The following is a 56,726-nucleotide window of genomic DNA, read 5'->3' as shown; positions in this document are numbered from 1 at the left end:
GGCGCCTAGGGGCCGCCGTGCCGATGGTGATTTTGGGGCCATTGCTCTCTGTGGCGGTGGTCACGATTAGCTACTACCAAACGTTACCGCTGGCGGGGTGGATTATTTTGCCGTCGCTAGTGTGGCTGGCGATCGCCACCCTCCTTTGCATCAGCCTCTGGCGCTTGAATGGCCAGGAACCCCTATATCCAGTAGTATCCACAGCCGAGTCGTAGGGTGCATCCGCGCAGCGATGTACCAAGGGGAGCGATCCTCGATACCGCCGACACCATAAGCAGCAGGCGGGCATCGAACCTGGCAACTGCTTTTACTTCCAAAACGGGGCGCTGGTGCAGGGCAATCTGGAGTTTGATCTAGATCGCGACCCGCCACCCGGTCTTGCCCTTGAAGTTGATCTCACCAGCAAATCCCTCGATCGCTTCCTGATCTACGCCCGACTGGACGTGCCGGAAATCTGGTGCTATGACAGCGGTGTACTGACAATTTACCTACTGGAGGGCGACCGCTACGAGGTGTCAGAGCAGAGCCAAGTGTTTCCCACTCTGGATATTCAAGCTCTGCCTCAGCTGATTGAATCGCCGCGATCGGCAGGGCGGCTGGCACTGTGACGAGCCTTAAGGAACTGGGTAAAAGAGCAATCGCAAGGTGCACAGCGCTAGGGCTGCATGACCTCTCTGGTCAGGCCAATTCTCTCGCCAAGTTCAAACACGTTTTCGGTGAACTCGTTGACGTTACCGGAAAATGTAGCGGCTCCCCCGGCCAAGGTTGCGGCTGCTGTCCCTGCCGCCATCAACCGCTGCAGCCGTTTGCCAATGCGCTTTGGTTCTTGCTTCTCTGGCTTGCTGAGGTCACTTTCTAGATCATCCAGCTCCATTAGAACATCTGCTTTTTGTTCTTCTGGAAACGCTTCAGACAATTGACGAAGAGACGTTATGAGTCGAACAACATCATCAGCATTTTGACCATAGTTGTTGATGATTCCGCCGACATTATTACCGTGAACGGTTTCGGCAAATCCTCCTGCAAACTGAGCGCCGCGCATGTCATACTTGGGAGCTTTTTGCTCATTAGCCATTGTTTCTACAACCTTTGATAGTCGAGTTCGTTCTTGTCGCTCAAAGCTCAGAAAATCTCTGATGTCTTCTAGGTGGGCCCCTTGCAATCGGAGCTTTTGCTCATACTGAGCTTCGAGGGCAGCGAGTTGATAGGCATAGCGCTGCTTTATTTCTGTTTCAATAGCCGCTCTGTCGGCCTCAGTGCTAACCTCTAATCGAACAACAAAGGCATTTCCCTTGCTCTCCATACCTTGAATTGAAATGTCCTCGCCGGAGCGACTATCTCGCAAGTCTTGGAAGGAGTGGAAAAAGGCTTGCCAGTCAATGCCCTCGGTGAGAGTGATGTCGATGGTTTCTAGCGCACTGGCGATAATTTGAAATCGCTGAGTAAATTCGCCTGGGGCAAACGTGCTCTCTGGGGCTATGGGAAGACGACTAGAGAATTGCCCAGTTTGCTGGTCATAGGTGCGAAAAATGTAATCGCATTTGACATCCTCAAGGACGGTTGAGCTACCAATTTGCCAGTCGGCTATACAAGCTCCTGTGAGTCTTGTTTGGGTGAGATTGGCGTAAAGAATCTGAGATGCATTGAGGTTGGCGTTGCTGAGGTCGGCATTGCTTAAATTGGCGTTGCTGAGGTCGGCGTTGCTGAGGTTGGCATAGCTGAGGTTGGCGTTAATTAAGTAAGCTTTGCTGAGGCTAGCTTTGCTAAGGTTGGCATGGCTAAGGTCGGCGTAGCTGAGGTCGACGTTGCTCAGGATGGCGTTGCTGAAATTGGCCCCGTTGAGAGCGGCGTAGCTGAGGGCGGCATCACTGAAATTGGTGTTATTGAGATCGGCACTGCTGAGGCTAGTGTTGCTGAGGTTGGCATTGCTAAGGTTGGCATGGCTGAGGTTGGCGCTGCTGAGGTTAGCGTTGCTAAGGTTGGCGTTGCTGAGGTCAACGTTACTGAGGTTGGTGTTACTGAAGTAGGCGTTGCTAAGGTCAGCACCGCTGAGATCGGCACCGCTAAGGTCGTCAAACCAAAGGGATATTTCAATTCTGGGATTTTTTTGTCTCCAGGCATTCCAGACCTCGCTTCCTTGCTTGAGCAAAGTAACTTGGTTTTCATTTGCCATTGCTGTTGAGCCTGCATCTTCTCACCCTAGACTAGGCGTTTCGCCGATCGGTTCCCTATCCTTGCTGGCCTTTTGACGAAATTGTTGGTGAAGATAGTGACAACCGGGAAGCAAAATATTGACCGCGACTATTGCTGTGAGCGATCGCAACACGAAGCCCGTGGCCCTGCCAAGTATTGAGATGCCAACGCCGGTAGAAGAACTGCAGGAAGCAGCGGCCTTTGACGGTGAAGCGCGATCGCCGCAACACTATTGGCCGCATCAGCCTACGACCAGCGCTAAGGTTACTTGATCACTGCACAGGCAATGCGATCGCCCGAACCGCCAATGGGTTGCGAATAGTGGTCATCCTTATCGGTGTGGATGATCAGCGCTGTACCGTCGTCATCCAGCAGTTTGGCTGCTCCAGAATCCAGCGCTACCAGCTCGCTATACAGCTCAACGTCAACCGTGCCATCAGCGGCGACTACCAGGTTGGGCAAATTGCCTTCGTGGGGGCCATCAGGATTGCGAAACCCATGGGGCTGGTTGAAGGGGTTCACATGACCGCCTGCCGATTTGAAGGCAGCTAAATCAGAGCAGTCGCCCACAGCGTGAAAGTGCATGCCGTGGTAGCCAGGGGGCAGATCTTTGGCCTTGAGATTCACCAATACCCCTTTATGCCCCTGTTCGACCTGCACCGTGCCAATGGTGTTGCCGCTGTTGTCAATTAAGTCAGCTTGGGTAATGAGCGCATCGGCAAAGGCGGGGCGAGCCAGCAGGGTCAGGGCACCCAAGCACAGGGCCACACAAATAAGCTTGAACCGGTTGAGAAGGGCCAGCATAGGTTTATCCATAGCATCTGCGGTTAGATCTTAATGGATTGAACTGCTGGGTAACGGCAGGTTCCTACGCTTTTAAGGTTGCCGTGGTAAAACGTAAGCATTGCCACGTCTGTCAGAGCACTCCCTGCATGAGGCACTCGTAAAGCAATGCATCTATGTGGATCCTCAAAAATTAAGCCTGACAAACCCCCAGGCCGATCGCACTACTGTCGGATGGAATGATGCAAATTCTCCGCGGCACTTGGATACCTCAGCCCGCTACCGACTTTGTGCAGACAGGGGCTTTTTACCTGTGGGTAGAAACCCAGGCTAGGAACCGACAGCGAGCGCCCCACACCCATCCTCAACATTTGTCCGAGGCCGATTTAGCGGCAGTGCTCACTGATGAGCTAGGCCTGAAGTCGCCCGATCGCCGTCCCCCAGAGTCCTTCATCGCTCCTCGCACCTTTCTGCTGCCCACGGTGGATGGTCAGCCTCTCCCCTCCTTAGAGCTATCCCGCTATTTAGAAGTAGACATCCCAGATAGCTTTGACTGGCAGTACTGGCAGATCGATTGCTACCAAGTTCCGGTGCTCGCTGACCTAATTGGCCTGCTGAACAATCTGCACTTTCTCGCTGTCTACAACCTGGCGGAGGTGCAGGTGGGTGCCGACCTGCTGTTTTGGTACCACTACACCCAGGCGTTTAAGCAGGTGATTCTGCGCGATCAGTACATCCCAGCCTTGAAGTACCGGCAGCCTGCTGGTGCTAAGGCATCCACCCAGCGCAAAGCAGCTGGAACAAAGACAACAACCAAACAGCAGGTAGCTAAGTCAGAGCCAGAGTTTGAGATTTACCCGGGGTGGGAAATTATTGGCGATCGCTACCACGAGCACATCCAAACCTACATCGATTACATGCCCCTGCTTTGTGTCGCTGGGTTTGAGGAACTGCCCCCAACACCGACGTTCTACGATCGCGAAACCCTGCTGCGTCACTTTTCAGAATGCTGGCTAAACGAACTGGTGCGGGGTACGGCATTTCCCCAAAACTTTCTTAAAACTGTAGAAGGCACGCTAATTCAGGATTGCTTAAAGGCTGATCTTCAGCGTCCTACAACATCGGCGGCAGCATTAGAACAATATCAGCAGTGGCAGGGATGGCGCGATCGCATTGTCCGCACCCAAACCGATCAGACCTTCTATCTCTACTTTCATCTGCAAGATCCGGTCAAACCAGAGGATCCCTGGCAGCTTCAGTTTCAAGTTGCTCCCAAGCATGACCCTTCCCTCAGAGTGTCTCTCGACGACTACTGGCGCATGCCTCCCAAGCAGCAAAAGGAGGTGAAAGCCCAGCTCGGCGACAACTTTGAGCAGCATTTACTCATGAACTTGGGCTATGCCGCCCGCATCTACCCAGATTTGTGGCATGGCCTGGAGACCGACAAGCCTGTCGGCATCTATATGAATTTAGACACCGCCTTCACCTTCCTCAAAGAATCGGCCTGGGTGTTAGAAGATGCCGGCTACAAAGTCATTGTCCCCGCATGGTGGACGCCCAAGGGTCGTCAGCGGGCCAAGGTGCGGCTGCGGGCTAAGGGCAAATCGGTGGGCGGCAGCGACACATCTAAGGGCTACTTTTCCTACGACACTCTGGTGCAATACCAGTACGATCTAGCGATCGGCGACCAGCCCGTCACCGAGCAAGAGTGGCAGCAACTCGTCAACGCCAAATCGCCCCTGGTTAAGTTTCGCGGCCAGTGGATGGAGCTAGATCAAGACAAAATGCAGCAAATGCTGGAGTTTTGGCAGCAGCAGGCGGCCGAAAACCCTGAGATGAGCCTGCTTGACTTCATGCGTCTAACCAGCGGCGAGGCCGATGACAGCCTAGAGGTGGAGTTCGATCGCGACGACGCCCTGGCCACCATGCTCACTCAGCTCAGCGACAAAACCCGCCTCGAACTCACCCCCGACCCCGACCAGCTCCAGGGCCACCTGCGCGACTACCAAAAGCGCGGCCTCTCCTGGTTGCACTATTTAGAGAATTTGGGTCTAAATGGCTGCTTGGCTGACGACATGGGCCTGGGCAAAACCGTGCAGGTAATCGCCCGCTTGATTCAAGAGCGAGAAGAGACGGCCCAACCGATTCCTCCTACACTGCTGATTGCGCCCACCTCTGTGGTCGGTAACTGGCACCACGAAATCCAAAAGTTTGCACCGCACCTGCGGGCAGTGGTGCATCACGGCGGGGAACGCAACCAAGACACCAAAGCCTTCAACACCCTCTGCCGCGACCACGACGTGGTGATCACCTCCTTCACCCTGACCCGCAAGGATGCCAAGCTGCTGGAGAGCATCACCTGGCACCGTATCGTGCTTGACGAAGCCCAAAACATCAAAAACCCCAAAACCGCCCAGACCAAAGCCATTCTCAAGCTTAACGCCAACCACCGCCTTGCTCTCACCGGCACCCCAGTTGAAAACCGCTTAATGGATCTGTGGTCGATCTTCAACTTCCTAAATCCGGGCTACTTGGGCACCCAGACCCAGTTTCGCAAGCAGTTCGAGCTGCCCATTCAAAAAGAAAACAGCCCCGCCCGCTCCGCCACACTGAAAAAGCTGGTGGAACCCTTCATTCTGCGGCGCCTCAAAACCGACCAATCGATCATCAAAGACCTGCCCGACAAGGTCGAGCAAAAGCTGTTCTGCAACCTCACCCCCGAGCAGGCCTCCCTCTACGAAGCAGTGCTCAAAGACGTCACCGAACAGATCGAAACCAGTGAGGGCATCCAGCGCCAAGGACTAATTCTCGCCACCCTGACTAAGCTGAAGCAGATCTGCAACCACCCCCGCCAGTTCTTGCAAGACAACAGTGAGTTTGCCCCGGAGCGATCGCACAAACTCAGCCGCCTGCTGGAAATGCTCGACGAAGTCGTAGCCGAAGGCGAAAGCGCCCTGGTCTTCAGCCAGTTTCGCGAAATTGGCGACGCCCTAGAGCACCACCTGCGCCACACCTGCCACTACAACACCTACTACATCCACGGCGGCACCAACCGCAAAAAGCGCGAACAGATGATCGCCGACTTTCAAAACCCTGACACCGAGCCCGCCATCTTTGTGCTGTCGCTTAAAGCTGCCGGAGTGGGCATCACCCTCACCCAGGCTAACCACGTCTTCCACTTCGATCGCTGGTGGAACCCCGCCGTCGAAGACCAGGCCACCGATCGCGCCTTCCGCATTGGCCAAAAGAAAAATGTCTTCGTCCACAAATTCGTCGCCATGGGCACGCTGGAAGAACGCATCGACCAGATGATTGAGGATAAGAAAAAGCTGGCAGGGGCGATCGTCGGAGCCGACGAATCGTGGCTGACGGAGTTAGACAACGACGCCTTTAAACAACTGATCGCCCTCAACAAAAACGCCATCATGGATTGATGCCCTAGACATCTTCCATAATTGAGGCAGCACCTTCATGCCAGAGGAATATTGTGAACATTGAACAAGCCTTGCTAGAGCAGGTACGCTCTCTCACCCCAGCACAACAGCAGGCCGTTTTAGACTTTGCCGCCTTCCTCCAGCAAAAGGTACCCGTGGCGCTGAAAGAGCCTATTCCTGGTCTACACAAAGACATTCCCTATTGCATGGCTGATGATTTTGATGCCCCCCTGCCAGACGAATTTTGGCTAGGAGAATCATGAAGCTCCTCCTCGACACTCACACATTCATTTGGTGGGACAGAGAACCCAATTTGATTCCGCCAGCAACGCTCCAGCTCATGCGCGAGTCACAAATGCTGCTGAGCCTAGTGTCACTCTGGGAAATTCAAATCAAAACTCAGCTAGGCAAACTCAATCTAAACATGCCACTGTCCAGTCTCGTGGAGCACCATCAGGAAAACGGCATGGCACTGTTGGCAATCACCCTGCCACACATTCTGGCGTTAGAGCAACTGCCTCAATACCACAAAGATCCATTCGATCGCTTGCTCATTGCCCAAGGTCGCGTTGAATCTACGGCGATAGTTAGCCGTCACAGCAACTTCAAAAGCTATGACTGCCAAGTTATTTGGTAGCTACATTTCCCTTCAGTCTCGAAGTCAGTCTCAACTCTGATTTTCTGCCTGACGAGTAGGCTCGGCCTACAATAAAGCCAGGATAGGAGGCCAGCGATGGCAAACTTTAGCTGCACCTGGTGGGGAAGGAACTTTATCGATGCGATCGAGCGACTGACTGACTCGGGCCGATTGCAGCGGGGGCGATCCTACGCCAGTGGTGGCAAGGTTAAGAGCTTTGAGATCGACGGCGGGCTAGTCACGGCCAAGGTGCGTGGGTCGGTGAACCCCTACTTTGGAGTGACGACAGAACCGACATACACAACCACGATCGACTTTACGCCGATCAGCAAAGTTAAGTGGGCGGATGCGATCGCCCTGATCGCTTCCAAAGCCAGCCTGATCTCCCGGCTGCTGCTGAACGAAATTCCCGACAACATCGAAGACAGCTTCAAAACCCTAGGGCTGAACCTGCTGCCCGCTAGTGAAAAAGACTTTAAGACTCAGTGCTCGTGCCCCGACTATAGCAACCCCTGCAAACACATCGCCGGAGTCTACTATCTGATCGCCGCCGAGTTGGATCGTGATCCCTTCCTGCTGTTTGAGCTGCGAGGGTTACCCAGAGAAGAGCTTAAAGCCGAGCTAGCCAAATCGCCCTTAGGGCAAGCGCTCTCGGCAGAACTGTCGGCCCAGCAGCGATCGTCCGACCCCGTCGAGCATTACTACACTCAGCCGCAGACCGTCGAAGCGTCGTCCCCCAGCCTGAAGGAATTTTGGCAGGGAGAGAAGCGCCTACCTCAGACCATTGAGGCCGCCACAACCTCGGCGGTGCCAGCAATTTTGGTCAAAAAGCAGGGCGATTTTCCCGCCTTTTGGACGCGTGACAACTCATTCATAGAAGCGATGGAAAGCCTTTACGATCGCGTCCGCAGCAAAAACAAAGACCGCCTGTAGTGGTCAGTTGGTCATGCGATGTTGTTCTCTAATCCACTGGCGAAAAGCTTTAACCCAACTGGTTTCTCCCATAGTTTGGCTGGTCTGCAAAAACCGCAGCAGAGTGTCTTGCCGCAAAAGTGGTAGGACGGTCGATATGGCTTGGGGGCAATACTTGCCGTTGACTAGGGCGAGTATTGTTAGCGTTGCACCGTCATATCGCCAGACTTCTGGCACGCCCAGGGCCGCATAAATCGCCATGCGATCTAGAGAACTGCTAGTGTGATCGATCTCGATCGCCAAATCAGGCGGTGGGTCAACGGTCAAATCGATCTCATCCTTGCCGCGAACTGCCTGCTCGTGCTGAATGTAGTAGCACTGATCTGGTTCCAGCCCTTTGCTCAGGTCTTCTCGGCTCCAGGTGGTAGAGCCCAAGCTGCGAATTTCGGTCTCGGTTTCTTCAGTGGTGACCTCCACCATGCGACCCATAAGCTTTTTGTAGCTTTCGTGGGGAGGCAACGGCACCATGATTTCCAAGGCTCCCTGGTCGTAGGTGAGGCGTTTACTAGGGGCGGCCTCCAAATCGCGGCTTAAGCTCTGGTAAGTGGCCCAGCTTACCCCCTGCAAGACTACCTGGCGCTGGGGCGGAACTAAAACTGCGGTCATGGAAGAACTCCTAGGCCAATCGTTCCTGGTATGCCTATCTTAAGATCAGCGCAAGAACACTGCTACAGGTACGCGTTTATAGGCTGGGGTCCCCGCTCGTTTCTCAATTCGCGCCTTCATCAGCACATTGGCTTCGGGGTAAAACATCAGCGCTGCACCCGATCGCACCTCCCCAAAAATAATCTCAATGTTGTCGAGCTGCCCCGCATCCCCCCGCACGCTGACCCGCTGGTGCTGCGCAAAGCCCGATCGCTCAGCATCTGAAGGATTCATCAAAATGCAGTGGCGGTGGGGCATACCTCGATACTCGTCGGCTTCCTTGTAAACCACGGTGTTGTGCTGGCCGTAGCTGCGTCCGGTAATTAGCGCCAGCACCATAGCAGAAGGCTGGGTATTAGGTAAGCCAAAGTCTTGCAACGTAGGCAGCGTCAGGTCAGGCAGTGGCGTCGGCTGCATCTCGGCTTTTCCTGAGGGCGTGGGGAATTTGGGTTCTAGAAAGATGCGACCGCTAATGGTGAACTCAGCGTTGGTGTCATCGATCTCGCCAATTTTTTCGTAGCCGGGAATAGCCTGGGCGATTAGCTGACGCACGTAGCGGGTGTCGTGTAGTCGCCGCCACTGAATTGGATCTTCCCCATGAATGCGGTGGGCCAGCTCCGCCAAAAAGTCGATCTCCGTCACTAGGTCGCCCTTAGTAAGGTGGGTTTTGCCTGGGCTATTGAGCCGCACAAAGTTGTTGCCCGACTCGACGGTGGTTTTGTGGGGGTTCTCAAAGCGGGCGTAGACGGGCACGATGATCGTGTTTTGTTGCGCCAACCCGTGGAAATGGCCCTGGTTTGGCTTGGTCGCGAGGTAGATAATCGTGTCAATGTTGCCCAAGGCGCGCTTGGCTTGGGTGAGATCCGGGTTGGCGGCGTAGAGGTTGCCCCCCAGGCACAGCAGGGTATCGACTTCACCGCGATCGCTAGCTTCGATCAGAGCGCGGGCGTCGTAGCCCGATTCGCGCTTGAGCGATTTGCCCAGCAGTTTCTCCAGCGCCTCGCGAATGCTGTCTTTGAGGTGGGCCGTCACTCCCATCGAGCCAAAGCCCTGCACGTTGGAGTGGCCCCGAATGGGCATCAGGCCCGCGCCGGGTTTGCCAACGTTGCCGGTCATCAGGGCGGTATTGGCGATGCTATAGATGTTGTCAACGCTGTTGGCCTGGTGGGTGATGCCCATCGCCCAGGCAAAGACGACGTTCTGGCTGCTGTGAATCATCTCCGCAGCGGCGACAATTTCCGTCAGCGTGAGGCCGCAGGTGGCAATGATCGACTCCCAATCAGCAGCGGCCACCTGGTCGATCACGGCCTGCCAATTCTCGGTATGGGCCTTGAGGTAGTCAAACTGCACCCAGCCCCTCTCTAGCAGCACCTTTTGAATGCCCACAAATAGGGCCAGGTCGCTGCCCGGTATCGGCTGCAAAAACATTGACGCAATGTCTTGGCCCTGCACCAGCCGCAGCGGGTGTGCCGGGGAGCCAAACTTGGCCAGGCCCACCTCTCTAACTGGGTTAATGACGAGGACTTTGCCGCCGCGATCGCGCAGTTCGATCAGCTCATTCATCAGCCGGGGGTGGTTGGCGGGGGCATTTGACCCCACCAACACCACGCAGTCGGCTTGACGCAGGCTCTCTAGGCTAACTAGCGAAGTGCCGGTGCCAAACACCTTATTCAAACTGACGGTCGAGGGGGCGTGGCACAGGTCAGAACAGTCGGCCAGGTTGTTGGAGCCGAGCGCTCGCACCATCAGCTGGAGCAAAAAGGCCGCCTCGTTGGACGATCGCCCCGAGCTGTAGGAGGCTACCCGCTCTGGCGGTAGCGAAAAACCAGCGGTGGTGAGCTGGTAGATCTCTTCCCAAGCGATCGGCTCGTAGTGGTCAGACCCGGCCCGGAGAATTACCGGAAAGCTCAGGCGACCGAGGCGATCGGCCTCGCGGGAGGTGAGCGCTTGCAGCTCAGAAATAGTGTGGCGGGCAAAGAAATGGTCGCCCAAACCCGGTTGCAGCTCTGACGAAATAGCCTGCACGCTTTTCATGCAGCGCTGGAGCGGTTCTTCTAGCTCGTTGATAAAGCCGCCATTTTGTCCCCCGGTGCCCCAGGCACACGATAGGCAGGCGCTCTTGTGAAACAGGGTTTGCCAAATCTGCGGCCCCTGGGGTGAGAGGGTCTTTTGTGCCCAATATTGAATGATCGGCAGACCGCCACCGATGGGCATATGGTCTGCTGTTGGCTCGGCAGTAGAAAGCTTTTCGGGCAAATCGCGATCGCTGGCGGCAGTCGAAGGAGCTTGATCCTCATTCTGGTCAAGTTGAGTCATGGTCAAAGTCTCGCAACAGCTGCCCTCTATCACTATAGCGAGGGTGCTAGATGCCAGAATGTCAGCCAAAAGGTAGAGAGTGAGCTGTTTGGGGCAGCCGCGCACTCTGTACCAAAGTTACCGGGTCGTGAATCTGAATTCGCCCGGTTCTCACAACCGTTCCGTAGATGCCGGCATTGTTGTCGTTTAGCTGCACAACCGCATTCATGACACGCGGCGTTTGCTCTCCCGTTTCCGGATCGAGGTTGATGATTATGCACCGTCCGTTTCGCTTTGTGACATACACGGCTGGTCCAGACTCTTCTTCGCCAAACACCAACGTGCTTCCGACCCAGCTGTCTTCGGCAAAAGCTCCTCCTTCGCCACCATCAAGCACGATATTGGCTCTGAAGCGCCTCTTATCGATGCCAACTCCACCTTCGCGACACACGTGCGCGACGGTCGCCGAGTTAATTACAGAGACCGTTGAATCGTCGAAGATGCCGTTTCGCAGGTGCATCATCTCGACGCGCCTACCAAAGCGATCGCTGACCTCACGGTTCAGTTTTTCGCTCAACAGCTCAAGATATTCCCCGGATGGTGTCAGGACGTGGGTTGGCTGGGGCTCACCAAGCGATTGCTTAAATCCGCAAGGCCGATAGAGGATTAACTGCGGTAGGCGACTTGCTGTCAACCATGGAGATCCACTGTTGGTGTTGAGGCGACGGAAAGCAAACCGGCGATCGCCAAGCAATCCGTGCCAGTCTAGAAATGCCGACTCCACCGACGTGCCTGCCATCGACTTAACTGGATAGCACACGAGTTCGCTTACACGTCCGAGTTTGATTGTCACGTGTTTTTCTCCATCCAACTACTGATTTAATGCTGCTGCGCTACCACTTCTGTGCTACCTACTTTTTTACTATCGTCATTGCAAAAGCTAGCCCTTATCAAAGCTTTCGCCGGTGCGTTGGGTGTGGAAAGTATCTCTAAAGATTATGAATGAAAGACGAGATTTTTTTGCTGAGAAAGATTAGTACGGAGTGCGAATTGCTAGTACTTGTTGGGTTATTCTGCGAGCTGGCAAAGCCCATGCGGGTTCAACCCAAGCTACAGCTAAGTTTGAATGGGAATGTTGCGACCGGGCATTTTGAAGGTCTCTCCACAACCGCTATACAACAACTATAAAAGAGAGGTAGAGGCAGGTATGTAAGCCTAAAGATAGGAAGTTTTGGGAGGGGCCGCCCTGATTGCCTGACAGAAGCGAGTGAAAGGCTTGAAACTGCTTTCTGACCAAAATTTAAGCCGAAAATTCGTTACGTATTACTCCGTAATACATGACATCCTCATATACGCCCCACTTCAAAAAGTGCTGCCGTAAGCAGCCTTCGTAACGCATGCCTACCTTCTGCATAACTCGTCCAGAAGCAAGATTCCGCCCAAGATGTGAGGCGTAGATACGGTGTAGGTCAAGGTGTGAAAAGCCATATTGAATCAGTTCTCTAGCAGCCTCCGTTGCGTAACCTTGGTTCCAGTACGGGAGACCGATCCAATACCCAAGCTCAGCATTGTGATGATCTCGGTTGATTATAAAGTTGATGGCACCACAGAGCCTTTCATCCACGCGTTGCGTGATGGCAAATGTAACACCGAGGCCTGTTGTATAGGCAGATTCGTGGGTCGCAATCCATCGCTCCGCCATCCCTTGCTGATAAGGATGTGGAATATTTGCCGCTAGTGCCGCAACTTCTCGGGCACTCACTAACACATGAACATCGGACGCATCGGATACGGTGAAAGGCCGCAGGATGAGACGTGGCGTAGTAAGCGTGAGTTGCACATGCACTCCTTTTAGCGCATTGAAGAAGAATACAATGTGTGCGTGATCATTTGCCCATTTTTATACTAGTCAGTCGTTTTACTAAAGCTACAGCTGCTATGGAAGAACTATTGCGAGTTAGTAGGTTGGGTTAAGCTATCGTTACGCTTGTGTGCCGGGTGAGGGGGATTGCGGAAAGTGTGGCAATTCATCATTCAGGCAGACCCAAGGGGCTGCGCTTGATGTCCAGATATCCAGCGCAGGAGCAAAACCGCTTTGGTCGTCAAACGTTGTAAAGCGTATGGATGTGAAATCTGGCATCGCTTCGCCGGCTGTGAATAAGGGACTACCACAGTTCGAACAGAAGCTTCGCGTTGTCTGAGAGCCACTTGATGCGCGAACAGAATATTCTTTTGGTGAGCCGGTGACTTTGATGGTCTTTGTTAATACGACTACGCCAGATGCGAAGGGTGCTCCGCTGGATAATTGGCAATCACTGCAATGACAATTCAGCATTGCCAGAGGTGTACTGTGACACTCATAGCGCACGGCACCGCAAGCACAGCCACCTGAAAATGGAACATCCATGAAAGACCTCTGTATTTGGCTCTTTGTGGAATTTAGTTAGTAGGTTGGGTTGGGCTGGCGATCGCGTTCGCGTAGCGTGTGCTTTGCACTCAGCGTCTCCCTTAGGAGAAAGCCCAACACCTGCCGCTGAAATTGTTGGGTTTCCCTCGTTAACCCAAGGTACAAAAGATCTGCGATCGCACTAGCCTCCACCTCCGCCACTATCATTGCTTACCCTAGGAATTATCTTTATTTTTATTTTCTCTGTTTGGCAATACTGACAAGTATAAGTAGACAATTCCTGCCCTTCAGTTTCAGCTGTCGCTTTTTCCAAAATATTGGAAGAGGTCTTGACCATAGTTACTTCGTCACAACTAGAGCATAGTTGGAAATCATTTGATGAATCTATATATGCTCGCAAATGAATAGAGCTTTGGATAGGATCAGAGCAACAAATCGTACAGTACCAAACTTCAAAGTCAATGCTCCTAATTTCTAACGCTAACTGTTCCTTGTCTGTCAAAAAATTAACTGGAGCACTTGACTTTGCAAGAGGTTCTTTGCAGGCTTTACAGTGAAAAGGTCGAATGGAATGACGTTTTAGGACTATTGCAAATCCCTTTAACAGCGGTCTAGTTAACTCGCGAACCGGTTGAAACAGCGTTAAGCCAAAAAATATCAGTGGAATCAAGAACGAGGATGAAGGTGAAAGTATAGGGATCAGAATCAGCAACGATATAGCAAATGCAATATAAATACTTTTATCATGCTCGTCTATACCTTTAATTCTCACATTTGATTTTGGGTCAACAAAGACAGGTTTAAAAACCAAAATTAATCCTATAGAAAGGCTTATGAAGAAGATTAAGTAATACAAAGTATCCTCCTAAAACTTTATTTTGTCTGATCGACCATCTCAAGCCAATTTATCACTCTTGTTAAAGGAGAATCAATTTTTCTCTTTGATTTATATAAAGGTCTTCGCTAACGCTATTGAATAGTGGAATCTAGTTAGTAGGTTAGGTTGGGCTAGCGTTCGTGAAGCGTCTCCCTTAGGGGAAACCCTGACACCTGCCGCTGAGATTATTGGGTTTCCTTCGTTAACCAAGCTACAAGAGATCTGCGATCGCACTCGTTAAACAATTATTCTGCAATAGTATCAGGCAAGAGGTTCCACTTTGCTTGCAACTTTACTAGCGGAATGTCCCAAAGGGTATTCCATTGCATACCAAATAGGGGATAAGCTTGTTTGCCCATCCGCCACCCCTCAGTTAAGGCATCCATGAGCTGCTCTGCTAAATCTAAATCCTCGACTGCTGCTTTTAACAAGTTTTTAGCCAGCATCGCAAATGAGAATCGTGAGGCCCGCAATTGTGCTGCTACAAATGCTTGCAGCTTGGTTTCACCTGCCATACTAGTATCAGCATTAATGACAACGTGCCAGATATCGTGCACTTCGGCGAGATGGGCTATTAGGTAGTCGTAATCATTCTCAACTGTCTGGCTTTGAATTGGATTTAAGCTATTGCGAAGCAAATGATCTGAGTAGGCGTAGCCTAGGGTTTCTGCGGGCAGAGAATGAAGCTGTTTCAGGTCTATAGCGCCTAGAAGCAATCGGTTTTGAATGGCCGCTCTTGCTGAAGGATGAAGGGAGAGAAACTCTACTGTCCGCCTTAACCCCTCTTCATCATTTAAGGCACTTGCTAAATTTCAGATGGCTTGAAAGTCACCGTAGGGGGCTTTTACTATTTGCATGAAGCGCTCAAACGCCAGCATCTTCCATTGAAAATGCTGGCGTTTGAGTCTTTGGCGTTCATAGAACCCCCTTGATCTCGACGACGTTTTTACAACCCTGTTAAGGCTCCCATCGAGATGATGACTTAGTTCTAATACATCATGGCAATAATGTCTGTAAACCCTTTCAAATCTTAAAGTTTTGATGAGTGGTTTTTAAGTATTCTTGAGTTGGTAGGCTGAGTTGAGCTAGCGTTCGCGAATCGTCTCCCTTGCAAGGAAACCCAACATCTGCTGCTGAGGTTGTTGGGTTTCCTTCGTCAGTTCAACCTACAAGAGATTTGCGATCGCACTACGTCCCTAAAGCCTTCATAATCAATGGCAGCAGCTTACTACACGCCTCTACAATCTTTGCAGTATCAGGAAGGCTTTTCAGCGTTGCATCAAACATTTTCATTGCTTTTCGCATTAACCCATCTTTTTTTGCAGGTTCCTTCTCCTGTCCAGCCTCAGCAAGAGCTTGAACTTGCTCTAGCAGATCGGCTTTGTCTGGGTCAGGTAAGTCAATATCACTTTGGATCGCATGCTGAAGCTGAATCAACAGTTTCTTAAGATCGGGCTGATCAGATTCCGACCTATCGGCTAACTGATTAATTGTATTGGTTACATTTCCGCTAATTGTGCCAAGGTTAACTACCCCGCTCACATTACCACCAACAAGTCCGCCAACATTACCAATGTCACCGCCTGCATTGATATTGATTCCTTTATTTTCTGTCACAACTAGTTCTCCTTGAATGACTTGAATCGTTTCTGCTCGAACCGTGGATTGATGTGTTCCTGTTTGAATAAACTTCTCGATGGTTCCCTTTAGTGTACGAATCTCGGCGTCTCGTTCAGCTAATTTTAACTGAACAGAGATTGGTAACTCCTTCTTGATTCGAGCATAATCAGCAAAGTACTCGCGGCTTAGCTCAGATTTGTTTGCTCTTGTTGCTGTCGTAAACTTAAGATTTAAGCCGTTACGACCTCGCCGTTCTATTGCCACAAACTCTAGCTCTTCGTCTGGATGATTAGTTGATAGATTTTTGAGAGCAATGGATATAGCACGAGGATCAACATCTTGGCTGTGATATAGATCGAGGGTATCTAAGTAAGGCTTGATAAAGTCAGCAAAATCTCCATCAGCAAAAGTTTCTTGCAGATTATCCGGTTTCCGTAATGGGTTTGGATTGCCTTTTGTTGGTACGTGCATAAAAACATATTCACATTGCACGTTCTCTAGTTCAGTCGTGCTTGTAATTCCCCAATCCTCGATATAAGCTCCTGTAAGAATTGTTCTGGTGAGATTTGCGCCATCTAATTGAGTTTGTCTCATGATTGCTCTGGATAAATCAGCATTTTTCAAATTGGCACGATTGAGATTTGTTCCAATGAAACTAGCATCTTGCAAATTTGCATCTTTGAGGCTGATTCCAGAAAGATCTAAACCATCAAAGTTCTGTCCCTTGCCTTGAAGAGAGGTGACTAATTGCCGAATCATTGAATGCTGAAGGTATGAATTACCAACGAGAGCATAATTCAATCCAGAAACATTTTTCCAACAAGCCCTTATTAAAATGGCATTTCTTAAGTCAGCTCCTTTAAGAGTCGCTTGACTAAAATCAGCATCGGTCAGATCAGCCCTTTGAAAAGAGGTACCACGCCAGGCAGCTAAGGGAAGCGCTATCGAACGAACAAAAGAGAAATTATTCTTGCCAGCTAATGCCTGAATTACAATGTAAAAACTCACTAAATCAATACTTCCGGTTAAAATTAACGCTTGCACTTTAACCTGGTTACTGATCTCTTTGTCAACTAAAGCAGTTAGGAATTCTACAGCAAAAACAGCAAATACAACAATAGATTGAGCAATGTTTCCGCTTAAAATAAAAGCTATTGTTCCTACTACAGATAAAAATATTACTCCAATGCTGACTATTACAACAATTAAAACTCCCGTGATTGCTGCTGCTGCAATCGCACTCATCAATCCCGGACCAACCCCAAATCCGATTCCTATTGCAGCAGTTGTAAAGGCTATAACAATAGCTACTAAAATCGCATAGATGAATCCTTGACGAACAAGGACGGTCAAAAAAGTTGTTGAAAGAGTAAAGATGATAATGTTTGAAACTACATTATCTAATCCAGCTAGAAGCGCTGTTATTACTAACTCTTTACCCAAGCCTATTAATGCCGATAGACAAAACAACCCGGCCAGAAAAAATATGGCTTGAGATTTTTTAACTCCACATCTTACCTGACTAAAATTTGCGGCAGTAAGTATTGCATCAGAAAAATTTGCGCTTTTAATGTTAGATCCAGAAAAGACAAAACCTCTTAAATCATATTTGACAAAATTTCTCCCACTTAGATCTCTATTAGAAAGTTTATTATTCATTGAGATAACAGTTCAAATAACCAAGTATCTTTTCTACACGAGATTTCTGATATATAACTTCCGCCTGTTGGTTTCAATACTCATTTCCTATATTTTGATATCATTACGAGCCTTGCAAGTTCAATTAAGAGCAGTCTACTATTTTAACACAGCATGTTATGCGGCAGGTTAATCGCAAAGGAACTAGATTAAAGAAGCTAAAAACAACTAGAAGGATAATCAGAAGAACTAAACCAATAACGAAAAACTTAACTCTTCTATTCATATTTTTGCAGTGCCTTCAAAGCATCATGTTAAAATCAATATTACTTTAGTTTGCTTAATAAGCATCCGTCCCTGTCTTGGACTGTCAAGTTGGAAACTCTAACAGCAGTTTTCTTAATCAAGAACCTGAGCCTGCCACCTCATCATAGTCTCAAGATAACTAAGCTTTAACTACCAACTGTTAAGTTTTCAACTACGTCCCAAAGATAACTCAATCAGCCTAACTCGTTCTTATAAGGAGACTTTCCACCTAATATGTATGTACGGCAGATTGGATGGAAATCCGTCAGCCTAATTGCCCTATAGGATGAATAGGTGGAAAAATTCAGTACAACGCCCACTACTTATTAGTGCGCTCGCACAACATCTCCCCACCACTCCATCTTTCGCTACACAGTTGACGGGGAGCTTTTGCGCTAGTACACTCATCCACTAAGCCGTTCGACCAGAGCGGTTGCTACACAGAACTCGAAAACTTTGGCGCTGCCGGAAGGTGTTGAGACCACCAACCGACAGCTAACCCCGCAAATCTCGTGGGCAGATTGCGAGGCTAGGGAGATCGTACCCTAGTCACTCCAGTTTGCACTTCAACTGCGGGTGGCTAGGGTTTTCGCGTTCTGTTTTCCTCACCCTTCCACCCTTGTGGCGGCAGGGCTTGCTCATTGCAACCAAAAAAGGAAACAGAACCGATGTTTGAATATCTCGAACCAGACGCCAGCGATAACCAAGAAACCGGCTCCCTACCGCTGCCGCCCGAAGGCACCAGCAAAGGCACCCGGCCCCTAAACCCCGAGAAAGTGCGCCACCTACTCTACGGCAGCTTGGCCGCCATCGATCGCACCATCAAAATTCTCAATTCCCTCGGCTACGTCGACCCCAACGACTGGAGCGATCCCATCCCCGTGCCGCCGAGCAGTGCCACCACCACTGACCACCCCAACCAATGGATGGTGATTATGACCAAGACCCTGCTCATTGAGTAGCAGCCCCTAAAGAGACTGGGTGCCTGCTGCTACTAGCAACGTCTTGGGTCAAAACAACAAGCGCCCGGTCTCTAAACGCAAACTGGCACAGCTGTTTAGCATGTTGCGCCTGCTGATCGTTAATTGCAGCCCTGCGATCGCTAAACTGGCACAGCTGTTTAGCGATCTGCGCCCGCTGATCGTCAATTGCAGCCCTGTGATCGTCAAACTGGCACAGCTGTTTGGCAATTTCACCCCGCAGTTTAGCTTTGTGCAAGCTACAGCAATTCCTTTGCCCTGCGTTTGCTAGTTTCGCTCCGCCATTTGACCGAGGTTTGGCTAAAGCCTTCTGTTTTTGATGCGATCGCAAACCCCAGGGGCAGCATTACCTCATAAGACTACGCAGAACCAATCAAAGAGCCACTTTATTGATTCTGCGTTGCAGAGTTCCTGAAAATCGGGCCTTAGGGCCAAAAAATCCCTTAAAAAACCAAACTCTTAAACGTAATGAGGTAACTCTTATGGCTATTGTTGACACCAGCCGCCGACTACCAACCCGCTCCATGCTGCAAGATATCCAGGCCTACGAAGGGCTTGCCGCCGTCAAAGACTACACCACCCGTCGCCCAGAAGCTTCCGCCGAGGCACTGCAAGCCAACCTAGCCGCCATGCAGGCCAAGCAGCAAAAAGAAACCGAACTAGCAGCCCTAGCCAAAGCCGCTGCCGACGAAGCCCGTCAAGCCGAGTGGGAATTCCACAAAGGCGTGATCGCCATGAAAGAAAACGTACGAGGCACATTTGGCCCCGATAGCCACGAAGCCCAAGCAGTCGGCTACAAGAAAAAGTCTGAGCGCAAGCGCCCCCGCCGCCGCGCGGTGGCTTAGCGACAGGTACTCACTTTTAGGTTTACAACCCAAAGCACCCCGACTTCATCAAGAGGCCGGGGTGCTTTGAGTTCATCTTAGTTTCGGTAGTAGCCCCAACTTCACTGCTAGAGAATTTAGCCAGGCGCTCCTACAGCTTCACTTTTGACCGCGCATTAATGAGCGTCTACCTGCGACAGCATATGAGTGCCCAAAATGCCGGCATCGCACATGCGGCACTGCCGACGACCGTAGTTACCCACTGTATTCACCCCCATCACCGCCAGGGCCAGGGCCGACGGCAGCTCGTAGGGGTCTGCGGCCGTATAATTCACCGCGTAGCCCAAATCTTCTAGACAACCCACCGTCAAACGGCTCAAAGGGTTTTGCCCCAGATTTAAGAAGCCCGTCATTAGCTCATTGCCAAATACAGCTTCTCGCCAGTGGCCATCTCGGGTGCCTTGCCCCCCCGTATTAGCCACTGGCACTGGCGTCATGCCCTGGGCTCCGACCAGCGCCGCAAATTCCCGCATTCCGTTTTGGCCCACGTAGGTCGGGTTGGCCGACCCCGCCCCCACCAGCAGGTTCTTAATTTGCCAAATGGTGCCAATCCCAAACACATGGCCCATCTCGTGAATAATCACATCCAGCAGGCCGCCTTCCATCTCCAGGCGGGCCAAGTCGCCCATGTCAAACTCCATGACTCCGGTGATGGGCAGCATCGAGCCGCTGCGCAAGCGAGTCGGACCAGCCTGCCCTAGCACTCCGTTGGGGCCATCGATCGACAGACCCCGTGCCTCAATCAAGATATCGTCGATGGTTTCGCCATTGACCACAGCACTGGGCAAATCGCCAATGATAATCTCTGACCAACGGGCTGCCGCGACTTCAAAGACGGACCGCTGGGTAGCGGTCAGCCCCCCCAAAAAGCGCAGTTGAATGGAAAACTGAGAGGCTGGCAGCGCATTTGGCTGATCGGGTTCAACCACCAAATCGAGCGACCAGCGATTGAGAACTCCCCCGTCCATAAAGGCTTCGTCTTGAATTTGCAGCGTCCAGGTGCCGTTAGGATCGCTATCAAGCAGCGGGGCTAGGGGCTGCTGGGGCCGAAATGTTCCTTGAAAAGGCGCTACGCCCTCGCTGATCACAATTCCCGCCCCATCGTCAAAGGTGGTATCAAAAAAGTTGTCGCCGTTGCCGCCAGCATTGCCGACTAGCAGCACCGATGCTCCGCTGGGGGCGCTGAGAGAAATTCTCAGATCGCTGGTATAGGTATGTACTAGATTGATAGTGACACTGATACGTTGAAGCGAACCTGAAATATTGGCTACGTCAATCGAAGATGTGACGGCGGTAGGTGAAAATCGCGAAATTTCTACCGCCGTCTCGTTAGAGAATACTTGCTTCATGAGGCTAGATGCACTCGAAAACTTCAGACCAAGGGTGCGATCGCGCGATCGAAGGACTTCTCTGACTCAAAGACGTCCGACCCTAGGGTAAGATACCTAGCCACCAAAATAATTAGTCAAAAAGTAGATCAACTAGGGCAGCGATGCGCTTTGCCACAGTGCAATTTTGCCTTTATCTGCGTGTGAATGGGCGATCGCTAAAAATCATCAATCAAACCGCTCAGGCGAGCCAGCACAGGGTCTTCAGGCAGGTCTTCGACATCTTCTGCATAGGGCACTGCTGTCGAAGCGGCTAGGGGAGAAACCGGGACAGGAGAAACAGTGCCCCCCAGTTGAGCCATCTGGAGAGCCAACTGCTGTATCTGAGCCTCTAACCGCTCTAACCGGTTTTTCTCCTGAGCAAAAAAACGCTGCTCTACACTGAGCAGCTGAGCCTCAAGGCTCTCAATTCGTTTGTCCGTTGATGTTTGACTAGGGTAAGAGTGATTACTCAGCAAAAGCTGGTGGAGAGCTTCTTTACAAAGGCCGCTAAAACTCAAGCCTGGCTGTCTATCTAGCTCAGCTTTTATAGCCGCTAATAGATGTTGATCAAGCTCACTTTGGCGAAAAAGAACCAACTTTTTTGTCTGGCGTAACCACTTCAATACCATTACTCTTATCCTGAAACCATAGTGCCACCCACTGGTCAAAACCTCTTCCCAATCGACCGCAGAATCCGCTTTTCTAAACTATTCAAACAAGCAGAATCAACCTTCAATTGGGAAGAGACTAGGCATGGCTAACGCCAAATCAAGAGACCTAAGCTGCCGTACGGGCCGCACGGGCCGACGCCATCTGGGCTTCCCCATAAATATACTGCCCTAGGGCGTTAGCTTGTCGGCTCGGCGTAGCGAGGTGAGCGTTGATCTTGGCCTCTTTCAGCAAGCGCTGAATATCTTCCCAAAAGAACTCGCCGCCACCACCCGTGAGAATAACGTCTGTAACGCGCTCCGGCAGCCAAGCCAACAATCGGTTACACATCTCCCGAGAGAAATTCTCTTTGAGGTTAGGCAAGATATCATCTAAGTTAGTGGGCCGATTAGCTCCCCGAGGGCGATAAAATCGTTGCCCTTGAGGCTGATTTACAGCCGCGATTAACGCTAAAGACTGACTATCGGCTCCCTCAATTTGGGCTGCCACCTGCTCGTAAAACTGGCTCATGGCAAACGCTTCACTTCTCGAAACGCCACGAGCAAATCTGAAGTTGTCGACCATGATGCAGTCTGTGGTCTGATGCCCAATATCCACGATCGCAACCGGCAGCTTAGTAAAGTCAACGTTAATGTCTTTCTTCTCTTGCACCTCATTCCATAGAATGCTGCCGTACCCTTCGGGCATGACCCAAACCTTGTTGATGGTGATGGTGATCGGTTCACCCCGATAGCTCATCACATGCGGCCCCAGCAGCAAGCTCATCAGCTGCTCTTTCTCGCGCTCAAACTGATCTTGAGAATGATAGGGCAGCCCCAAAACTACCGAAATTTCATCCCGCATTTGAAAGTAGCCGACGCAGGCTAAGACCTTGACTAAAGCATCGTTGACTTTAGATTGGCCGACCCCTAGATTGGCGCCAAAATCTTCTGCCAATTGTCCCATGGCATAGCCGCTGCCCTGGTAAACCATCCAAATGTCAGATAGAGGATCCGTTGCACGGGCCTCGAATGCGCCCCCCTGCACTTGTTCTATCGACAGATGTTTGACATTCGCTGGAATGAAGACAACACCATTAGGATCGCGACTGACAGAGGTTTTTGTAGAGGTTCGCCCTAAATCGACACTGAGAATAGATTTGGACGACACAATGTTTTCCTTAGGTGCTGCGGCATCGCCTGTAGTTCTCACTGGCGAAGTCTGGTTCATCGGTATAGAAGCAGCTTGTGACATGGTCATTGATTCTGAACCCTTTATCGAGCATCACAAAAACCACCAACCTCATACCCCCGCAGCAAAGCTAAGTCAAAGACCGCTAAGGACTTTGACGGGGATCAGGTTTTAGACTTGATGGCTAACTGTCCAAGACTCCTAAATCGAAGAAGTGTTCCAGAAAAAGTTTTTCTTTAGAAGCTGCACTTTAGTATTACAATGCCAAGCATTTAAATAGCTTTGTAGATAACCTGCCTGTCAGTAATCTCTGTCCTCGACAGGTCAAAAAGATCACAGAGATTCTTCATCAAAGCCTATAACTCTTATGTTCTATGCCTATTTGCTCCATCTCTGCAAACATCTATCCGATGACAGAATAAGCAAAGCTGATGATTTGGCCTATACCTTGTATGCATCAATCCGTTTGCAGTATTAATAAATCTCAATTATTTCAGGTTTGAATGAGCGTAGGCCGGGTAGTTTCTCCCAATCAAAAAAAAGTCCCGGCTAATGCAATTAACCGGGACTCTTTTGTTTACCTCAAAGCAGACCCAATACGGGCTGCTTTAGCGGATTAGTAGTCGAAGTCGCCGCCCATGCCAGCGCCTGCGCCGGCGGCAGGGGCTTTAGGCTCAGGCTTGTCAACCACAATGCACTCAGTGGTCAGCACCATCGAGGCGATGGAGGCCGCGTTTTGCAGGCCAGAGCGAGTCACCTTAGCGGGGTCCACAATGCCAGCCTCGAACATGTCGACAAACTGGTTGTTGGCCGCGTCATAGCCGATGTTGAAGTCTTTCTCCTTCACCTGCTCAACGATGACGGCACCGTTGAAGCCCGCGTTTTCGGCGATGCGGCTGAGGGGGGCAGTGAGGGCGCGGGTGACGATCTGGGCACCCAGCAGCTCTTCGCCGCTGAGGTTGCCGCTGGCCCAAGCTTCGAGCTGGGGTGCCAGGTGAGCCAGGGTGGTGCCGCCGCCAGGGACAATGCCTTCTTCAACCGCTGCCTTAGTGGCGTTGATGGCGTCTTCGAGGCGCAGCTTGCGGTCCTTCATCTCGGTTTCGGTGGCAGCACCGACCTTGATCACGGCCACACCGCCGGAAAGCTTAGCCAGGCGCTCTTGCAGCTTCTCTTTGTCGTAGGTCGACTCGGTCTCGTCGATCTGACGACGGATCTGCTCGCAGCGAGCTTTGACCTGTTGCTCGTTACCTTCGGCGACGACGGTGGTGGTGTCTTTGGTGATGGTGATGCGGCGGGCGCTGCCCAGCATGTCCACTTTCACGTTGTCGAGCTTGAGGCCGGTGTCTTCAGAGATCACCTGACCGCCAGTGAGCACAGCGATGTCTTCGAGCATGGCCTTGCGGCGATCGCCAAACCCAGGCGCTTTCACAGCGGCCACATTCAGCACACCGCGCATGCGGTTGACCACCAGAGTAGCTAGAGCCTCTTTCTCGATGTCTTCAGCGATGATCATCAGGGGCTTGCCGGAGCGAGCGACTTGCTCCAGCACGGGCACCAGATCCTGCACCAGGGCAATTTTCTTGTCGGTGATCAGAATGTAGGGCTCATCGAGCACCGCTTCCATGCGCTCGGTGTCGGTGACGAAGTAGGGCGACAGGTAACCCTTATCGAAGCGCATCCCCTCGGTGACCTCCAGTTCGGTGGTCATCGACTTGCCTTCTTCCAAGGAAATGACGCCTTCGCGGCCAACTTTATCCATAGCGTTGGCAATCATTTGGCCAACTTCATCGTCGTTGCCGGCAGAGATGGCACCGACCTGGGCGATCGACTTAGAGTCGCCAACGGGACGGGCGTGCTCAGCAATTTTTTCAACTAGGAAGGCAGTGGCCTTGTCGATGCCGCGCTTCAGCGAGATGGCGTTGGCCCCGGCAGCAACGTTGCGCAGGCCTTCTTTGACAATCGCATGACCTAGCACCGTAGCGGTAGTGGTGCCGTCGCCAGCAGCGTCGTTGGTCTTAGAAGCCGCCTGGCGCAGCAGAGAGACGGCGGTATTTTCAATATGATCGTCTAGCTCAATTTCTTTAGCAATAGTGATGCCGTCGTTGACGATTTGGGGCGCGCCGTACTTTTTCTCTAGCACCACGTTGCGGCCTTTGGGGCCGAGGGTAACGGCCACGGCTTCAGCCAAAATGTCGAAGCCACGCTCTAGGGCGCGACGGGCATCTTCGTTGTAGGTGATCGTTTTAGCCATCGGTAAATAATCCTCTCAACAAAAGGTGGATTGTTGAACTAACTGCGTTTAGTTGACGTTTGTAGGGTGTGTTACGGCTTTGCCTAACGCACCGGGCTCGCTTTGAAGGGATGTTTCGAGTGGATGAGACATCGCCTTAAGCGCTCTCTGAGTGGTGCATTGCTTCGCGTTGGCGGAGCCTCGCCTAGGCGTTATGCACCCTACGGTTGGGCGGCGATCGCATCGGTTAACGGTGGGCGCTGCCCACCCTACCTAGCCAAAATCGCCAATCAAAAACGGGCCTAGCCAAGGGCAGCCAGAATGTCAGACTCGCGCAGCAGCACGTAGTCGTTGGTGCCGAGCTTGATGTCGGTGCCGGCGTACTTGGAGTAGAGCACCTTGTCGCCGACTTTGACCTCTACAGGCTGGAACGAGCCATTGTCATCGCGCTTGCCGGGGCCGACCTGCACCACTTCACCTACCTGGGGCTTTTCTTTAGCGGTGTCGGGCAGCAAAATGCCGCCAGCAGTTTTTTCTTCAGCTTCGCTGACCTTGACCAAAATGCGATCGCCCAGAGGCTTCACAGTAGACACACTCAGGGTGACTGCGGCCATAACGTACCTCCAAAGGTTTGCTTAGTGAATGTTTGAATCAGACAGGACGCGTTAGCACTCTCGCATCCTGAGTGCTAATTTAGCCGCCTGAAAGTTATCTCGGCAATTCGCTGGAAGGTGTGGTTTGCCGAACTTATGTAGATGGGTGGATGGGTAGGCGGGTGGGAGAGTGGATGGGTAGGCGGGTGGATGAGTAGGGGGTGAATGCAAATGCCGTGCAGGGTGAAGAGGTCGTAGGGCTTAGCTTCTTGCTTACTCATTCACCCATCCACCCATCTACTCCCCTACTCTCCCACTCCCCTACTCTCCCACTCCGCACTCACCCTTGCCACTCCCCAAACACAATCGACTGCGCCGCTTTCCCAATGCGCCCTAGATCTTCGTCGAGCAGCGGTGGCCACACGACGCCAGCCTTTTGCCCCTGGGCGTAGAGCTGGCGGCTCTCGTAGGAAAGGATGAAGAGGGCCTGGGTGAGGGTGCGATCGAGGGTAGGTTCGTTCTTTAGGCCTTCAAACAGCGCCTTGAGGGCGAGCAGCAGAGAGGTGACCTGCCCCGGCACAGGCGGTTTGCCCTGCCGCAGGCAGGCAATAAAGGTATCGGGCAGGTCTTCGTTGGTGCCAAGGGTTTGGCGGACGACAAATTCGCGAGAGGTTTCAAAATCCATAGGGGTAACGGTAGCTGAATTAGGGTGATTTAGCCCCGCGTGTGCTGATGGTTGCGCTTGAATCAAGGCTAAGTTTACCGCCTGGTCGGATTTCAGCAGCATGGAACTGTAGAACGGTGCCTGTTCTTCAATTGATAAGGCGTCACAGTATGCGGGCAAGCTGAGCATAACTGGCGTCGTCCGTCGTTAACCCAAACCTATGCAGGTGAGTATGACCATCCCTTCTCCACTGGCAGCTCCTTTGGCGGTTCCTTTTGTCGATTTGACCTGGCAGCATGGGCCGTTGCAGGAGACCATTCAGGGGGTAATTAATGCTGTCATCACCCAGGGCGACTTTGTGCTGGGCCAGGCATTGGCTGACTTTGAGGCGAACTTTGCCTCGGCCTGCGGCACGCAGTTTGGGGTAGGGGTCGGCTGCGGGACCGATGCGATCGCCCTGGGTCTGATCGCCTGCGGCATTGTCCCTGGCGACGAGGTAATCTTGCCCGCCAATACCTTTGTGGCGACGCTGATGGGGGTGCTGCGGTCAGGGGCGACGCCCGTCTTTGTGGACTGCGATCGCACCACTGCCTTAATGGATCTCGATGCTGCCGAGCGGGCCATCACCCCCCGCACTCGCGCCATTTTGCCCGTACACCTCTATGGCCAAATGGTCTCGCCCCAAGGCTTGCTGGATTTAGCCAACCGTCACCAGCTGATTATCTTTGAAGACGCGGCCCAGGCTCACCTAGCCCAGCGCGAGGGCTACACCGCCGGTTCCATAGGCCTGGGGGCTGCCTTTAGCTTTTACCCCAGCAAGAATCTTGGCGCGTTAGGCGATGGGGGCATGTTTGTCACAGGCGACGGACTGGTTGCCGGGACGGCGCGATCGCTGCGCAACTACGGCGCCACCAGCAAGTACTACCACACTGAACCCCAGGGCACCAACAGCCGGTTAGACACCCTGCAAGCCGCCGTGCTCAACGTCAAACTTCCCCATTTGCCGGGGTGGAATCAGGCTCGCTATGCGATCGCCCAGCACTACGATCGCCGTCTTGCCTCCCTGGTTGAGCACGGCATCCTCCCCATACACAACGACGCCGGCCCCGGCCATATCTACCACCTCTATGTGGTGCGCATCACCGACACCTGCCCCAGCGATCGCGTTCATCTCCAAGCCCAACTTACCGCCGCTGGCATTCAAACCGGCATCCACTACCCTATCCCCTGCCACCTGCAACCCGCCTTTGGCCTCCTCGGCTACGGCCCCGGCAGCTTCCCCCAAGCCGAAGCCCTCAGCCAAGAGATTCTCTCCTTACCCATGTATCCCGGCATGACTTTCGAACAGGTCGATTACGTCGTAGACGCTATGGTTGAAGCAGTAACCGCCGCTAAGTCTGTCGGTGTTTTGCAAGCCGTGAATGGGTAGGAGGGTTAGGGAGTTAGGGGGTAAGCAAGTTTTAGCAGCACACAGATTAGCCCTACCCCTCACCCCTCACCCGCCCACCCCTCGCCCGCCTACCCCCTAACTCCCCCACTCCCATGCCCTCCCCTCGCCGCTACCTCACTCCCCCCTGGGCGATCGCCGCGCTCCTGGCAATCCTCTACGGGCCGCTGCTGCTGCACTGGGTCGATGGCTGGCTCAACAAGTCCATCAGCATTCAGCACGAGTACTTTAGCCACGGGCTGTTGGGGCTACCCTTTGCTGCCTACATTGCCTGGGGTAAGCGCCAGGCCTGGGGCGAATTGCCAAATCGCTGCCATCCCCTGGGCCTGGGTCTGGTGGGGCTAGCGGGTCTGATGTATCTCACCCGCCTGCCCGACTGGATGAATCTATCGCTGCCGGTCATGCTGGTGGGGCTATGCCTGAGCCTAAAAGCCGTCGCGGGGCTGCGGTTGCAGGCGATTTCTCTCATCTTGGTAGCGCTCGCAACGCCGAACCAATTGCCCTACCTGATTGAGCCCTATATTTTGCCCTTGCAGCGATTGATTGCGTCGGTAGCGGGGTTCTTGCTGGTGCAGCTCGGCATTCCGGTAACGGTCGAGAATATTTATCTGTTCGTGAACGGTCAAACGGTGGAGGTTGCCCCCCACTGCGCCGGGCTCAAAATGCTATTTACCAGCCTCTACGTCGCCCTGATGCTGGCCTATTGGACTGGGGCCTACACGTCGCGGCTGAGAACAGCCCTCTTCTTTAGCGGCACAGTAGCCATTAGCGTGGTGGGCAACATTCTCCGCAATGCGTTTTTGAGCTACTTCCACGGCACTGGGCGCGATGGCGCTTTTGATTGGCTCCACGAGAGCTGGGGCGGCGACCTCTACTCGGCCCTGATGCTGCTCACCATCATCCTGTTGCTGCGGCTGATTCAAGATCGGGTGCCCGATCGCCTCAATTTGGCGGTGCAGTCGCCGTCATCGTCGGTGTAGGTCTGTTGTTTGTAAAATGCGATCGCTCCTATGACCACTCAGCCTCCGTCTGCTAGCCTACTCCCCAACCGCTGGGTCAACTTAGTTTTAGTGGTTGTGCTTACCGCTCTGGCGGGGATGGCGATCTTGCCTGCCTACTTGAGCGGGCAGTGGCCCTGGGCCAACAGCCCCCAAGTCGCTCAGATCGATCAGCTGCGCGCCCTGCAAAAAGAAGGCCTGACCTTGCCCGGCTGGCAGCAAACCACCGTTGAATCCGTCCCCATCAACCGTCAAACCTGGACTTTAGTGGAGTATCGAGCAGACTCCCCTGAGGCCAAATCGGCTCCGGTGCAGCAGTTTGCGGTGTTGCTGCACCCCCAGCCCTGGCACAGCAACCAGCCTCAGCTGGAGTGGATCGATCTAGCCGGCGCACAAAAATGGCGCATTGAGGCGCGGCGTAGACTCAAGGTTACCTCTCCCCAAACTGGGCCGGTGGAGGCCAGGTTTTTTCGGGCCTGGGGCGATCGCCAGAGCTTTGCGATCGTACAGTGGTATGCCCTGCCCAGTGGTGGCCATCCATCGCCCGGCCACTGGTTTTGGGCAAACCAATGGTCTCAGCTCACCCAACACCAACTCACCCCCTGGGTAGCGGTGAGTTTGCTGCTGCCCATGGAGCCCTTGGGCACGATAGACGCCTATCAACCCCTGGCTGAAACCCTGACTGGACTCATTCAGCAACAGATTACCGCTGCGGCCTTTAAATAAAAAATGCCTGCCCCGAGTACCAGGGCAGGCAACCATCGTGAGTAAATCGGGCTTGAGCAACCCAGATAGCTTGGCACCTTAGACTTCGGGCAACGATGCTTGCGGATTAACAGGAGTATGTTGAGCATACGGGTGACCACAGGTGTTGCATCGCTGCTGGTTAAAGCTAGCAGAGCCGTGGGACTCTCGACTATCTTGAGAAACGGCTGTGTAGCCTTTGCCGTGGGGGCACTTAAGAAAGACCGGGCTGTAGGAGCTATTGTCCTCAGGAAATAAGCTGATCTTTTCGGTGAGATACTCGCTTAAGTAAGTGCGTCGGGCAGCTGTAGGTAAATCGTTTTCTTCTACATCGGTATAAAAGTAGTCGATAAACTCTAGCCATTCAATCAGCTGGTCATCCTCTTCGGCACGGCTCCAAATCTTGCAAATTTGTGCCACCTGCTGATCAGAGTCCATATCAGAGTTTGTGATCAACAGATAATAGTTCCACACCTGAGCTTTTTGGTCTGGGCTCAGATTAGAAAGAAATTGTTGATCTAGAGTGGGAGTTTTCATGGTGTTTGATTGAACGCTCCACGTTCTTTATGATGTTGCTTGACACAATCGAGGCACCAGACCACTTAACGCTACTGTTTGTTAGGTAAGGAAACAACCCCTTGATGGTGAATATCAGATGAACTAAACCAACTAAAGTGGTCTGGCCTCTTCAAAGCAGCAGTATCTAATAAAATTTGCTGGCGCCTCCTTCATACAATTCGAGAAAGACTTTGCGCAGTCGTTCTAGAGCACGCGATTCACGTTTCCTCAACGCTTGAGCGGAGGGCACAACGACATCCTCAGACGCTGCTATGTACTTGTAGTGCTGGCGGATTTGCTCGTAGGTTTTACGGTAAAGAAACTTCATGCGAATGAGTTCCTGATCGTCTTTAGAAAGTCTGTTTAGGGCAACTTCTAAATACTCCAGCTGCTCAATCAGCTCAGACTCCATCAGCGGGTTTTTAGGATGCTGAGCTAGCTGCGTTGCCATGGCAACTTTGCGTTCATCCTTAATTGTGGTGTCGACCTTGCCCCTGAGAATATTTAGGCAGACCTGACGCAGCCAAACCTCTGGCTTTTTTATCGGTTGGTCATGCTTGAGAATATACTCAACTCCCCGTTTAATTCCCTCAATCACCACATCGTCTAGATCAATGTTGGCAATGTGCCACTGTTGGGCAAAGCGAATTAGAAATTTGTACAGTGCGGTGCCCTTAAACTCGTCGGGCATGAGCAAATAGCTCACGGCCGTAACAAACTCCTGCACCAAGTCATAGCTAGGCCCATGGTTAGCGGGCTGCTTTGGGGGGGTATTGGTGGCGTTGGTCATTGCCAGAGTCCTCGTAGGGTGAGCGGGGGGCTAACGGAGAAAAACAGATACCAGTCAGGGTTGATCAGCTTTAAGTCGGTAGTTCGCTCCAGAGGAAAATCAGGGCATTTGGTCAGTTCACTCAGATCGGTTTGGGAATCTGAGCGATCAACGCAAGGCTGTAGCTTTGTTTGAACAAGCGTTCTGAGGTTGTCTAGCACCCGCCGCGCAAATCGCATGGCGCTAGCAATCCAGCCCTTAAATCGCAACCGATTGGGTATATCGGCAGCATCTGAGTCGGTAACAGCGAAATGGCGAACCATCGATCTATGTCCTCAACGAACGGTGCAACGAATTGAACTATCTGTGGGGTAGTGGGTTGCAGCAGCAAAGTGTGACTGGTTCAGTGGGAAGTTTTTGGCGGAGGTTGCGGCGATCGCCGCAACCTGCGCCACTCGTTCTTAAACGGGTTCAATCAGCAGGGTATTGCCCTGGCGATCGATCGGGCGAATCGCATCGCCAGCCTGAAAGCTGTATCCTGACAGGGCAGCACGAGCCGTCCAATACACGCCGTTGATGCGCACGACCCACTTCGAATCTGGCTGCACCACAGAGTGAATCACTCCAACGCCGGGGTAGAATTTGTCCTCAAGCACGGCTTTTACCGGTGTATTCAAAATAGACATAGCGGATAGGCCTCCTTTCTTCCCTTGCTAATAAGTGGAGACAGAAGCCAATGTGTGACATATGTAGTACGCTGTGGCAATAAAAAAGCTCGTCCGTAAGGCGAGCTTTTGAGATATCAGCGTAAATTTTGGCGCTAGATTGCGAGCGGCGAGGGGCAAAGTTTAATCAACTGCCACTTTGGCCGGTAGTCGATATTGTCGAGGTGAAGGCTAGTCCAAGCGCTCAGCGCGATTAAGATACCTAGGGCAATGGCGCGCATGTAGAACGCAAAGGCAGATACGTAGCTCATAGGGTTCGCTCCCAACGCTTACCCCTTTTAGTAGCGCTGGGAGAATAGGTGTGACGGCGGTGCCCCTACTTCCTAGGTTTTTTTGGAGCAAAGTTTTTTTTGCAGGTCCACCAGCTGTCGGGTGTGCCGCTATTTTCCCCTACTCGACTACTAGGCGGGAGAGGCTGGTGCCGGGGTAGTAGTTGCCCAAAATTTGGGTGTAGTTATAGCCCTTAGAGGCCAGCTCCATAGCGCCGGTTTGGCTCATGCCGTTGCCGCCGTGGGCCGCCTGCACGATCGCATCCGAGGCCGCATAGAGCGATTCGACAATGCCGCCGTTATAGCTAATGAACTCGCCCGTAGTGTCAGCCACCGCCGCCTGGGTCGTGTTGGTCTCTTTGGCAATCCCTTTATAGGCTTGGTAGCGCTGGGTATTGTCGAGGTCGTAGGCACGCTGGGCGTGGCGCACGTGGTGCACCAGCGCGTAGGAGCGAGCGGCTACTGCCTGGGCCTTGAGCGCTTCGGCTGGCCAGCCGACATACATTTCGCTGCCGACAACGCTGCTGAGGTAGTCGTGCATGAGTACAAAGTTGACGGCCATCAGGCCAGAGCCATCGGTGATCATCAGCACGCGGCCCTTATACCAGCTGTCGCCTACAAAGACATAGCCGCCTTCGCCGGGCTCTAGCCAAGCGGTATTGCCGAGGGTGCAGTCGCCAACGGCCATGCCAGACCCCTGGGGTTTGAGCACTAGGCTGCTTTGGGCGGGCAGGTTGCAGTGGTTTTGGCCATTGATGTCCATTAGGTAGCCGTCTACAGAGGTGGCCACCTCTAGGCTGGAGGCGTTTTTGGCGACTGCCACCCGCATTTCTAGGTTGGTGTCAATGGTTTTGCCGGGGTCAAAGGCGGCACCAGCGTTGTTAGGGGCTGGTGGTGCCGATGGTTGGGGCAGCGATCGCGTTGGGCCAGAGTTAGCCGTCGGATTGGCGGCTGGAGCCAGAGCTTTAGCGGCTGGGCCAGCGGGGGCTGCAGGAGTCTTAGCGGCCGGGGCAGGAGCTTTGGCTGCGGTACCGGCCGCCGCGTCATTGGCAGGAAGCGTGGCCTGCACCAGCAATCGCCGCGCCCGATAGAGATCGACAATGGACTGACGCACCATGCCCGTGGTCTCCCACAGGACCGGGCTGAGGTTGCCGGCCTTGGTATCTCGACCCCCAAAGGGAGCCGCCGACACCTGCACCAGCAGTAGGCCAGCAAAAACTAACCCACCGAAAATCTTGATTCGACGGCTCTTGTTACCCATTGCCAAAGATGATGGCAACGGCTTGGCATGCAGCGGTTTGAGCCGAGCAGATTTGAGTCGCACCGGTCTCAGCTTTGGCAGCTGAGCTTTCCAGAGATCTCTCATGGTGGTTTAGCCCAATACCCACATGTTATGTAATAGGACCATGGCCAGAAGCATTTTCACACTCAAGGATAAACGTTAAAAAATGCGTCAGCTCCGACATATTCGTAACATATGTCTAAAGACATAGATTTATGAGATTTAGATGTTTATAGCTTATGGAACGGCTCGTAAATTCTTCCAAAGGATCCTCCAGTAACCTATTAGCCTTAACCATTATGCTTAAAAGTTCCTGACCCGAGCATAACCGAGCGCGGTATAGGAGTTTACACACTACCTTCCCATAGATCCCCACTGTTTAAGGGCCACAGCTAGACCGTCTAAAGGAGACGGTTTTTGATCCCCTCAAGTTCCCAATGTTGCAAAGAAGTAGGCTGCTGTCGCCTAAATTTGCCTAGAGAGGTGTGCATTCATAGTGGCTGTAGGGATGTCCACCGCTGCCCGTTTGGCTCAGCTGCTGGCATCCGTTGGCGCTCAAATCTGAGCCAATGTGGATAAACCAGAGGTCAAAGGGGCGAGGCATGGTTGAGAGAATTTCGGCCAGCTTTTCTTCGGGGGGAGCCGTGGGGTTGCTGGGCAGGGTCCACAGGAAGAATTGGGGCGGCACAGTCCACCCGCTATCTGGGTCACTGGGGTTGAAATGGCGGTGGATCTCCCAACCGATGCTGAACATCTCATGGCCAATCACCGTGGGCTTGCCTGCTTCAATGGTGGCGGGAAAGCCTATGAGCACCGGGTAGGTTGATTCTGCCTGGATGGTGCGAACCAGCTGAGCCGGCGCAAAATATTTGGCAAAGGCCAGATTGCTCACGACAAAGAGGGCACTGGCCAAACCGGCAATCCAGAACAGTTGAACACTGCGACGCCCAGAGATTTTTTGTTGAGTGAAGGGAATTTGGAGCGATCGCGGCTGGGCTGTGGTCTCTGGCCAGTAGACGGCCAATAGCCCCCCCACCAGCACCATCACACCGGGATGGAAAACAAAGTTGTACCGATGTCCTCGAGTGATATCCATCCCTAAGCTATAGGTGATCGCAAAAAAGAGAGCGATCGCCGCCAGCACAAACCCACCCATCAAAAATAGGCCAAACCGGCCGTTGTCGGATTGGCTCACCAGGTGCCTAGCCCTCACCAGTTGTGCCACCATCCACAGCAGCACGGGCAGCAGTACCAGCACCGACAGCACCACAGCGGCAATGCCCACAACGCCTTGGGCATTGGTGATGGGCGTGATCACCATGAAGATCAGCCCGACGAGGGTTTGGGCGATCGGATCCAACCACACCCTGGGCTGGCTGAGGTCAATGGCCAGGTTGGAGGATTGGCTGCTGCCGTAGAAATTGAGCAGCACCGGTAGCCACACCAGGCAGGCCGCTAGTGTTCCCAGCATGACTCCGTAGAGCCGTCGCCAGGAGCGCTGCCAGAGGACCTGGGGCTGGGTTCGCCCCTGGTAAATAGCCAGGGCCACCAATACCAGAGCCTGGGCCAGCAGCGCCAGCACCGTAAAGTAGTGGGTAGCAAACGCCAGGGCGTTGATCCCCACCCACAGCAGCGCTAAAGGGAAAGAAATTGGTTGGGGCGTGGCTTCTCCAGGGCGGGGACGGCGTAGACTCCAGCCAGCCACGGCAAAGCAGGCTAGCCCCAGCGCCACCATGAGAGTAGCCATGCTGTAGTGCCGAGCTTCCTGGGATAAGGCCACCCCAAAGGGCGACACGACCATAAAGGCCGCACCAATTTGCCCCGCCAGCACGGAGCGAAACCCTAACCACCCGGCCAGATACACCGCTGGAGCGGCCAAGGCCCCAAATAGGGCAGGCAGGGCGCGTGCGGCCCAGGGCAAGGCCACCCCCTGTGCGGTGGGAAACAGGTTCATCCACAGGTGGGCGATCGCAAAGTAGGCCGGGGGATGGTTATCCTCCCGCATGAGGTAGTGAATGGCTGAGCCCATAGTTGCCTCTGGCCGGGGCTGAAGGGGCGTGAGCAGCTGATCTAAGGGAACTACCTGATCGAGGGGAGCCGAGTAGCTGCTGTTGCCTAGGGCAAAGATCATCGTGGCTGCCTCGTCCATCCAGAGGGGCTTGCTCACCAAAAATGAGAGGCGCAGGGCCAAGGCTAGGCCAAACCACAGCAGCATCCAACCGGCTGCGGGTGGTAGCTGCCATGTTTTGAATAACCGCATAACACCGCCCAAAAAGTCTCAGAGCTGATAATACTCCCCAGCCGCTGCTCTAGGGCAGTTTGCCTGGGACACACCCTGGCGATCGCGCCTCTTGAAGAAGCTAGAGAGCTACAAAAAAATAGGGCCCCAGCCTTGGCTGAAGCCCTAAAAATGGTGGATTAGACGATCGCTTAAATGGCGACGTCGGATACCGAGTTGAGACCCACAATGTCTTCATAGGCGGCGGCAATGATGCACACCGACAGCGGAATTGTGACGAGCAGGCCAACGCCCAACAGAATGGCACCGCCAACATTCAGCAAGAAAATCATCAACAGCAGCCCAAAGAACGAAAACCACTTCTTGGTGACCAGCTTGCGGCTGGTTTCCATCGCCTGCCAGAAGCCGGCGCTTTTGTCGATCACCAGCGGTTGGGCAAATAGATAAGCCACGGCCAGGTAAACGCCTGGTAAAACCAACAGCAAAAACCCGATAGCGATCAAAACACCCGAGACGAGCGAAACCAGAAAGAGGGGCAGAAACTTGTTAAACCCTTGAAAAAAGTCGTTAAATACCGCATTGCGATTTCGCGCTATTTGGAAGGCTACAAAGTAATAACCTGCGGTAAGCGCCGGGGTAACTATGTTGAAGGCCAAACTGAGAATGCCGCCGCTGGGACCGTCTGCGCTTCTGGTGCCAATGGGAGCAGGCAGAATAGAGATCACAATTTGAATAAGCACCAGCAGCAGCGTAAACGCGACAAACAGCGGTGCTTTAGCCTTAAAGATCTCCCACCCGCGGCTAAAGTAATCGCCAATTTTGACCTCGTAGTCTCGACCGGTCAAATCAGAACTAAAACTACTCATCGTTCTCCACAATCCCCAAAGATTATTGAGTAGGATATCGGTTTCACATTAACCGAGGGTGAAAACGCGGCAAAAATTAACCTGAGAGCACCTATCTTAGGGCTGATTTGTAACTAGTTCTAACGTTGAAGAGAGAATTTTTTGGTGGGTAGTTCTGGGAGCGTCGCCTCAATCGACCACTGGACTGCCGTGGTGGTGGATCATGTACCACTGGCCGGCCATGCGTTCAAACCCATTGGTAGCCATTGACCTAGCTTCTAAACGGCGATTGCCGAAGCGATCGCTCCCGGCTTCGCGGCCGCTAATTTGCAGCACGTTCTCAATCAGCACCACGTAGGCCAGGTCGCCGCTGATCTCAACGGTGAGAATATCGGTATCAATTTCGAGGTAGCTGGTGTTCTCAAAGATACGCGCCCAGGCCTCGCGAATATCGACCCAGCCCTTGAGGGCATCGCGACCGGGGTGAATGCAGAGGCAGCCCATGCCCTTCGACCAGACCGCCTCCATGGCTTCAATGTCCTTTTTCTCGAAGGAGCGGTAGAAAGCCTGGTTTGCGGCCAAGACCAGTTCGCGATCGCCAGCCATAGGGTCCTCACTGATAAGATACAGGGGCTTTCCCTGCCTCCCGTCTTGAGCATAACCAACGGTAGGGGGAGGCAACCACCTTCGGCAGCAAAGTTGCACACCCCGATGTTGAAACTCGCAAATCTCTGTAAGCGCTACGGTTCTAAGCCGGTTTTGCAAAATCTCAGCCTGAACCTTCAACCGGGGGAAATCTACGGTCTGCTTGGGCCCAATGGTGCTGGAAAAACCACCACCATCAACATCATCTGCGGCTTGCTCAAGGCCGACAGCGGCACTGTTACTATCGGCGATCGCCCCGCCGGTGAGGCGACTAAAGCCTGGGTGGGAGTGATGCCTCAGAGCAACTTGCTCTACGGCAGCCTCACCTGTAGCGACAACCTATTTTTCTTTGGCCGCCTCTACGGTCTCTCCCGCCAAGACTGTCAGCGACGGGTGGATATCTGCCTGGAGTCGGTACAACTTTTAGATAAAAAACACGTGCCCGTTGAGCGGCTCAGCGGCGGCATGCAGCGGCGGTTGAGCATGGCAGCGGCAATTTTGCACCGCCCCAAGCTAGTGATTCTCGATGAGCCCACCACCGGGCTTGATATCGAGGCTCGCCAAGAGCTATGGCAGCTAATTCGCCAGTTCAAATCGATGGGGGTGACGGTGCTGCTCACTTCCCACCTGCTGGATGAGGTCGAGCGCCTGTGCCAGCGGATCGGTATTTTGCGCCAGGGCGAGCTGCTAGCGGAGGGCACTCTGGAGGAACTGCGATCGCGCATTCCAGCCCAAGAGATTGTCACGGTGGAGACGAAGGACACCCAGGGTGCGATCGCCCGGGCTCGGCAGCTGGGCTATCCCCATCGCACTTACGGCGGCGATTTGGCCTTTTGGGTGCCCGACCAGCTCGAACTTAAGGATCTGCTCGATCGCTTCGACGGCATTCCCCTCGACTCGATCGCCCGTAGCCCGGTGAAGCTGGAGCATGTTTATTTGGAGGTGACCCGGCAGCCTGAGGGAGTAGGGAGGGTAAGGGAGTAGGGAGTAGAGGGGTAGGTATAGGGTGCAGGGTGTGAGGTGTAAGCCAAACCCTATGTCCTGAACCTTGCACCTTACACCCAACCATTCAAGACTGCCTCAGCTATCTGCTAGCACCACACCCAAAGAATTGACTTAGCCACGGGTTTTTCCATAAATTGCTAATCGTTCGCGTCGCTTGAGTGACTCGACCTAAGCTCTTCAAGGACCATTGTCGCTAGCTTGGTCGAGGCTCCCGCTGCACCCCGCACCGATCGCAGCTTCTGGCGCATTGCCATCAGCGCATCTGGATCCTTCAAATACTCCACCACCTCTGCGGCCACGGTTTGAGGGTTGAGTGGGCCAATGCGCTCGGGCACCACCTCGCGTTTCGCCCAGATGTTGGGCCAGGCAAACAGCCGCCCCTCCTTATATATTTGTCGCAACACCAGCCGATTAATTAGTTTGGCGAAGCCATCCCCCAGTAGAGGCAGGTTGGCCAGCAGGCCCGGAATGCCGTCCCAGGCTTTCATCGCCTCTAGCTTTTGGGTGGGCAACAGCACCATCATCGGAATGCCGAGGGATCCCAATTCTGCCGTATTGGCCCCCACGGTCGTCAGGCAAAACCGCATCTGCCCCATCACGTCGTAGGCGGGGGTGCTCTGCCACAGTAGCACCTCTAGCCCACTGGGGGTTCGCAAGCGGGGTAGGGCCGCATCTGGTTCTACCAGTTCGGCCGTTGTGGCCCCCTCAACCAGGCGAATATCTGGGTTGAGAGCCGCGTCGGCAAACTGAGCCAGCGCCTCTAGCGACAGCATCGGCGCTACCGGAATCACAAACTGGGTCTGAGGCCGTAGTCGCTGGATGGCCTCGGCGGTGGCCAGCGCGAAGGGCAACCCCACGCTGAGCTTGTTCTTTTTTGAGCCGGGCATGAAGCCAACTAGGTCGTAGTCGGGTTTGAGATGAAGAGCATCGCGCACCTGCTGCTCGTCCCCATCGCCCTGCACATCGGCCATTAAGTCGCCAATCACCTCGCACTTGCTGCGAAACTCATCGGGGGCCGCTTCGACAATGTTGGTCGTCATGCAGCCAAAGCGATCGATCCAGCGGTGCCAGCGGGCATCCCACTCAGCATAGATGACGGTACGATAGCCCAAGCGCTTGCCAAACACGACAGGATAGATCTGGTCGCCCCCCAAAAACAGCACCACGCCGTGGGGTCGCCAGTCCCAGTTCTCCGCTGTTTTGCCGGACAGCAAAAAGGGGAAGAAATGCTCTGGCCCCTGGACGCGATCGACCCCCGGCAGACAGCGGGCCATCTCGGCCTCGCGCCCCGAGGCATTGGCACAGGGTGACAGCACCACAGAAATGCGGACTTGGCTGGAGTCGGGGTGGTGCGATCGCAGTGCCTTTACCACCGGGCGCACCCAAGTCGAAATCTCTCCTGGCCCGTTGGAGAGAATCAGAATATCGCCGGGGGTGGCAGGGGTGGTCATAGGGGCAACGCTCATCGCTGGGAAATACCTTGTTCCGGTACTATCAAATCACCATGATACGGACTCATGTTTACGCCGGGCTGGGGTGCCAGCGATCTGGTGCTCCGATAGCGGTGGGATGATAGTCCTTGGTTGTAGGGCGATCGCTACGAACAGGCCGAACAGTTTGTTTTCTGCAACACAACGATACGTAACTTAGGCTACACGCCTGCTTTCTCAGATTTAGGTTCCCCACTTTTACTATTCTCATGGAAGCTGTTGAAGCCCTGAAACTCTTTTAGGGTAAGAATTCTCTACGGGCCATAAAAAGTGGCTCTAGGGAACGCTGGGTTCCCAAATGCCGCATTTATGAGAATGCTGATAAGCACTGTTACAATCCGGCGACTTCCTTCAGGATCGTTGTCGGTGTCTGATCCCGGTGCTAACGTCTGAGTCATGGTTCGGATAGCCTCACAGCAAAAAGAGTTAAAACCATGACCCAACCCTACAGAGCATCTTTCTTAGCGCATTAGGCCAGCGCCCTGTCACTCGGTTCAGATTCAGAGCGTAGCTACGCCCCTTGCCCTCATCATCTGAACTCAGCACACACCACGGGTAGTTCTGACTCATTCAACACTTTTTGACCTGACTTCACTTACGGCTGTAGTGCTACAGAATTCAGCTCTTCGCTAAACGGCTGATTCTGCTCAGCACCCTAACTCTAATTACGCTGGCTGAAATGCTTCAGACTCAGCAGGAGGTTTATATGCTTTTTCACGGTAAAACCGCCTTGATTACTGGCGCTTCTCGTGGCATTGGCCGTGCCATCGCCCACTCTCTAGCGCGCCAAGGCATGCAGCGCATTTTGCTCGTTGCCCGCAGCGCCCAACGCTTAGAGGAAGTCGCCGCCGAGGTGCGGCAGCTGGGGGCAGAGGCCGTTATTCTGCCCGTAGATTTGACCGATCCGATTGCGGCTAATGTGGTGATTGCCCGCGCCTGGCAGCACCACGGCCCAGTACATCTGTTGGTGAACTGTGCTGGGGTGGCCCACCAAGCTCCCTTTTTGCAGGCCAAACTGCCCCAGGTACAGTCTGAGATTTCGACCAATTTAATTGGGCTGTACACGGTTACCCGCCTGATCGCTCGCCGGATGGCGACTCGCCGGGAGGGCTGCATTGTCAACGTGTCGAGCCTGATGGGTAAGGTGGCGGCTCCAACTATGGCTACCTATTCAGCGACCAAGTTTGCGATCGTAGGCTTTACCCAGGCGCTGCGAGGTGAACTGGCTCCCCACCGGGTCCGTGTGGTTGCCCTGCTGCCCTCGCTGACCGACACTGACATGGTGAAAGGGTTTGAGCGATTTCGCGGAGTGCAGCCCTCGACCCCAGAGCAAGTGGCTGAGGCGCTGGTGCGGGGGCTAAAGCAAGGCCAGTCTGAGATTTTGGTGGGTTGGCAAAGCCACGCTGTGGTCTGGGCACAGCGGTTGGTGCCCTGGCTAGTCGATTCTATGGTGCAAATTTTAGCCCCGGCCAAACCGGTGCAACGTCAACAGCGCCCTGTTCGTTCTACTTAATTGAGTTGTCAGGTTAAAAGGCTAGCAGGTTGAACTTTCCGACTTTCACACCTGGCAACCTGCCAACCTGCGAGGCTTGCCCTAGAACGACCGAAGCTACTTAGCGGTGGCAGTGGTGCCAAAGAAGTCGATACGGTAGTCGGTGATCGTGACTCCAGTGCGGGCTTCAATCTGCTGAATCAGGTCGGCCGGTAGGGTGACGTCAATGTCGATGATTTCGTTGGTGTCGAGACAATTGACGTGGCTGTGAGAGTCGCTCAGGTGGCCATAGAGCCGACCATCGGCGCGCTCAACACACTCAATAATGCCCTGCTCGGAGAGGGCGTCGAGGTTCTGGTAGACGGAGGTGTGGCCAATCTCGCGGCCCTGCTGATTGAGGCGATCGTAGATTTCGCGGGCGGAGAGGTGGCCCTGGTGCTGCCACAGCAGCTCTAAGATGTAGCGTCGCTGACGACTTAGCCGCATGCCAAGGGCCTGGCAGCGCTCAATGGCATCATCCAGACAGGTGATGGGCTTTTTCAGGGCAGCTGACTCATCCATGGTAGAGGAAGTAATTCATAGTCAGTACCACTTTAACTTGTTTGAAAGAATCGTGTCTAGAACTACAAACATAGGGTAGAAACTTGGAGTTAAATCTGGCCTCATCAAACATGAAAGGCCTGGTTGTTCGTCGCCTCAGTTGTCCAGCCCATAGGAGTTTTAGCGTCTACATACAGTCTGATGAACCTAACCGTAGATGAATCTATTAAGTTCTGCGGCTGAGCTATTTCTTGAAGCCACAAGCACTGAGGGCCCCAAACAGGAGTTCTGGACACAGACAGGGGTTTGATCTAGTGGGACGCTTCGGTAGCAGAGGTTTGAGTGGGTATAAACTCGCTCTCGAACGTCAGCGGAGCAGGTAAGCCCGCGAAGGTGAGCTGTCCGCTAAAGCTGTCTCCCTCGTGGGTGCCGGCGATCGCAACCCTCTCGACCGGCTGTCCACAGACCGTCATAGCCGGTGAGCGACCGACCAAATCAAGATTGGGAGAGCGCCATCTCCCGTCTAGATTAAAGGGCTCGCCTCCTACTTCGGCCGGCTTCGCCTCGGAGCTAGCTGCCGCTAGGGCTCCGTTGACGAAAACGCCCGACTGCTGAAGACGCAGCTCTAAGGCGGGGGGCTCAGAACACTGTTCGTTGGGCTCGATTTGCAATTGATAGTTACCTCCGATCGCGGTCGGGGCTTTTAGGTGGGTTGTGCCATACCGGCTGACTACGCTAAAGAGGGTCACGACAGAGCTAATGGCAACCCCATAAAAAATTAAAGACTTTCGATCAAAGTGGCTCAAAGCGCAATCCTCGACGGAATAAATATGGTTGAGAAAAAGAGAAACCGAGCGGATTTAAGCGGTCAACTAGCTAGGACTCGCGTTTGCCGAACCACTCAAAACAGAGGCCAAATGGGGAGAGGCCACCTGACGATATTTGCGGGTGATGAGCAGTGACGAGTGGCAGTGGTTAGACAGAGCATCGGCGTAGCGCCCTAGGGTTTGACGCTCTACTCCCCACTCACGGCTGGCTCCAGCGATGGTTAGATCAGCGCTGCGAGAGGCTTCCACAATGGCTGGGATTGGTTCACGAGTAGATTGCACAAGTGTTTCGATGCGATCGCCCATCACCTCGTTCATCCGAGCTATCACCGTACTAAACTCATTGCTCAATGTATGTTCGTTATAGTCGTCAATCATAAGCTGCAAGATTTTTAGGCGGCATGTCGGTATATTAGCCACCAACCGTAGCCCCAGCTCTAAGGCTAAGTCATTGTGCGGACTAGCCATGTAAGGGACCAAAACGGTGTCGATAGACGTCAGATTTCGCCCGACAAAGACAGCCACATCTTTAGGCACTGCACCTAACACTTGCCCCACCCGACCACCCAACCGGTTTTGGTCAAATACGGGGCGGTGCCAACCCATCACAATTAAATTGGTGTGCTCTAACTGAGCGATGTCTGAGGTTTCGCGCGCTACATCGTTAGTAACTCGAACAATTGGGAAAATGGTTTGCTTTGATGCAGCAACACCTAAAGATTCAATTAACTGGTTGAGCGATTGCTGTCGTTGCTCAATTAGGCGATCGATTTCGGTAGGAGTAGTTGAGAAAGCAAAATCTTCCTGCATCTCAACTAGGTTTAAAAGATCAACCCTCGCAGATGGTTGGTTCCCAGCAAGCTGCACAGCCAATCTGAGCAACCCCTTCTGGCTTTTAGGGTTGGCAACGGGTACTAAAACACGGTAAGGCGCAGTCTCCTGCTCACCGTCTTCGTCAGCCCCTACCTCGGTCTCTAGAGCATCTAGGCGCATTAGCCGCTTAGGGTATATCAGCTCTAGCAAGGGAGAGGTCATAAAAGTTGTCACCAGAGCCATGATGACCAGCATCGTGAAGAGTAAAGGGGTGACAACCCCTAGCTCTAGCCCAATGTTGAGCACAATTAGCTCGGTCAACCCTCGGGTATTCATTAACCAGCCCAGGGCAGACGATTCTCGGTGATCAATCCCAGAAAATCGGGCTGCCATATAGGTGCCAACGTATTTACCTACAATAGCCACGCCGATCACGGCCAAACACAATAGCCACTTGCCAGGGCTATTGAGCAAGCCCACCTGAGTTTTTAACCCGCTGTAGGCAAAAAATACCGGCAACAGAAAAATCAAGACAAAGTCTTCAGTTTTTTCGGCTAATTCTCGGGTGAGACCAACATTTTTGGGCATCACGGCCCCGAGCAAAAACGCGCCAAAAATAAAGTGAATGCCGATAGTTTCTGTGATTAAGGCCGATGCTATCACCGCCATATAAATACCGGCAACGAGCAACTGCGATAATTTACCGGTGCGCTCGTAGAATTTACCCAGGTTGCGGAAAAAACGCTGACCTACTGTTACCATCAACCCGATATAAATTAATGAGAAAATGATGGTTGGTAAAGCGCCTACCATACTGTTGGTGCGAGTTACCGTGATTGCCAAAGCTAAGACACACCAAGCAGTCACATCATCCACTGCGGCACAGGTTAATGCCAGGGTGCCCAAACGGCTTTTTTGCAGATTATTTTCGGTGATGATGCGAGCTAGCACCGGAAATGCCGTAATGGCCATCGCAGCGCCTAAAAATAGGGCAAACGCTGTAAACGAAACGGCCCCATTAGAGACCAGTGGGTAAAGCAAAAGCGCCAAAATACTCCCCATGGAGAACGGCGCCAAAATACTGACGTGGGAGATCAAGATAGCAACATCGAGATTTCCTTTTAGATACTTGGGGTTGAGCTCAAGCCCAATCAAGAACATAAAGAAGATCAGCCCCACCTGCGACAGCACATTTAGCGAAGGCATGATTTCCGCTGGAAACAGCGTTGCCTGCCACGTAGGCGCTAACCAACCCAAGAGCGAGGGGCCTAACATGATCCCCGCGACAATTTCGCCAATGACTAGGGGTTGCTTAATTTGATTAAACCCGTACCCTACCAGTCGGGAAAGACCAATAACGACCAAGATGGCGACTAAAACGTGAATAACAATTTCCGTTGGACTCATGTAGCCTTATATCCTCAACAGGTAGAGCAGACTCATTCACAAAGCTCGCGCCATAGCATTCTACCGATAGTGTCAAGACCCCTTACTCTGTGGGGATCGTAGCCGGTCAGCATTGGGCATAGATTTTAACTTGATCTAATCTTTCTCCTATAGATAAATAAATCTCCACCTAAGAGCCGATTTCGTTTAAGTGTGGAAAAACTACGCTTTAAGCATGGTTTGATAGGGCTAATTGCTAGCTGTTAGCTTCTACTGAGAAATAGCTTTTAGTAAGGAAGATGTAAATATGAACATTAATGAAAGAAATAATCCAACACCAAATCCTAACCACGATCGCGACCCTAAGCTAACGACTGAGCATAAGCCAGATTCTGACAGCAATCCAGACCCCATTACTGGGGAGCATGGTGCTCGCCCCGTGGGTACAGGGGTTGGTGCCGCCAGTGCGGGTGCAGTGGGCACTGCTGTGGGGGTTATTGTCGGTGGCCCAATCGGGGGTGCCGTAGGTGCTGTGGTCGGCTCAGTTGCCGGTGGTCTGTTGGGTAAGGGAGTGGCTGAGACGCTAGACCCCACCGTTGAAGACGAGTACTGGCGCCATAACTATGCCACTCGCCCCTACGTGGAGGCCGATCATAGTTATGAAGACTATAGCCCTGCCTACCGTGTCGGCTATGAAGGCCACTCAACTTACTCAAAACAGGGGATGTCTTACCAAGACGCTGAACCTCAATTGAGACAGCGTTATGAGCAGCATGGCACCCATCGCATAGGCTGGGATAAAGCAAGGCACGCTAGCCAAGACGCATGGCATCGCCGTGAGCATAGTGTTTCTGACAATGGGACTACTATCAGGTAGGCTCTAGCCGCGATCGCTACACAACACACTTGCGGGGCCCAAAGATTGCTTTGGGCCCCGCAAGTTGTTTTGAATACCAACAGATTAGGTTGACTAACAACTGCAAAGTGATATCAATTGTCCTGCTTCACGTAGCCAAACTTAGGCAGGTAGCTTAACAATGAAGGTGGTTCCTTTGCCTTCTGCGCTTTCGATTTCGATCATTCCTTCGTGGGCTTCGACAATATTTTTTGCTAAAAATAGCCCTAGTCCCCAGCCAGTCTTGTCTTCCGCAGCGGGAGTCCGACGAAATTGCTGAAACAGAATGGACTGAGTATCTGAAGGAATGGGAGGGCCTTGGTTGTGAACCGAAAGGTGAATGTGGCTGTCACATTCGTAAAGCTTGACCGTAATCGGCGTCTCTGGATCACCATACTTCACGGCATTACTAGCCAAATTTTCAATGACTCGCCGAATTTGTTTGCGGCTGCAGTTGCTGGTAATGTTTGGGTCTGAGACTACGACAAAACGGTCTCCGTAGGTGAAGTTCAAATCTTCAATGACGTCTTTGAGCAACTGAGCGAGGTTGCATTCCTCAAACTCTAACTTTATGCTTTGGCCTGCCCGTAATCGACTGGCATCGAGCAGGTTTTGAATCATTGCATCCATGCGATCGATGGCGCTAATCATTCTCACCGTGATGTCAAGGTGAGCATCGCCTCGCTCAAACCGACGCAAAATTAGCTGCGTTCCCATCTTGACGATATTAACCGGACCTCTAAGGTCGTGGGTTAATGTCACCATAAACATTTCTTGGATATCTCTAAGCGTGTGGGAGAACTGTGTTGCGGCGTCGTTAACGGCTTGCTCAATGGAGTCGATAATAATGTCGCGCTCTCTTACCTCTAAGGGAGTTTCCTCCTCTAAGACCTGAAATATAACCTGGCGAAGAATGTGGTATTCCAGAATGAGCTGGCTGACGGTGTAGTCAGCGTAGCCAGCGCGCTCATGGCCATGCTGCTTGCCAACGTGGGTGCTTTTTAGCTTAATTGTCTCAATTTGAGCCGAGGTTTTATCAGTTTGATCTGAGATTGCATCAGCCAGATGATTTAAGTAAACGGGCAAAGAGTTTTGTAGGGCTAGCGAGTCTTGATGAATTGATGCGCTCAACTCGTCACGAGTTCGTCTCTCCCAAATCTCCAGAATTTTTTTAGAATTCTGCCTAAGACATTCAGAAACTGAGTTCGACACCGTTTGTTCTGAGGATTGGGAAGCAGGCATTCTAAAAGCGGTTGTTTAAAATAATATCGAAACAGTTATATCAGGTAGCCTCAGGGAGATTCATCACCCATTTGGTAGAAGATGATTATCGGTAAGTTGCTGTCTGCAATCTTGTGCTGTTAGGCATGGTAGAGCGATGCAATGGGCAGTTTAGGTGTAAATTCGATCGCTTTGAGCAGGTTTCTTCTATAGATTAAGCTTAAGTAAAATATCAATAAAGTAGATGGTTGTGAAATTTGCGATCGCATATTACAGCGCGCTCAAGTGAAACTCGCTGATAGCTAGTGGCAATTTAAGAGATCATTAGCTGCTTTGCTTCTCAGTTGAATCGCTCAGAGAAATTGCCGGCTAGGGTTAGTACTTAAGCATCTGTAATATTTCGAACTGGCTATGCTGAAGAATGTTTGAGGGGCGATCGCTGTCCTTGATGGCCCTAAGCTCTGTCTTGCCCTACTAGGGACTGTTCTAAGACTAATGGGTAGCTATATGAGCGGTTAGGGGTAGATGGTCTTGCGGCATGCCGGGTAGCATAATGATTTGACTGGCAACTTTGAGAAAGGGGTGAAGCGTTGGAGATCAAGGCAATTGTCGTCTCCTCCGACAGACTCCGCAGCGCATGCCATACAAGTAAATGGTAGACAAAACGCCTAGACGAATTGGTATTATCTTGGACTCGCTTGCTAACCGCATCGCCTTAGCAGCTCCCCAACCCGCGCCGATATCGTCTGGTGGTCAGGCGCTTTCGCTAAAGTGGTATCTCGTCCTATTGGTTGCGGGAACATTGCTGCCGGTGGTGCTGTTTGCTGCTGCAGTTGTGTTTAGGCTATCAAGCCAGGAGCAGGCTGCATCGGAGCGGCTGATGCTTCGAGAAGCTCGCAATCTAGCCTCGACCGTAGAAAGTGAATTTTCAAGCACAACTCGCACTCTACAGGCCTTGGCGGCCTCTGAGCAGCTCTATCAAGGCGACCTCGACAGCTTTCACAGTGAGGCGCAGCGGCTAACGGCGACGCAACCTACCTGGCTGACGACAATACTGCTGAAGCCCGATGGGCAAGAGCAGCTCAACAGTAGGCATTCCTTGAGCATGCCGCTAACCTATACCCCTGAGCCGGACAGTCTAGAGCAACTGATCAAAACCCGTCAGCCTACGGTAGGTAACCTGGGTGAAGGGCAGTTGGGGTTCGACTTTACCTTTCCGGTGCTCGTACCCGTTATCCATGAAAGCAACTTACAGTACGTTCTGACGGCGCTCATTACGCCTGAGACCCTGTCTAAAGTTGTTGTTGCTCGCCTTCCGGTCGACGGAGAATGGACGCGCGTCATTGTCGATGGTCAAGGTGTTGTTGTCGCTCGCACCCGCAATCCTAAGCGCTTCGTCGGAAAGTCTGGCACACCCTCCTTCTTGCAGCGAATTGGGGCCACTAACGAAGGCGTCTATCGAGATACCAGCCTAGATGGGAAGCAGGTATATGTCGCTTTTAGTCGGGTTCACAATACCCCATGGACGGCGGCGGTCACGGTGCCGGTCGATGTGATTCAAAGGCCTGTGCAGCGGGCGATGTGGTTGGTGATTGGGCCGGGTTTAGCGCTGCTTTTGGTGAGCGGCGTGGGTGCTTTTTTGCTGTCGCGCCAGATTTCTCGCAGTATTACCAAAGCTGCCCTAGCTGCCGAAGCTTTGGCTAACGGTGAGCCTCCCCAGGTCAGCACACTTTCCATTCGGGAAATTGTTTTGCTGGGGCAATCGTTGGAATTTGCGGCCGATTTGCTGTCGCAGCGGGAGCGAGAGCGCACCGAACACCTCATGCGTGCAGAATCTGCTAGAGAAGAAGCGGAGGCGGCCAACCGCATTAAAGATGAATTTTTGGCGGTGCTATCCCATGAGTTGCGCACGCCCCTAAACCCCATTGTGGGCTGGTCTAGTCTACTGCGCACTGGCAGGCTAGACCCTCAAAAAACGGCGTTTGCTTTAGAAGCGATCGAGCGCAATGCTAAACTGCAAACCCAACTGATTGAAGATCTGCTAGACGTTACCCGCATAATGCAGGGGAAGCTGAACTTCAATATGATGGCGGTGAATTTAGGGGCGATTGTTGAAGCCGCTATCGGAACGGTGCGGTTAACTGCAGAAGCCAAGTCGATTAAGATTCAAACTGATTTAGATCTGACGGTGGGGCAAGTTTTAGGCGACCCTACCCGTCTTCAGCAGGTGATTTGGAATCTGCTCAGCAATGCTATCAAGTTCACGGATGAGGGCGGGGAGGTAATCGTTCGACTAGCGAGAACTGGCTCCCAGGCCCAAGTTCAGGTTAGCGATAGCGGCAAAGGCATTCATCCTGACTTTATCGCCCATGTATTTGAATATTTTCGCCAGGAGGACGGTACAACCACCCGCAAATTTGGCGGTCTGGGGTTGGGGCTGGCGATCGTTCGCAATCTGGTGGAGCTGCACGGTGGCACTGTGCAAGCAGAAAGCCCTGGAGAAGGTCAGGGAGCAACGTTTACTGTGAGATTGCCGCTGCTGGAGCGATGAGGATTAGTGCGATCGCGCCACCTATCCTCAACCCGCCCACTCGGCACATAATTGAGCTAATACTGGCTAGAACAGCTAGCTGATATACAACCGCTCAAAGAACCTTTGCAGCGATCGCTAGAACACCGCCCTGATGGAGGAAGTTTGCATGAGCGAGCCTGAAAAACCGATCGCCATCGCCGCTGCTGAAGCTCCGCTGCGAACGCGACCATCACTCTACCCAGAGCCCTTTGCCGCTAAAATGGCGGGTCGTGAAAAGAGACCATTAGGAAGTATTTTTGGACTGTCGAACTTTGGTGTTAACTACGTGACGCTAGCGCCCGGTGGGGTTTCGGCGCTGCGTCATGCTCACACCACTCAAGATGAGTTTGTTTACGTCATTTCAGGTCAACCCACTCTAGTGACTAACGCTGGCGAAACACTGCTGCAACCTGGCGTGTGTGCCGGTTTTAAGGCAGGCGACGGCGATGCCCACTGCTTAGTGAATAAAACCAGCGAGAATGTTGTTTATCTGGAAATGGGCGATCGCAGCCCCAATGATCGGGTTTCATATCCCGACGACGACATTGAAGCGGTTCTCACCCCAGATGGCCAATGGCAGTTTAACCATAAAGATGGTTCGCCTTACTGACCTAAGTTCCGCTTAAATCTTGCTACAGCCACTCATGCCACCTAGGCGCTAGGGCTAAGGGCTTTCTCATCGGCCTTACCCACGATCGCCTGCTCGGCCATAGCCTTCAAGCGCTGAATGCGATCGTCGGTGGAAGGGTGGGTCATAAACAGCGTCATCATCCCTTCCTTAGAAAGAGGGTTGACAATAAACAGCGGCGCAAAGGCCGGATTGCCGTGGATGGGCACTTTTTGCCCCGTTTCCTCCAGTCTTTCTAACGCCCGTACCAGCGCTAGAGGGTTGCCGGTAATCTCAGCGGCTCCGGCATCAGCGGCATATTCTCGGGTTCTCGAAAGGGCCATGCGCAGTAGCCCAGCGGCAAAGGGAGCAATCACCAGCAGAAACAAAATGGCAAGGGGGTTGTTGCCGCGTCGTCCCCCGGCTCGGGCCATCGGAAAATACAGTGCCCCAAAAGTTAGAATGCGGCCTAAAAAGGTCAGCGACCCGGCCAGGGTACCTGCCACCGCCTGGGTGAGGGTATCGCGGTTGCGCACGTGGGTCAGTTCGTGGGCGATAACGGCATCGAGTTCCTCGTCGGGCAGCAGCTCAATAATGCCCTTGGTAAGGGCGATCGCGGCGTGATTGGGGTCGCGCCCGGTGGCAAAGGCATTGGGCGACTCCGAGGGCACCAAGTAGAGGGTAGGGGTGGGAATGTTGGCGCGATCGCTCAGTTTTTCTAGCCGCTCATACAGCTCTGTAGCCTCCTCGCGGGGCGTGGGCTGGGCCTTAAATGCTGCCAGCGCCGCTTGATCAGAGTAGTACCACGAGCCGAAGCTGCTCACTGCCGCAAAGCCTAGCCCGTAGAGCAAGCCCGTCTCATTGCCAACCAGCAGGTAGCCCGCCAGCACAATCAGCCCGCTGAGCAACGCTAATAGCGCGAGGGTTCTGAACAAATTCATTCCAACCATAGATCGCTCCTCAGGCCATTGTCTGTGCTCTACAGCATCTCAAAGGCGCGCACAGCTGAGGTCTACCTAGGGAAAGACATTTGCTTAGCTAGCTTCTCAGCCCTTCAACTAACCCAACACCCGATTGTGACCTAGGCGAGAACGTCAGCTCGTTAGGCCATCCAGGCAGTGGGCTATGATCAGGTCACTGCAGAGAGCATGGATCGCCTATGACAACGCTGTTGATCCAAACAGAAAATCTGCCGCTAAGGGTTAACTTTCCGGCCAGCGCTGAGATGACTGCCGCTGAATTCTATGACTTTTGCCAGGCCAATCGGGATTTACGTATCGAGCGATCGGCCAGCGGCGAGGTGATTGTTATGCCCCCTGCGTTTTCTGATACCGGCAACCGCAACCTCAAGATCGCCCAGCAGTTGGCCAACTGGGCCGATGCCGATGGTACCGGCGAAGCCTTTGACTCTAGCGCCGGGTTTACTTTGCCCGATGGGTCAACGCGATCGCCCGATGCCGCTTGGGTCCGTTTAGAACGTTGGACAATGCTGACAGAGGCTGAACAAGCCTCCTTTGCGCCCCTCTGCCCAGACTTTGTTATAGAACTGCGATCGTCGAGTGATTCACTCAGTGGGCTGAAGGAAAAGATGAAGGAGTATATTGCCAACGGTGCTGCTTTAGGATGGCTGATCGATCGCAAGGCCCGTCAGGTGCATGTCTATCGGCCTCATCAACCACCCGAAATTCTGGTGAACCCTGACCTGGTTAGTGGCGATCCCGAACTGCCGAATTTTGTCCTCCGCATGGCTAAAATCTGGTAGAAACAGAGTCGCTTGGGGCTAAGCACGGACAACAATTGTAGTTGGGGTAGCACTCCGGTTGCTTGAGACTGTGATTCAACGGTTGGCTAAACCGGTGAGTCAATCAACCCAGGATGCTCCTGTGGGCGAGGGCCGGAAGTATCCCAAAAGAAGCGGCGTTCTTCAGCGGTGATGGGTCTGTCATTGATGCTGGCTTCGCGGCGGCGCATGAGGCCGTTTTCGTCGAACTCCCAGTTTTCGTTGCCGTAGGCGCGGTACCACTGGCCAGCGTCGTCGTGCCATTCGTATTGAAATCGTACCGAAATGCGGTTGTCGCCGTAGGCCCACACCTCTTTGATCAGGCGGTAGTCGAGTTCCTTATCCCACTTGCGGCGCAAAAAAGCGCGGATGGCGTCGCGGCCCTGAAAGATTTCGGCCCGGTTACGCCAGTGGCTGTCTTCGGTGTAGGCGAGGGCAACGCGATCGGGATCGCGGCTGTTCCAGGCATCTTCGGCCATGCGAGCTTTGGCGATCGCAGTCTCTAGCGTAAAGGGGGGGGCGATGGGAGTGGGCATAGGGGTGGATGAGTAGAGGAGATGGGGAAGATGGGGGTGAGGGAAGGGCATAGGAAAGGCTGTTAGCGATCGCCAACAGCCCAGAGATTGTGAGTCAGGACGCGTAACCGGGGTCTACCACTTTTTGTAGGGCAGGAATTTGCCGTTCATGATCACTTTGACGCGATCGCCCTTCGGATCCTCAACCTTTTCTATATCAAGCGTGAAGTCGATGGCGCTCATAATGCCGTCGCCAAACTTTTCGTGGATAACGGCTTTCATGGGCATGCCGTAGACCTGCATAATCTCGTAGAAGCGGTAGATCAGCGGGTCGGTGGGGATGACGGGATCGAGTCCACCTTTGACGGGGAAGTCGGTCAGAGCCTCGACCAGGGAAGCGTCGGCACCGAGCGCTTCAATGATTTTGGTGGCCTCTTCCTCAGAGGCGCTGGCTTGGCGATAGAAAATGGAGGCGAGCCACACTTCGTCGCAGCCAGTTTTAGCTTCGAGGTCAGCAAAGCTAAGGCCAGCGGCTTTTTTAGCAGCCAGTAGTTTTTCGGTAATAGCGGAAACGGTCATAGTTAAAGTCCTCCTAAGTACGTCTGTGGTCAATTCCGGCTCCCCTCTCCCTAGGGGAGAGGGGCTGGGGGAGAGGGTCAGAGGATGTGGCAGGATTTTCTGGCATGTAGCCACAGTGGGCGGTTAGGTTACGGCGAAGCAAGGATAGTGTGAGGGAGCAGAGGTTGAGTGACCACCCACCCTACGGTTATTTGAGGTCCACCTATCCACCCCCTACCCATCCACCCCATCACTCCTCTACTTCCCCACCCGCTCCGCCTCCACCGCGCGAGTTTCTCGAAACAGATGGCTCTCCATCTCTGCTTTGAGACCCTTGTAGGCAGGATGCTGCTGTATGGTTTCACGATCGCGGGGCCGAGGAAAGGGCACCTCTAAAATCTCGTCGATGCGGGCGGCAGGGCCACGGGTCATCATGACGATGCGATCGCTCAGCAGCAGCGCCTCTTCAATGCTGTGGGTAATCATGATCACGGTCTTGCGCTGCTGTTCCCAGATGCGCTCGACCTCCTCCTGCAAGAAGGCGCGGGTGAGGGCATCGAGGGCACCAAAGGGCTCATCCATCAGCAGCATTTGGGGGTTGATGGCTAGGGCGCGGGCAATGCCGACCCGCTGGCGCATGCCGCCCGAGAGCTCGTGGGGGTGCTTGCGCTCGGCCCCGCTGAGGCCCACCAGCTGAATGTGCTCTTTGATGATGCGATCGCGCTTTTTCGCCGAAATTTTTGGGTCCACGGTTTCTACCGCAAACCGCAGGTTTTCCTCCACCGTCATCCAAGGCATCAGGGCGTAGTTTTGAAAGACCATGCCCCGGTCTGGCCCTGGCCCAGCGATCGGGGCACCGTTGAGCAAAATCTCGCCGCTAGTGATCGGGCTGAGGCCAGCAATCATATTCAGCAGAGTCGATTTGCCGCAGCCCGATGGGCCGATGATCGACACGAAGGTATTCGGCTCAATGTCAAGGTTGATATCTTGGATGGCGACGAAATCGCGGCGGGTTTTGCCGGTGAGCTTGCTAAACAGATCTTTTTTGCCGGGGAAAACCTTCGCCACCTGGCGAATCGACAGCTGAGCTGTCTGCGATCGCATATCAACCGGGTCAACCGTATTAACGGGAACAGTACTCATGAGTTTCGACCAAAGGCAACAAATTTTTCGAGGGCGGCAAACAGGCTATCCAGCAGCAGCCCTGTCAAACCAATGATGAAAATGGCCACCAAAATATTTGGAATTGACAGGTTGTTCCACTCGTTCCAGATGAAATAGCCGAGGCCCGTGCCGAGCAGCATTTCTGCCGCCACAATCACTAACCAGGCAATGCCCATGCTGATCCGCAGACCCGACACAATACTGGGCAGCGCCGCCGGAATTATTACCTTCCAGATGGTGCGCAGGCGTGAGGCACCCAGGGTTTTAGATACGTCTAGGTAATCCTGGTTGACGTTGGCTACACCAAAGGTGGTGTTGATCAGCGTCGGCCAGATGCTGGAGATAAAGATGATGAAAATGCCGGTTTTCTCAGAATCGCGCAGCAAATACAAGCCCAGCGGCAGCCAAGCCAGAGGCGAAATCGGCTTGAGCAGCTGCACGTAGGGGTTAAACGCCTTAAACGCCACGGGCGAAATGCCGATCAAAATGCCCAGGGGCACCGCCACCAGCGAGGCCGCAATATAGCCGATCGCCACCCGCCGCAGACTAATTAGTAAATTCCAGCCGATACCCAGATCGTTGGGGCCGTTGCGGTAAAACGGGTTTGTCACCCACCACCAAAACTCTTTGATGGTCTCGGTGGCAGTGGGTACCCCCTTCACAAACCAGCCCGATTTCGCCCCAATTTCCCAAAACAGCAGAAAGATGCCGAGAGAGAGCATAAACAGCGCGAACGCTCTTACATTTTCGTTGTGCCAGAGCGGTGTTTGCCGCTCCGCTCCGATCAATCCAGGCGTGCTGTGACTCGCCGTCATGATTCAATACCTCCTAAAAACTGCGCCGATAGCGATTCCACTCACCCCAACCGTCGCTATGTCAAAGGTGGAACCAATGTTTTGGCCAAGAAAAACTTACTTACCAAACTGGTCAATTTGGCTTTCGACATAGTCTGCCGACGCGGTTGGGTCAAAGGTGTCGAAGGCTAGGGTTTCGGTGCGATCGGTCTCGAAGGGGGGCTCTTGACCCAGCTCAAGGGCCAGCTCTCGGGCCAGGTCAGTTAAAAAGACCTCTTGACCCACTTGGTCGATGTCGCTGTTGCTGACGGTTGCAGCGGTGTTGCCCTCCCCCAGCAGCTCCCAGCGCACCAGCTGGGACGAAATCCACTTGGCGAAACTCTGCCAAGGGTAGGGCTCGAAGCCGATGCGATTGGGCTCTGAAAGGGTGTTGCCCTGGCCATCGTCAAAGTTGCCGGTCAGCACCGCTTCAACCACCTCTGGAGGCTGGTTTAGAAAGGCGCGATCGGAAATCGCGGCGGCAATTTCAGAGCGGTTGGCAGGGTCTTGAGCGTAGCCCGCTGCCTCGATGATCGCCTTATTCAGCGATCGGAAGGCGTTGGGGTTGGCGGTAATCCATTCGTCACTAGCAGCAAAGGCACAGCAGGGGTGACCGTCCCACAGCTCTTTGCTGAGCATGTGAATATAGCCAGCGCCTTCGTACACAGCCCGCTGGTTAAACGGGTCGGGCATCAGCATCGCGTCGATGTCCCCAGCAATGAGCTGAGCAATGCTGTCCGGCGGGGGCACGGGACGAATCTGCACATCTACGTCAGGGTCGAGGCCACCCGAAGCCAGGTAATAGCGAATCAGCAGGTTGTGCATGGAGTAGGGGAAAGGCACGCCGATCACAAAGCCCTTAAAGTCGGCAGGGCCATCTACGTTGCCCTTATGGCGCTCGGCCACGGTAATGGCCTGGCCGTTGACGTTTTCAATGCTGGCTAGCTTGACGCCAAAGGCAGCAGAGCCCAGACCCAGGGTCATAGCGATGGGCATGGGCGCCAGCATGTGGTAGGCGTCGAGTTCGCCTGCGATCGCCGAATCCCGCACCGCACCCCAACTCGGCATTTTCACCACCGTAGCGTTAAAGCCGTACTTTTCGTAGAAGCCTAGTGGCTCCGACATAATGATTGGTGTTGCGCAGGTGATCGGGATAAAGCCCACCTGAATGTCGGTTTTCTCCAGATTGCTCGTGTCAACGGGGGCTACGGTCGACTCTTCTGCAGCAGGCTCGTCGCTACCACCAGCACAGCTGGCTAGGGTGACCAGCGCCGCACCTACAGCCATGTTGCGCAGGAACTCGCGACGGGTCGCCCCACTGTTGCGTACTAAGTCAGCAAAGAACAGCCCGGCCTGAGGGCCAAAGGCTGCCGCAAAGGCATTTTCTAATCCGCCGGCCTGCTCACACAGCGCCAAAATCAGCTTTTCGCGTTGGGGGTTGTTGCGGCCCACTCGCTTGAGAAACAACGTCTTGCGCAGCTCGTAGGCGTTGACGGTGTCGGCGGCGCGCAGCTGGTTTTGCTTATAAATCCCCATCTTCACTAGGTCGTCGACCATATCGACCGGGTCTTGGGGCATGGTTTCCATAAACCGCGAGTGATCGTCCGTAAAATGCACCGTGCCGCAATCCCGGCAGGGACGACCGGGCAGCATCAGGGAGGGTGATGCGCAACTCAAACTGCCCCAGTCGTTGAGCGACTTTGCTACTGCTGAAATGACCATAAACAGATAGTTGAACGCGACAAAAATCTTTCCCCGATGAACTTGAAAACCCGGTTGAGCCACCTGAAAAACGAGCATTTAGCTGCCCTGATTGCCCTGCTCTCGCCTGCGGGTTGAGTAAGTTATTAGACAGGTTACCAAGCCTAAATCAAAAGCGCACCGGAGCAAATTTTGGATGTAGTAGGACTTTCTTTTGAAAATAATTTGAAGCCTAAGACCAAGCACTAATCTGTCGTTTCTGATACAGAAACTTGTCTCCATGCTTGGGGAGAAACACCGTGGAACTGACGAAATTGACGGGTGAAATAGCCCGCATCACTATAGCCTGAAGCTTCGGCAATTTGGCGGATGCTATTGGCAGTGGTGGCCAGCAAAGTTTTGGCTTCGGCTAAGCGGCGCTCAATAATCCACTGCTTGA

The 56,726-nt window shown here is 53.3% G+C and carries 56 protein-coding genes and 1 pseudogene (2 of these 57 only partly in view); 19 read left to right on the top strand and 38 right to left on the bottom strand.

Annotated features, from left to right (window positions below; all coding sequences use genetic code 11):
- Both NC979_RS07245 and NC979_RS07240 read left to right on the top strand, forming a co-directional pair.
- Window positions 1-215, top strand: partial view of a TspO/MBR family protein gene (locus tag NC979_RS07245; protein WP_190518905.1) — the final stretch only. 523 nt of this gene lie to the left of the window's left edge; the window shows 215 of its 738 coding nt (coding positions 524-738); its start codon lies beyond the left edge, outside the window; the stop codon is at window positions 213-215.
- Between the two features lie 72 nt (window positions 216-287).
- Window positions 288-608: a Uma2 family endonuclease gene (locus NC979_RS07240; protein ID WP_347403932.1), complete on the top strand. Its 321-nt coding sequence runs from the start codon at window positions 288-290 to the stop codon at window positions 606-608.
- Window positions 609-655: 47 nt separating this feature from the next.
- Here the strand turns inward: NC979_RS07240 and NC979_RS07235 are convergent, their stop codons facing one another.
- Window positions 656-2,173 carry a pentapeptide repeat-containing protein gene (locus NC979_RS07235; protein ID WP_190518903.1) on the bottom strand — a complete coding sequence of 506 codons (1,518 nt, stop codon included), beginning with the start codon at window positions 2,171-2,173 and terminating at the stop codon, window positions 656-658.
- Window positions 2,174-2,291: 118 nt separating this feature from the next.
- Between NC979_RS07235 and NC979_RS07230 the strand changes: the two genes are divergently transcribed.
- Complete coding sequence (locus tag NC979_RS07230; protein ID WP_190518900.1) at window positions 2,292-2,465, top strand: hypothetical protein; 174 nt, start codon at window positions 2,292-2,294, stop codon at window positions 2,463-2,465.
- Here NC979_RS07230 and NC979_RS07225 read toward each other — a convergent pair.
- Complete coding sequence (locus NC979_RS07225) at window positions 2,458-3,009, bottom strand: superoxide dismutase family protein (protein ID WP_190518898.1); 552 nt, start codon at window positions 3,007-3,009, stop codon at window positions 2,458-2,460. The genes NC979_RS07230 and NC979_RS07225 overlap by 8 nt on opposite strands.
- A 206-nt stretch (window positions 3,010-3,215) precedes the next feature.
- Here NC979_RS07225 and NC979_RS07220 point away from each other — a divergent pair, with 206 nt between their 5' ends.
- The 4 genes from NC979_RS07220 (at window position 3,216) to NC979_RS07205 (ending at window position 7,980) form a co-directional block, all read left to right on the top strand.
- Complete coding sequence (locus tag NC979_RS07220) at window positions 3,216-6,410, top strand: DEAD/DEAH box helicase (RefSeq protein WP_242023995.1); 3,195 nt, start codon at window positions 3,216-3,218, stop codon at window positions 6,408-6,410.
- A 53-nt stretch (window positions 6,411-6,463) separates the two neighbouring features.
- The gene (locus NC979_RS07215) at window positions 6,464-6,673 is read left to right on the top strand and encodes a DUF2281 domain-containing protein (protein ID WP_199308803.1); all 210 of its coding nucleotides are present in this window, start codon (window positions 6,464-6,466) and stop codon (window positions 6,671-6,673) included.
- A complete protein-coding gene (locus NC979_RS07210) occupies window positions 6,670-7,047 on the top strand; it encodes a type II toxin-antitoxin system VapC family toxin (RefSeq protein WP_190518896.1) in 378 nt (125 codons plus the stop codon). The genes NC979_RS07215 and NC979_RS07210 overlap by 4 nt, the downstream gene beginning before the upstream one ends.
- A 96-nt stretch (window positions 7,048-7,143) precedes the next feature.
- On the top strand, window positions 7,144-7,980 hold the full coding sequence (locus NC979_RS07205; protein ID WP_190518893.1) for an SWIM zinc finger family protein: 837 nt from the start codon (window positions 7,144-7,146) through the stop codon (window positions 7,978-7,980).
- Between the two features lie 3 nt (window positions 7,981-7,983).
- Here the strand turns inward: NC979_RS07205 and NC979_RS07200 are convergent, their stop codons facing one another.
- From NC979_RS07200 to NC979_RS07165, 8 genes and pseudogenes are all read right to left on the bottom strand, one after another.
- Window positions 7,984-8,625 carry a Uma2 family endonuclease gene (locus tag NC979_RS07200; RefSeq protein WP_190518891.1) on the bottom strand — a complete coding sequence of 214 codons (642 nt, stop codon included), beginning with the start codon at window positions 8,623-8,625 and terminating at the stop codon, window positions 7,984-7,986.
- Between the two features lie 45 nt (window positions 8,626-8,670).
- The gene (locus tag NC979_RS07195) at window positions 8,671-10,980 is read right to left on the bottom strand and encodes an FdhF/YdeP family oxidoreductase (RefSeq protein WP_431191032.1); all 2,310 of its coding nucleotides are present in this window, start codon (window positions 10,978-10,980) and stop codon (window positions 8,671-8,673) included.
- Between the two features lie 61 nt (window positions 10,981-11,041).
- Complete coding sequence (locus NC979_RS07190) at window positions 11,042-11,812, bottom strand: MOSC domain-containing protein (protein WP_190518888.1); 771 nt, start codon at window positions 11,810-11,812, stop codon at window positions 11,042-11,044.
- Window positions 11,813-12,259: 447 nt separating this feature from the next.
- On the bottom strand, window positions 12,260-12,799 hold the full coding sequence (locus NC979_RS07185) for a GNAT family N-acetyltransferase (RefSeq protein WP_199308802.1): 540 nt from the start codon (window positions 12,797-12,799) through the stop codon (window positions 12,260-12,262).
- A gap of 141 nt (window positions 12,800-12,940) precedes the next feature.
- Window positions 12,941-13,366, bottom strand: a complete 426-nt coding sequence (locus tag NC979_RS07180) for a GFA family protein (RefSeq protein ID WP_190518884.1) — start codon at window positions 13,364-13,366, stop codon at window positions 12,941-12,943.
- Between the two features lie 181 nt (window positions 13,367-13,547).
- Window positions 13,548-14,177 carry a hypothetical protein gene (locus tag NC979_RS07175; RefSeq protein WP_190518882.1) on the bottom strand — a complete coding sequence of 210 codons (630 nt, stop codon included), beginning with the start codon at window positions 14,175-14,177 and terminating at the stop codon, window positions 13,548-13,550.
- Window positions 14,178-14,488: 311 nt separating this feature from the next.
- Window positions 14,489-14,989: pseudogene (locus tag NC979_RS07170) on the bottom strand (Coq4 family protein); the annotation flags it as partial.
- A gap of 442 nt (window positions 14,990-15,431) precedes the next feature.
- Window positions 15,432-17,522, bottom strand: a complete 2,091-nt coding sequence (locus NC979_RS07165) for a pentapeptide repeat-containing protein (protein WP_190518880.1) — start codon at window positions 17,520-17,522, stop codon at window positions 15,432-15,434.
- A 953-nt stretch (window positions 17,523-18,475) separates the two neighbouring features.
- Between NC979_RS07165 and NC979_RS07160 the strand changes: the two genes are divergently transcribed.
- The 3 genes from NC979_RS07160 to NC979_RS07150 all read left to right on the top strand — a co-directional run bounded on the left by NC979_RS07160 (window position 18,476) and on the right by NC979_RS07150 (window position 19,632).
- On the top strand, window positions 18,476-18,769 hold the full coding sequence (locus NC979_RS07160; protein ID WP_190518878.1) for a hypothetical protein: 294 nt from the start codon (window positions 18,476-18,478) through the stop codon (window positions 18,767-18,769).
- 19 nt (window positions 18,770-18,788) lie between these two features.
- Window positions 18,789-19,058, top strand: coding sequence for a hypothetical protein (locus NC979_RS07155; RefSeq protein WP_190518876.1), 270 nt, complete (start codon window positions 18,789-18,791; stop codon window positions 19,056-19,058).
- Window positions 19,059-19,269: 211 nt separating this feature from the next.
- The gene (locus NC979_RS07150; protein ID WP_190518874.1) at window positions 19,270-19,632 is read left to right on the top strand and encodes a hypothetical protein; all 363 of its coding nucleotides are present in this window, start codon (window positions 19,270-19,272) and stop codon (window positions 19,630-19,632) included.
- A gap of 155 nt (window positions 19,633-19,787) precedes the next feature.
- Here the strand turns inward: NC979_RS07150 and NC979_RS07145 are convergent, their stop codons facing one another.
- The 7 genes from NC979_RS07145 to NC979_RS07115 all read right to left on the bottom strand — a co-directional run bounded on the left by NC979_RS07145 (window position 19,788) and on the right by NC979_RS07115 (window position 26,388).
- The gene (locus NC979_RS07145; protein ID WP_190518872.1) at window positions 19,788-21,020 is read right to left on the bottom strand and encodes a proprotein convertase P-domain-containing protein; all 1,233 of its coding nucleotides are present in this window, start codon (window positions 21,018-21,020) and stop codon (window positions 19,788-19,790) included.
- 197 nt (window positions 21,021-21,217) lie between these two features.
- Window positions 21,218-21,709 carry a filament morphology membrane protein FcmC gene (gene fcmC, locus NC979_RS07140; RefSeq protein WP_190518863.1) on the bottom strand — a complete coding sequence of 164 codons (492 nt, stop codon included), beginning with the start codon at window positions 21,707-21,709 and terminating at the stop codon, window positions 21,218-21,220.
- Between the two features lie 109 nt (window positions 21,710-21,818).
- Window positions 21,819-22,943: a filament morphology actin-like protein FcmB gene (gene fcmB, locus NC979_RS07135; protein ID WP_242023993.1), complete on the bottom strand. Its 1,125-nt coding sequence runs from the start codon at window positions 22,941-22,943 to the stop codon at window positions 21,819-21,821.
- Window positions 22,944-23,496: 553 nt separating this feature from the next.
- On the bottom strand, window positions 23,497-25,131 hold the full coding sequence (groL, locus tag NC979_RS07130) for a chaperonin GroEL (RefSeq protein WP_190518858.1): 1,635 nt from the start codon (window positions 25,129-25,131) through the stop codon (window positions 23,497-23,499).
- Between the two features lie 281 nt (window positions 25,132-25,412).
- A complete protein-coding gene (groES, locus tag NC979_RS07125) occupies window positions 25,413-25,724 on the bottom strand; it encodes a co-chaperone GroES (RefSeq protein WP_190518856.1) in 312 nt (103 codons plus the stop codon).
- Window positions 25,725-25,798: 74 nt separating this feature from the next.
- Window positions 25,799-25,984 (bottom strand): hypothetical protein, encoded by a 186-nt coding sequence (locus NC979_RS07120; RefSeq protein WP_190518854.1) that lies wholly within the window; start codon window positions 25,982-25,984, stop codon window positions 25,799-25,801.
- Between the two features lie 59 nt (window positions 25,985-26,043).
- Entirely contained in the window at window positions 26,044-26,388 is a 345-nt protein-coding gene (locus NC979_RS07115) for a Dethiobiotin synthetase (protein ID WP_190518852.1), read from the bottom strand.
- Between the two features lie 211 nt (window positions 26,389-26,599).
- On the opposite strand from NC979_RS07115, the gene NC979_RS07110 reads away from it, so the two are divergent.
- From NC979_RS07110 to NC979_RS07100, 3 genes are all read left to right on the top strand, one after another.
- Window positions 26,600-27,796 carry a DegT/DnrJ/EryC1/StrS family aminotransferase gene (locus NC979_RS07110; protein ID WP_190518850.1) on the top strand — a complete coding sequence of 399 codons (1,197 nt, stop codon included), beginning with the start codon at window positions 26,600-26,602 and terminating at the stop codon, window positions 27,794-27,796.
- Window positions 27,797-27,909: 113 nt separating this feature from the next.
- The gene (gene crtB, locus NC979_RS07105; protein ID WP_190518848.1) at window positions 27,910-28,794 is read left to right on the top strand and encodes a cyanoexosortase B; all 885 of its coding nucleotides are present in this window, start codon (window positions 27,910-27,912) and stop codon (window positions 28,792-28,794) included.
- A gap of 30 nt (window positions 28,795-28,824) precedes the next feature.
- Window positions 28,825-29,538, top strand: a complete 714-nt coding sequence (locus NC979_RS07100) for a cyanoexosortase B system-associated protein (protein WP_190518845.1) — start codon at window positions 28,825-28,827, stop codon at window positions 29,536-29,538.
- Between the two features lie 78 nt (window positions 29,539-29,616).
- Here the strand turns inward: NC979_RS07100 and NC979_RS07095 are convergent, their stop codons facing one another.
- From NC979_RS07095 to NC979_RS07055, 9 genes are all read right to left on the bottom strand, one after another.
- A complete protein-coding gene (locus NC979_RS07095; RefSeq protein ID WP_190518843.1) occupies window positions 29,617-30,093 on the bottom strand; it encodes a hypothetical protein in 477 nt (158 codons plus the stop codon).
- Between the two features lie 166 nt (window positions 30,094-30,259).
- Window positions 30,260-30,904 (bottom strand): sigma-70 family RNA polymerase sigma factor, encoded by a 645-nt coding sequence (locus NC979_RS07090; protein WP_190518840.1) that lies wholly within the window; start codon window positions 30,902-30,904, stop codon window positions 30,260-30,262.
- Window positions 30,901-31,206 (bottom strand): hypothetical protein, encoded by a 306-nt coding sequence (locus NC979_RS07085; RefSeq protein WP_190518838.1) that lies wholly within the window; start codon window positions 31,204-31,206, stop codon window positions 30,901-30,903. Before NC979_RS07085 ends, NC979_RS07090 begins: the two co-directional genes overlap by 4 nt.
- Window positions 31,207-31,344: 138 nt before the next feature.
- Window positions 31,345-31,569, bottom strand: coding sequence for an NfeD family protein (locus NC979_RS07080; RefSeq protein WP_190518836.1), 225 nt, complete (start codon window positions 31,567-31,569; stop codon window positions 31,345-31,347).
- Between the two features lie 134 nt (window positions 31,570-31,703).
- A complete protein-coding gene (locus NC979_RS07075; RefSeq protein WP_190518833.1) occupies window positions 31,704-31,859 on the bottom strand; it encodes a hypothetical protein in 156 nt (51 codons plus the stop codon).
- Window positions 31,860-31,998: 139 nt separating this feature from the next.
- Complete coding sequence (locus NC979_RS07070; protein WP_242023992.1) at window positions 31,999-33,138, bottom strand: SpoIID/LytB domain-containing protein; 1,140 nt, start codon at window positions 33,136-33,138, stop codon at window positions 31,999-32,001.
- Window positions 33,139-33,634: 496 nt separating this feature from the next.
- Entirely contained in the window at window positions 33,635-35,419 is a 1,785-nt protein-coding gene (locus NC979_RS07065) for a glycosyltransferase family 39 protein (RefSeq protein ID WP_190518831.1), read from the bottom strand.
- A 170-nt stretch (window positions 35,420-35,589) separates the two neighbouring features.
- Complete coding sequence (locus tag NC979_RS07060; RefSeq protein WP_190518828.1) at window positions 35,590-36,264, bottom strand: DUF2189 domain-containing protein; 675 nt, start codon at window positions 36,262-36,264, stop codon at window positions 35,590-35,592.
- Window positions 36,265-36,432: 168 nt separating this feature from the next.
- Window positions 36,433-36,849: a nuclear transport factor 2 family protein gene (locus NC979_RS07055; protein ID WP_190518826.1), complete on the bottom strand. Its 417-nt coding sequence runs from the start codon at window positions 36,847-36,849 to the stop codon at window positions 36,433-36,435.
- A gap of 105 nt (window positions 36,850-36,954) precedes the next feature.
- On the opposite strand from NC979_RS07055, the gene NC979_RS07050 reads away from it, so the two are divergent.
- Window positions 36,955-37,872 (top strand): ABC transporter ATP-binding protein, encoded by a 918-nt coding sequence (locus NC979_RS07050; protein ID WP_190518823.1) that lies wholly within the window; start codon window positions 36,955-36,957, stop codon window positions 37,870-37,872.
- Between the two features lie 158 nt (window positions 37,873-38,030).
- On the opposite strand, the gene NC979_RS07045 is transcribed toward NC979_RS07050, so the two are convergent.
- On the bottom strand, window positions 38,031-39,359 hold the full coding sequence (locus NC979_RS07045) for a glycosyltransferase family protein (RefSeq protein ID WP_190518821.1): 1,329 nt from the start codon (window positions 39,357-39,359) through the stop codon (window positions 38,031-38,033).
- 730 nt (window positions 39,360-40,089) lie between these two features.
- Here NC979_RS07045 and NC979_RS07040 point away from each other — a divergent pair.
- Window positions 40,090-40,896 (top strand): SDR family NAD(P)-dependent oxidoreductase, encoded by an 807-nt coding sequence (locus NC979_RS07040; RefSeq protein WP_190518819.1) that lies wholly within the window; start codon window positions 40,090-40,092, stop codon window positions 40,894-40,896.
- 96 nt (window positions 40,897-40,992) lie between these two features.
- Here the strand turns inward: NC979_RS07040 and NC979_RS07035 are convergent, their stop codons facing one another.
- The 3 genes from NC979_RS07035 to NC979_RS07025 form a co-directional block, all read right to left on the bottom strand.
- Window positions 40,993-41,436, bottom strand: coding sequence for a Fur family transcriptional regulator (locus tag NC979_RS07035; protein WP_190518816.1), 444 nt, complete (start codon window positions 41,434-41,436; stop codon window positions 40,993-40,995).
- Window positions 41,437-41,726: 290 nt separating this feature from the next.
- A complete protein-coding gene (locus NC979_RS07030; RefSeq protein ID WP_206755252.1) occupies window positions 41,727-42,221 on the bottom strand; it encodes a hypothetical protein in 495 nt (164 codons plus the stop codon).
- Between the two features lie 66 nt (window positions 42,222-42,287).
- Window positions 42,288-44,462 (bottom strand): cation:proton antiporter, encoded by a 2,175-nt coding sequence (locus NC979_RS07025; RefSeq protein WP_190518812.1) that lies wholly within the window; start codon window positions 44,460-44,462, stop codon window positions 42,288-42,290.
- Window positions 44,463-44,748: 286 nt separating this feature from the next.
- Here NC979_RS07025 and NC979_RS07020 point away from each other — a divergent pair, with 286 nt between their 5' ends.
- Window positions 44,749-45,318, top strand: coding sequence for a hypothetical protein (locus tag NC979_RS07020; RefSeq protein ID WP_199308801.1), 570 nt, complete (start codon window positions 44,749-44,751; stop codon window positions 45,316-45,318).
- Window positions 45,319-45,459: 141 nt separating this feature from the next.
- Here NC979_RS07020 and NC979_RS07015 read toward each other — a convergent pair whose 3' ends face one another.
- Window positions 45,460-46,422 carry a sensor histidine kinase gene (locus tag NC979_RS07015; RefSeq protein WP_431191031.1) on the bottom strand — a complete coding sequence of 321 codons (963 nt, stop codon included), beginning with the start codon at window positions 46,420-46,422 and terminating at the stop codon, window positions 45,460-45,462.
- Window positions 46,423-47,245: 823 nt separating this feature from the next.
- On the opposite strand from NC979_RS07015, the gene NC979_RS07010 reads away from it, so the two are divergent.
- The gene (locus tag NC979_RS07010; protein WP_242023991.1) at window positions 47,246-49,108 is read left to right on the top strand and encodes an ATP-binding protein; all 1,863 of its coding nucleotides are present in this window, start codon (window positions 47,246-47,248) and stop codon (window positions 49,106-49,108) included.
- Window positions 49,109-49,256: 148 nt separating this feature from the next.
- The gene (locus NC979_RS07005) at window positions 49,257-49,739 is read left to right on the top strand and encodes a cupin domain-containing protein (protein WP_190518808.1); all 483 of its coding nucleotides are present in this window, start codon (window positions 49,257-49,259) and stop codon (window positions 49,737-49,739) included.
- Between the two features lie 41 nt (window positions 49,740-49,780).
- Here the strand turns inward: NC979_RS07005 and NC979_RS07000 are convergent, their stop codons facing one another.
- Window positions 49,781-50,677 carry a M48 family metalloprotease gene (locus tag NC979_RS07000; protein ID WP_431191030.1) on the bottom strand — a complete coding sequence of 299 codons (897 nt, stop codon included), beginning with the start codon at window positions 50,675-50,677 and terminating at the stop codon, window positions 49,781-49,783.
- Window positions 50,678-50,895: 218 nt separating this feature from the next.
- Between NC979_RS07000 and NC979_RS06995 the strand changes: the two genes are divergently transcribed.
- The gene (locus NC979_RS06995) at window positions 50,896-51,498 is read left to right on the top strand and encodes a Uma2 family endonuclease (RefSeq protein ID WP_190518803.1); all 603 of its coding nucleotides are present in this window, start codon (window positions 50,896-50,898) and stop codon (window positions 51,496-51,498) included.
- Window positions 51,499-51,584: 86 nt separating this feature from the next.
- Here NC979_RS06995 and NC979_RS06990 read toward each other — a convergent pair whose 3' ends face one another.
- The 6 genes from NC979_RS06990 to NC979_RS06965 form a co-directional block, all read right to left on the bottom strand.
- On the bottom strand, window positions 51,585-52,052 hold the full coding sequence (locus tag NC979_RS06990) for a nuclear transport factor 2 family protein (protein WP_190518800.1): 468 nt from the start codon (window positions 52,050-52,052) through the stop codon (window positions 51,585-51,587).
- Window positions 52,053-52,166: 114 nt separating this feature from the next.
- Complete coding sequence (cynS, locus tag NC979_RS06985; RefSeq protein ID WP_190518798.1) at window positions 52,167-52,610, bottom strand: cyanase; 444 nt, start codon at window positions 52,608-52,610, stop codon at window positions 52,167-52,169.
- Between the two features lie 237 nt (window positions 52,611-52,847).
- Window positions 52,848-53,732: an ABC transporter ATP-binding protein gene (locus NC979_RS06980; RefSeq protein WP_190518796.1), complete on the bottom strand. Its 885-nt coding sequence runs from the start codon at window positions 53,730-53,732 to the stop codon at window positions 52,848-52,850.
- On the bottom strand, window positions 53,729-54,568 hold the full coding sequence (ntrB, locus tag NC979_RS06975) for a nitrate ABC transporter permease (RefSeq protein WP_190518794.1): 840 nt from the start codon (window positions 54,566-54,568) through the stop codon (window positions 53,729-53,731). The genes NC979_RS06980 and ntrB overlap by 4 nt, the downstream gene beginning before the upstream one ends.
- Before the next feature lie 96 nt (window positions 54,569-54,664).
- Window positions 54,665-56,386 (bottom strand): ABC transporter substrate-binding protein, encoded by a 1,722-nt coding sequence (locus NC979_RS06970; RefSeq protein WP_431191029.1) that lies wholly within the window; start codon window positions 56,384-56,386, stop codon window positions 54,665-54,667.
- 146 nt (window positions 56,387-56,532) lie between these two features.
- Window positions 56,533-56,726, bottom strand: the 3' end of a protein-coding gene (locus NC979_RS06965; protein ID WP_190518792.1) for a response regulator. The gene runs 592 nt beyond the window's last position; the window shows 194 of its 786 coding nt (coding positions 593-786); its start codon lies off the right edge, out of view; the stop codon is at window positions 56,533-56,535.

The sequence above is a fragment of the Leptolyngbya subtilissima AS-A7 genome (genome assembly GCF_039962255.1).
In the GTDB taxonomy this organism is placed as follows: Bacteria; Cyanobacteriota; Cyanobacteriia; order Phormidesmidales; family Phormidesmidaceae; genus Nodosilinea.
Note: the sequence above shows the minus strand (reverse complement) of the source record. Positions and strands in the feature narration are given on the sequence as shown.

What these genes read in the sequence shown, in the direction of transcription:
- NC979_RS07120 (WP_190518854.1), bottom strand. Translation starts at nt 25,984, where the DNA reads ATGAGTAAGCAAGAAGCTAAGCCCTACGACCTCTTCACCCTGCACGGC.
- NC979_RS07085 (WP_190518838.1), bottom strand. Translation starts at nt 31,206, where the DNA reads ATGGTTCGCCATTTCGCTGTTACCGACTCAGATGCTGCCGATATACCC.
- NC979_RS07110 (WP_190518850.1), top strand. Translation starts at nt 26,600, where the DNA reads ATGACCATCCCTTCTCCACTGGCAGCTCCTTTGGCGGTTCCTTTTGTC.
- NC979_RS07040 (WP_190518819.1), top strand. Translation starts at nt 40,090, where the DNA reads ATGCTTTTTCACGGTAAAACCGCCTTGATTACTGGCGCTTCTCGTGGC.
- NC979_RS07070 (WP_242023992.1), bottom strand. Translation starts at nt 33,138, where the DNA reads ATGGGTAACAAGAGCCGTCGAATCAAGATTTTCGGTGGGTTAGTTTTT.
- NC979_RS07180 (WP_190518884.1), bottom strand. Translation starts at nt 13,366, where the DNA reads ATGGATGTTCCATTTTCAGGTGGCTGTGCTTGCGGTGCCGTGCGCTAT.
- crtB (WP_190518848.1), top strand. Translation starts at nt 27,910, where the DNA reads ATGCCCTCCCCTCGCCGCTACCTCACTCCCCCCTGGGCGATCGCCGCG.
- NC979_RS07025 (WP_190518812.1), bottom strand. Translation starts at nt 44,462, where the DNA reads ATGAGTCCAACGGAAATTGTTATTCACGTTTTAGTCGCCATCTTGGTC.
- NC979_RS07150 (WP_190518874.1), top strand. Translation starts at nt 19,270, where the DNA reads ATGGCTATTGTTGACACCAGCCGCCGACTACCAACCCGCTCCATGCTG.
- cynS (WP_190518798.1), bottom strand. Translation starts at nt 52,610, where the DNA reads ATGACCGTTTCCGCTATTACCGAAAAACTACTGGCTGCTAAAAAAGCC.
- NC979_RS07000 (WP_431191030.1), bottom strand. Translation starts at nt 50,677, where the DNA reads ATGAATTTGTTCAGAACCCTCGCGCTATTAGCGTTGCTCAGCGGGCTG.
- NC979_RS07020 (WP_199308801.1), top strand. Translation starts at nt 44,749, where the DNA reads ATGAACATTAATGAAAGAAATAATCCAACACCAAATCCTAACCACGAT.
- NC979_RS07210 (WP_190518896.1), top strand. Translation starts at nt 6,670, where the DNA reads ATGAAGCTCCTCCTCGACACTCACACATTCATTTGGTGGGACAGAGAA.
- NC979_RS07160 (WP_190518878.1), top strand. Translation starts at nt 18,476, where the DNA reads ATGTTTGAATATCTCGAACCAGACGCCAGCGATAACCAAGAAACCGGC.
- NC979_RS07050 (WP_190518823.1), top strand. Translation starts at nt 36,955, where the DNA reads ATGTTGAAACTCGCAAATCTCTGTAAGCGCTACGGTTCTAAGCCGGTT.
- NC979_RS07065 (WP_190518831.1), bottom strand. Translation starts at nt 35,419, where the DNA reads ATGCGGTTATTCAAAACATGGCAGCTACCACCCGCAGCCGGTTGGATG.
- NC979_RS07195 (WP_431191032.1), bottom strand. Translation starts at nt 10,980, where the DNA reads ATGACTCAACTTGACCAGAATGAGGATCAAGCTCCTTCGACTGCCGCC.
- NC979_RS07075 (WP_190518833.1), bottom strand. Translation starts at nt 31,859, where the DNA reads ATGAGCTACGTATCTGCCTTTGCGTTCTACATGCGCGCCATTGCCCTA.
- NC979_RS06970 (WP_431191029.1), bottom strand. Translation starts at nt 56,386, where the DNA reads ATGCTCGTTTTTCAGGTGGCTCAACCGGGTTTTCAAGTTCATCGGGGA.
- groL (WP_190518858.1), bottom strand. Translation starts at nt 25,131, where the DNA reads ATGGCTAAAACGATCACCTACAACGAAGATGCCCGTCGCGCCCTAGAG.
- NC979_RS07005 (WP_190518808.1), top strand. Translation starts at nt 49,257, where the DNA reads ATGAGCGAGCCTGAAAAACCGATCGCCATCGCCGCTGCTGAAGCTCCG.
- NC979_RS07235 (WP_190518903.1), bottom strand. Translation starts at nt 2,173, where the DNA reads ATGGCAAATGAAAACCAAGTTACTTTGCTCAAGCAAGGAAGCGAGGTC.
- NC979_RS07165 (WP_190518880.1), bottom strand. Translation starts at nt 17,522, where the DNA reads ATGAATAATAAACTTTCTAATAGAGATCTAAGTGGGAGAAATTTTGTC.
- NC979_RS07095 (WP_190518843.1), bottom strand. Translation starts at nt 30,093, where the DNA reads ATGAAAACTCCCACTCTAGATCAACAATTTCTTTCTAATCTGAGCCCA.
- NC979_RS07090 (WP_190518840.1), bottom strand. Translation starts at nt 30,904, where the DNA reads ATGACCAACGCCACCAATACCCCCCCAAAGCAGCCCGCTAACCATGGG.
- NC979_RS07115 (WP_190518852.1), bottom strand. Translation starts at nt 26,388, where the DNA reads ATGGATTTTGAAACCTCTCGCGAATTTGTCGTCCGCCAAACCCTTGGC.
- NC979_RS06980 (WP_190518796.1), bottom strand. Translation starts at nt 53,732, where the DNA reads ATGAGTACTGTTCCCGTTAATACGGTTGACCCGGTTGATATGCGATCG.
- NC979_RS07200 (WP_190518891.1), bottom strand. Translation starts at nt 8,625, where the DNA reads ATGACCGCAGTTTTAGTTCCGCCCCAGCGCCAGGTAGTCTTGCAGGGG.
- ntrB (WP_190518794.1), bottom strand. Translation starts at nt 54,568, where the DNA reads ATGACGGCGAGTCACAGCACGCCTGGATTGATCGGAGCGGAGCGGCAA.
- NC979_RS07055 (WP_190518826.1), bottom strand. Translation starts at nt 36,849, where the DNA reads ATGGCTGGCGATCGCGAACTGGTCTTGGCCGCAAACCAGGCTTTCTAC.
- NC979_RS07100 (WP_190518845.1), top strand. Translation starts at nt 28,825, where the DNA reads ATGACCACTCAGCCTCCGTCTGCTAGCCTACTCCCCAACCGCTGGGTC.
- NC979_RS07045 (WP_190518821.1), bottom strand. Translation starts at nt 39,359, where the DNA reads ATGAGCGTTGCCCCTATGACCACCCCTGCCACCCCCGGCGATATTCTG.
- NC979_RS07225 (WP_190518898.1), bottom strand. Translation starts at nt 3,009, where the DNA reads ATGGATAAACCTATGCTGGCCCTTCTCAACCGGTTCAAGCTTATTTGT.
- groES (WP_190518856.1), bottom strand. Translation starts at nt 25,724, where the DNA reads ATGGCCGCAGTCACCCTGAGTGTGTCTACTGTGAAGCCTCTGGGCGAT.
- NC979_RS07080 (WP_190518836.1), bottom strand. Translation starts at nt 31,569, where the DNA reads ATGTCTATTTTGAATACACCGGTAAAAGCCGTGCTTGAGGACAAATTC.
- fcmB (WP_242023993.1), bottom strand. Translation starts at nt 22,943, where the DNA reads ATGTCACAAGCTGCTTCTATACCGATGAACCAGACTTCGCCAGTGAGA.
- NC979_RS07060 (WP_190518828.1), bottom strand. Translation starts at nt 36,264, where the DNA reads ATGAGTAGTTTTAGTTCTGATTTGACCGGTCGAGACTACGAGGTCAAA.
- NC979_RS07205 (WP_190518893.1), top strand. Translation starts at nt 7,144, where the DNA reads ATGGCAAACTTTAGCTGCACCTGGTGGGGAAGGAACTTTATCGATGCG.
- NC979_RS07035 (WP_190518816.1), bottom strand. Translation starts at nt 41,436, where the DNA reads ATGGATGAGTCAGCTGCCCTGAAAAAGCCCATCACCTGTCTGGATGAT.
- NC979_RS06990 (WP_190518800.1), bottom strand. Translation starts at nt 52,052, where the DNA reads ATGCCCACTCCCATCGCCCCCCCCTTTACGCTAGAGACTGCGATCGCC.
- NC979_RS06995 (WP_190518803.1), top strand. Translation starts at nt 50,896, where the DNA reads ATGACAACGCTGTTGATCCAAACAGAAAATCTGCCGCTAAGGGTTAAC.
- NC979_RS07145 (WP_190518872.1), bottom strand. Translation starts at nt 21,020, where the DNA reads ATGAAGCAAGTATTCTCTAACGAGACGGCGGTAGAAATTTCGCGATTT.
- NC979_RS07220 (WP_242023995.1), top strand. Translation starts at nt 3,216, where the DNA reads ATGATGCAAATTCTCCGCGGCACTTGGATACCTCAGCCCGCTACCGAC.